The organism is Bradyrhizobium sp. LB8.2 (assembly GCF_040548035.1).
Classification (GTDB): Bacteria; Pseudomonadota; Alphaproteobacteria; order Rhizobiales; family Xanthobacteraceae; genus Bradyrhizobium.
Genome location: NZ_JBEPQV010000032.1, coordinates 55,239 through 104,271, shown reverse-complemented (window position 1 = coordinate 104,271; position 49,033 = coordinate 55,239). Strand labels below are relative to the sequence as shown.

Here is a 49,033-nt window from a genome sequence, read left to right as displayed (position 1 = left end):
AATGCGCGCCGACAAGACCGACCAGAGCTTCACTTCAATGATCTATCTGGCCGCGGCCGCGATAAACTCCAGATGAATCCCAACAGACCCTAGTTCGCGCCAATCTCGGCAAGGCAGGCTTGCGTCAGCGGCATGCGCTCACCGACCAGACGCGGCTCTTTGCAATCCATGTTGAGCGCGAACACGGTGTGCGCTGCACCCTTCTCGGCCCAGCCCACCATCCAGCCAAGCGACGGCTCGCCGCGCTCGGCGCCGAGAAGTCCGGACTTTGCGCGGATGACGCTATCGCCGACCTTGGTCACCGGCAGGATGTCCGCGACGAGATCCTGGCTGCGCCTGGAAATCGGCAGCGCGCGGCGGCGCAGCCGGTCGACGAAATCGACCTGCTCGACCGGATCGATGCGCAAGGCGCCGGTGAGCCAGAACTGGTCGATGCCGCCGCCGATGTCGCGGTTGCCGTAGTCGAACAGATCGACATACTTTTGCATGCGCTCTTGCCCGATGCGGCGCGCGATCTCCTGATAGACCGGTACCGCGCTCACCGCGATCGCGCTGCGTAGCGTGTGATCCTTATTCCAGGCCTCGATCGGACGCTTCACGCCATCCCAGGGAAATACGTCCTTGTCGGGATCGGCGACGACGCCAGTTTCGAGCGCGATCAGCGAGTTCGGAATCTTGAAGGTCGAAGCCGGCAGCTTCGCTTCGCCCGAACGTTCCTTGTCGCTCGCGACGATCAAATAGTCCTCGACCTTGTAGCCGACGAACGTCCCGGCCGTGCCGAGGTCGGTGAAGCGCTTTGCGAGGCTGTCACGGATCTCGTTGCGTGGCGGCGCGACATGGGCGAATGCACGCGATGGCAAAGCGGCAGCGGCGAGAAGGCCGAGGGTGGAACGGCGGGTGAGCACTGGCGGTGTCCGTTACGCAATGAAGATGGCCGCGACCATGCGGTCGCTATCGTGGTGAAACGATGACAGGTTATTTCTTGAGCATGATCTCTTCGGAAAACCGCTGCACACTTTGCGCTCACGCGGCCCTTCGGGTCCGGATCATGCTCTACCGCCTGCCCGACAGCCGCAGCACGAATACCAGCACTTCGGCGACGGCCTTGTAGAGATCGGGCGGGATCTCCTCGCCGAGTTCGACCTTGGACAGCGCGCCGGCCAATATCTCGTTCTCCTCGATCGGTATGTCGTTGGCCTTGGCGATCTCGACGATCTTTTCGCCGATCGTGCCCTTGCCCTTCGCGATGACGATCGGCGCGTTGCTGCCCTTCTCGTAATGTAGCGCAATCGCAAGCTTCGACGGGTCGCTCATGTGGCGCGATCCATGAAGTGGCCGGCGCGGGCCGGTGCAGGCTGTGGCGGGGTGCCGTCGCGGACCAGGATGTCGCCCGGCTTGAGCTCGGCCCTAGTCAGGGCCTGGTTGAGCTCGCCGATTCCGGCGCGGAGCTGCTGTGCGGTAGCCGGCCGCTCCGCCCACATCCGCACGAAGGTCTTGTCGCCGTTGAGCGTAATCAGAGCATGCACGGGACCGGCCGGCTCGACATTGAGCGTGAAGCGCGCGCGCCATGCGCGCTTGGCGGGATCGGCGGATTCATTGCCGCCGTCGCGCGAGATTTCGAACTGCGCCATTGCGGTGCCCTGCGGCGTTGCGAAGGGAATCTCGAAATTCCACTGCGGCACGCTCGGATCGATCCTGTGACCGCTGGCGTCAATGCGATCAGGGAGCGAAGCAACCTGGAGCAAGGTCTGGCGCGCGATCGCGGCATCGGTGTCGTCGAGCAGCCGATGCAGGGTCGCAGCGAGCGGCGTATCCGGAGCGAGTGATGGCGAGGCAATGGATTGCGGCGACGGCAACGCGCCGCGAACCGGCGGCGGCGTCGCGCGCGAGGCGGCTTCGAAAACATGTCCGTCAGGCACGGCCTTGTTTGAGCCCGGCACGTTGCCGGTCATGCGCGGCAGGCTCTGCGTGATCTCCTGCAGGAGGCTCGCGGCCAGGCCTGCGGTCATGGTTCGTGGCATCGCGGCCTGTGGAGAGTTGCCGGCGATGTCGGCCAGTATGGTAGCCGCGAGATTGGCGCTACGCGGCGGTTGGGCGATATCGGGTGCGGTTGACGGCAATGCGGTCGGCGCGGCCTCACCTGATGCCGGAGCCGGCGCGACAGCGGCCTGCGGTGTCCCTGGGCTGCCGGCAGGAGTCGCGGCCCCCTGTGGGGTCGCGGTCTCGAGCGTCGTCAGCGTCTGTCGCAGCACCAGCAATGCCGCCTTCAGGTCGGGCATCGTGCCGGAGGACGGCGTCGCGCCCGCGGCGAGCGACGCCTCGAGGAACAGGCCGGACTTCTGGAAGGCGGATTCGATATCACCGCCATCGAGCCCGGCGTTGAGCGGCGTCTGCTGCGCCAGCACGCCCAGCAGCGCCTGCTTCAGCCCTCCCGGCAGATCGCTGCCCGTGACGACCGCTGCCAGATTGGCGAACAGCGGCGCCTGGCTGCCCTGCTTCGTCACGGCCTCGGCCGAGGCCGTTGTGACGGCGACCTGTTCGGACGAGCTCAGGGTATTGCGGGCCGCGCCCGCCGACGGCGCCAGCGACGGGCTGTCCACCAGCGAGGCCGCAGCCGGCGTCAGCGTGACCTGATCGGCCGCCGCCTCGCCTGCCCCGCCCATAATGGCGAGCCGGATGGTGCCGTCGTTCTGCGACACCGCGAGCTGGAGATTTTGCCCGGGCGACAGCGCCACCTCGGACATCACATCCATCGAGAGGTTGGCGATCGCGATCCGCACCAGATTGGCGGCGAGCACGCTGACGACTTTTGCGTCCACTACGCTGCCGGCCTGCAGCACAAGATCAGGCGTCGCCGCATCAGCAACAGGGCTGGCAGCACTGACGGGAACGATCGAGCTTATCGGCGTCGGCATCTTGGAGCGGCCCAGGGAACGCCCACCCTAAGGACGCCTCGTAAACCTCTCGTTAAGGGCTTCGGCCGCGGGCGGCTTCACCGCAGTCAAAACCGCCACGGCAGCCTCGAAATCCCGCAGGCGGGCGACCCGGCGGCCGGCCGCCTCCTCGTCCGCGCCCCATTTCTCGGCGTTCCAGTCCTCGTCGACATGAGCGGCCGCCCAGACCTGGCCGGCATCGCGGACGCCGTGGGCCAGCGCCAGCGCCAGCAGCGCCGAGCCGGTCAGGGTCGTCACCACATGGAGCGCCGCGACCGACCAGGCATCCCGCGGCAGCGCAGCGCGCGCGGCCTGGACCGCCTCGTCCGGCTGCTTCACATGCATGATGCCCTCGGACAGGATGAAATGCGCGCCCAACGCCTCCGCGGCCCAGAACAGCACGGGGTCCCAATGTGCGGCCTCGCGGGCAACTAGCCCCTCCGGATCGCCGGCGCGATAGAACAGCAGATCAGTCTGAAGGTATTTCGCGAGATCGTCGCTGACGAGATCGACGCGATCCACGACGCCCTCGACCACGCTGTTGGCGATCCGGGTCAGCGGCATGGTCATGGGACTGATCGTCTCGCCCTGAGCCGCCCATTCCGCGGCGACCGCATCGGCCAGCGCGCGCGACGGGATCACGACCTGGCGGCCGGACGGCGTACGGATCGGCTTGCCGTCGAGCGTGATGGCGAAGCCGCCCTCGGCCTCAGCAACGCCGGCGTCCTTGTAGAAGCGCTTGCGCTGCGGCGCGCGCGCGGCCTGGCGGACCGCCTCCTGCGGATCAAGCGGGGGGCGCCCCGCAGCTTCATCGAACAATTCGCGCATCTCGTTTCGGTCTCCGCCCAGTCACCAGCCCTTCTGCCGCCCCCATACGGCTATTCTTCAGGCGCGTTCTCGATCGGATCAAATCTGGTTGCATCGAGCCCGAGCAAATTCCACGACTGCTGCATGTGCTGCGGCAATGGCGCGGTGGCGTCGATCACGCCGCCGCGCGGATGCGGAATGACGATACGGCGCGCCAGCAGATGCAGCCGGTTTTGCAGGCCGCCCGGCAGTTGCCAATTCTCGATGTTGAAATATTTGGGATCGCCAACGATGGGATGCCCGATATGTTCCATGTGGGCGCGCAGCTGGTGGGTGCGCCCCGTCACCGGCTTCAGCGACACCCAGGTGAGCTTGTTGCCGGCAGTCTCGACCACCGCATAGTATGTTACCGCGTGGCTTGCGCCCTCGTCGCCATGCTGGGCGATGCGCATGATGGTGTCGTCCTCGCTTTCTTCCTTCGCAAGGAAGGTAGAGATGCGGCCCTGCTTCGGCTTCGGCAGGCCCGGCACCAGCGCCCAATAGGTCTTTCGCGCGGACCGCGAACGAAATGCGCCGGTCAGATGCGAGGCGGCAAAGCGCGTCTTCGCGACCAGGAGGCAGCCCGACGTCTCCCTGTCGATGCGGTGCACGAGGCGCGGCTTCTGACCCTTGGAATCGCGCATCACCTCGAGCATCTGGTCGATGTGCCGCGTCATGCCAGAGCCGCCCTGCACGGCGAGGCCGGCCGGCTTGTTCAGGACGAGGACGTCGTCGTCCTCGTAGATCGTCATTTCCTTCAGCGCAGCAAGGGTCTTTTGCGCTGCCTCCGACTGCGGATTGGGCGCCTTCGGCGTGTCGAGCTTCAGCGGCGGAATGCGGACGCTCTGGCCCTCCTCCAGCCGGTCCTTGCTATCAACACGCTTGCCGTCGACCCGCAGCTCACCTTTGCGGACGACGCGCTGGATGTGGGAGAACGACAGGCCGGGAAAGCGCGCTGCGAGGAAACGATCGACGCGCATGTTGTTCTCGTCGGCCGTAACCTTGACGGTCTCCACCTTGGTCGGCAGCAGCGCCTCGACCGGCTTTGGCGGCGCAGCCTGTTCCAGCGCAGGCTCCGACACACGCCGCTCAGTGCGCTCGGCCGCAAAGCGCGGTGGCTTCGCGCCGGGCTTGCCGCCCGGCCGCGGCCCAGCTGTCTTCGCGCTGCGCGCCTTGAACGGGCGTGTTTCCTTGCGCTCATCGCGCGAACGGGGCTTTGGATCGGTTCTTTTGATGCGGCGGCTCATGGTGCCTGCCTAGCCCAAAAGTGCCCTTTCGTCACGACGAAATGGCGCTTCTGGCCTCAGCCACCCCGCTCCTTCCGCAACTTGGCCCAATAATCCAGCCGCTTGCGGATCTCGCGTTCAAAACCGCGCTCGGGCGGGTCGTAGAAGGTCTGGCGGCCCAGGGCTTCCGGAAAGTAGTCCTGGCCGGAGAACGCGTCCGGGGTGTCGTGGTCGTATTCGTAAGATGCGCCGTAGCCTTCCGACTTCATCAGCTTGGTCGGGGAATTCAGGATATGTTTCGGCGGCAGCAGCGAGCCGGCCTGCTTTGCGACCTGCATCGCCGTGCCGAAGGCGGTGTAGACGGCGTTCGATTTCGGCGCGGTGGCGAGATAGACCACGGCCTGCGCGATGGCGAGCTCGCCCTCGGGATGGCCGAGGAAGTCGAAGGCGTCCTTGGCGGCATTAGCAATGACGAGCGCCTGCGGATCGGCAAGGCCGATGTCCTCGACCGCCATGCGCACGACGCGACGGGCCAGGAACAGCGGGTCCTCGCCGGCATCGAGCATGCGCGCGAGATAATACAGCGCGGCATCGGGATCGGAGCCCCGTACCGACTTATGCAGCGCCGAGATCAAATTGTAATGGCCATCGGCCGACTTGTCGTAGATGGGCGCGCGACGCTGCAAAATCTCCTGCAACTGCGCGGCGTCGAAAACCTCGTCCTTGCGCGCAGCGCGCCAGACTTCCTCGACGAGCGTCAGCGACGCACGGCCGTCGCCATCGGCCATGCGCACCAGCACCGCGCGCGCTTCCTCGTCGAGCGGCAGCTTGCGCCCCTCGACCTCCTCGGCATGCGCGAACAGCTTTTCGATCGCGGCCGCATCGAGCGAGCGAAACACCAGCACGCGCGCCCGGGACAGAAGCGCCGCGTTGAGCTCGAAGGACGGGTTTTCGGTGGTGGCGCCGACCATCACCACCGTGCCGTCTTCCATGACGGGCAGAAACGAATCCTGCTGGGCGCGGTTGAAGCGATGCACCTCGTCGACGAACAGCAGCGTGCCCTTGCCCATCTCGCGGCGGGCACGCGCGGCCTCAAAGGCTTTCTTCAAATCGGCGACGCCGGAGAACACCGCGGAGATCTGCTCGAAATGCAAATCGGTGGCGTCCGCGAGCAGCCGCGCTACCGTGGTCTTGCCGGTGCCGGGCGGGCCCCAGAATACCAGCGACCCCAGCGTGCGCGTCTCCAGCATGCGCGTCAGCGCGCCGTCGGGACCCAAGATGTGATCCTGGCCCACGACCTCCGCGAGCGCGCGCGGCCGCAGCCGATCCGGCAGCGGATGCGGAGCCTCCTGATCGAGCCCCGCCGCGGCAAAGAGAGTTGGCGTCTCCTGTGGTCGCTTCGGACTCATCCGCCCAGCGTGACGTTGATTTGCTGCCCGCCGCGCACCAGCGTGATGCGCCAGATGCGCTGGCGCTCGGCCGCCGCCTTTTCGAGGTCGCTGGTCTTGCTGATCTTCTGGTTGTTGACCGCCAGGATCACGTCGCCCTTCTGGAAGCCGACATTCGCGGCCGCGCTGTCGCCGCCGAGATCAGTGACCACGACGCCTTCGGTGTCGGCGTCCAGATGCAGCTCGTCGGCGAGCGCCGGGGTGATGGTCGAGACCTTCGCGCCCTGGAGAGGCGAGCGCGCGGTGATGACGAGTTCGTTGCGGCCGGTATCGGGCGCGGCGTCCAGCGCGACCGTCAGCCTGACCGGCTTGCCGCCGCGCTGCACGTCGATCTGCGCCGTGCCGCCGAGCGGCCGTGTGGCGAAGCGATAGTCAAAGGCGTTGGGATCATCCACGGTCTGGCCGTCGATGGAGACGATCAGGTCGGAGGATTTTAGCCCGGCCTTGGCCGCCGGTCCGTTCGGAACGACGCTTGCGACCAGCGCGCCGGTGGGCGAACGCAGGCCGAGGCTTTCGGCGATCTCGGGCGTCACCGCCTGCAATTTCGCGCCAAGCCACGGCCGCTTCACCGCCTTGCCGCCGCCCTTTGCGGAGGCGACGACGACGCGCACCATGTTGGCGGGGATTGCGAAGCCGATACCCTGCGAGCCACCGGAGCGCGAATAGATCGCGGTGTTGATGCCTGCGAGCCTGCCGTTCATGTCGACCAACGCGCCGCCGGAATTGCCGGGATTGATCGCCGCATCGGTCTGGATGAAGAACTGGTAGTCGGTGATACCGACCTGCGTACGCGCCAGCGCCGAGATGATGCCGTGAGTCACAGTCTGGCCGACGCCAAAGGGATTGCCGATGGCCATCACGACGTCGCCTACCATCAGCTCGTCCGAATTGGTGAATTCGAGAGCCGGAAACTTCTCTTTGGTGTCCTTGAGACGCAACACCGCGAGATCGCTGCGAGAGTCCTTCAGCACGATCTCGGCCTCGAACTCACGCTTGTCCGACAGCGACACCTTGACCTGGTCGGCGCCTTCGATGACATGGACGTTGGTGACGACGAGCCCGGACGCGTCGACGATCACGCCCGAACCAAGTGAGCGCTGCACCTGCTCCTGCTGCTGGCCGGGCGCGCCGAAGAAGCGGCGGAAAATCGGATCGTCGAGCAGCGGGTTGCGGTTCTGCACCACCTTGGCGGCATAGACGTTGACGACCGCCGGCTGCACCCGCTGCACGATCGGCGCATAGGACAGCCGCAGTTCGGCGGGCGAGGACGGGACACGGCGGTCCTGCGCGGCGGCCGGATTGAAGTTGGCCGAAAAGGCTATGCACAGTGCCGTGACGACGGCGGCCCAGGTCGATCGAAACATTCCTACCTCTCGGAAAAGACGCCGGAATATAGGCGCGTTCGCCCGCCAATAGAAGGGTGCCCGGCGGCATATTCAGCCCCCTTTTGGTGTGTCCGGCCTGCAAGCCCTGCGTGCGAAATAGCAATTTGCCGGGGCTGTGGATTGGCATGATGCGCGTCATCTTGCATGGTGGTGCAAGGCGGATTCGGTTGCGGCGAATTTACATCAGTGGGAACCGCGCAACCGGGCGCAGAGTCGCGGGGCAGTCATCGATCATACCTAGGCTCTCCGTTGCGACTTGAGGAAGTTCGTCAACCGATGGAGTCATGACGTGAGCAGGATCAGAATTGCAGCCACGGCGATCGGTCTCGCCGGCGCGCTGGCGGCCTCGCAGGCCCAGGCCCAATCGGCGAGCAGCAGCGATCAGGAGATCGCGCTCCTGAAGCAGCAGTTGAAGATGCTGGAGCAGAAGCTCGACAAGCTCCAGAGCCAGACCGCCGCGAACACCGCGGCTGCGGCCAAGGCTAGGACCGAAGCGAAGGCGGAGGCGAAAGCCGAAGCGCGTTCCGAAGCGAAGGCCGTCGTTGCCAATGCCAACGCGGCGATCCCGCTCAAGGGACCGCCGCCCGCGTCCGGCGTCGTGGTGACGATGCCGAATAACCGGCCGACCATCTGCACCGCCGATGGGGCGAACTGCGTGGGGATCACCGGCCGCGTGCATTGGGATGTCGGCGGCTATGACTATCGGCCCAACACGGCGGCGACCGTGCCGCAAAAGCTCGACAGCGGCGAGAACGTCCGTCGCGCGCGCATCGGTCTCGCCGGCAGATTCTTCAACGACTGGAATTTCGCGCTGGTCTACGACTTCGGCGGTTCCTCCGACGGATTTGGCGGCTCTGCGCCCGGCTCGCTACCCGGCGGCGGCGTCTCAGGCGTCGAGAACGCCTATCTCAGTTACACCGGCTTGAAACCGTTCGGCGGCAAGATGGCCATCGAAGGCGGCATCATGGACCTGCCCTACACCCTCGATGAGGCCACGAGCTCCAACGACATCATGTTCATGGAGCGCGCCTCAGCGGGCATCGTCGCGACCAGCATCGCCGCGGGCGACTTCCGCTCCGCCGTCGGCACGCGCTGGTACAACGACCAGCTCTGGATCGGCGGCTATGTCACGGGACCCTCGACCGGTGCGATCCATTCCGCGTCCAGCGTGGCACCGAACGGTGCCTCCGAGCAGTATGGCGCCGTCGCCCGCGTTGCCGGCCAGGTCGTCAGCGGCAAGGATTACTCGCTCCATCTCGGCGGAAACGCCGAATGGCTGATCCAGCCGCCGCGCAACATGGTGACGGGTGCGCAGACGGTCACGCTCAGCGACCGCCCGGAACTGCGCATCGATCCGACGGCACTGGCTACCACCGGCGCGATCGCCAATGCCTCCGGCGCGCAGGTCTACAGCGTCGAAGCGGCCGCCACCTACGGACCGCTGATCCTGCAGGGCGAATATTTCTGGTACAACATCGACCGCAGCGCCAATACCGGCCTGCCGCCGCTGGGTGCGCCGAGCCTCAAATTCCAGGGCGGCTATGCACAGGCCGGCTACGTGCTGACGGGCGAGGGCCGCAGCTATAACGCGGCGAACGCGGCCTATGGCGGCGTCAAGCCCGCGCACCCGTTCTCGCTCGATGGCGGCGGCTGGGGCGCATGGGAAATCGCGGGGCGCTTCTCGACGATCGACCTCAACGACCAGTTCGGAACGGCCACCGGCATCGCAGGCGGCCGGCAGACCGTCTACACGGCGGCCCTGAACTGGTACGTCAACGGCAACGTTCGCTTCATGCTCGACTATCTGCATGGCACGGTATCGAAACAGGCCTCACCGGTCTCGGCCGCCGATGTCGGCTCGAAGTTCGACGCTGTCGCGATGCGAACCCAGTTCGCGTTCTGAGATGATCTCTGCCAGGAGCGGCACCGTCCGCTCCCGGAAATCTACGCGGCGCGCTTCGGTTTCTTCACGACGACCGGCGCCGGCGCGCAGGACAGCCGCTGCTGATGGCTCTCACCCCAGGCCTTCAGGATGTCGATCACGGGCTTGAGGCTCTCGCCGAGATCGGAGAGAGAATATTCCACGCGCGGCGGCACCTCTGCGTAGACCTTGCGAATGACGAGCTTGTCCTCCTCCAGCGCACGAAGCTGCTTGGTCAGCATGCGCTGGGTGATGCCGGGCACCCGGCGGCGTAATTCGCCGAAACGCTGGGTGCCGTCTTGGAGGTGGTAGAGGATCACGTCCTTCCACTTGCCGTCGATGAGATCGAGCGTCGCCTCGACCGAGCATCCGGGACGACGGGCGAAGTCGCGCCGTTTCATGTGTGTTTTCCCAATAGTATCCAAACAGGGACTATATCCCCGAATTTACAGTACTTGCCAAATTAGAGCCAGAGCGACAGTTAGGACGGCAGGCGAGCACGCCATCTGATGGAGACAAGCCATGAAGGCCGTCGGCTACAAAAAGTCGCTTCCGATCGAGGATCGGGACGCGCTGATCGATTTCGAGATCGCCAAGCCCGAGCCCAGAGGACGCGACATCCGCGTGGCCGTGAAGGCGATCTCGGCCAATCCGGTCGATTACAAGGTGCGCAAGCGCGCCGCCCCGCCCGAGGGCGAGACGAAGATTCTGGGCTATGACGCGGCCGGCGTGGTCGACGCCGTCGGTCCCGACGTCACGCTGTTCAAGCCGGGCGACGAGGTGTTTTACGCCGGCTCGATCCTGCGCCAGGGCACCAACTCCGAATTCCATCTGGTCGACGAGCGTATCGTCGGCAACAAGCCGAAAAGCCTGTCGTTCGCGCAAGCCGCCGCCCTTCCCCTCACCTCCATCACCGCCTGGGAGCTGTTGTTCGATCGGCTCGGTGCGGTGCCCGGCAAGAGTGTCGATCCGCGCACGCTGCTGATCACGGGCGGCGCCGGCGGCGTCGGCTCGATCCTGATCCAGCTCGCCCGCCGCCTCACCGGGCTGACGGTGGTCGCGACCGCGACGCGGCCCGAATCGCAAAAATGGTGCCTCGATCTCGGCGCGCATGCGGTGATCGACCACGGCCAGCCAATGAAGGAGCAGATCGAGAAGCTGAAGCTGCCGCCGGTCGCGCTGGTCGCGAGCCTCACCTTCACCGACCAGCACTACAAGGCGATCGTGGACGTGATGGCACCACAGGGCAAGTTCGGCCTGATCGACGATCCCCCGGAATTCACCGTGAGCGCGTTCAAGGGCAAGGCGATCTCGGTGCACTGGGAATCGATGTTCACGCGCTCCTCGTTCCAGACCGCCGACATGATCGCGCAGCATCATCTGCTGGGCGATGTCGCCGACCTCATCGACAAGGGCGTGCTGCGCACCACGCTCGACCAGACCTTTGGCACGATCAACGCCGCCAACCTCAAGCGCGCGCATGCGCTGCTCGAGAGCGGCAAGTCGCGCGGCAAGATCGTGCTGGAGGGGTGGTAGATAATGCTGCGTAGGGTGACTTAGCCCTGCGACTGCGCGAAGCACAGTTCGCACGGCGCATCCCACCCTGCGATTCCGCGTTTGACGCTGCACTGCAGCTTTACGCAATCGTGTTGACGATACCGCCCTCGGCACGCAACGCCGCGCCGTTGGTCGCGGAGGCTTCCTTTGAAGCGGCATAAACCACCATGTTGGCGATTTCGTCGACGCTGGCGAAGCGCTGGAGCAGCGAGCTTGGGCGATGCTGTTTGACGAAATTGGCCGCGGCCTCGTCGAGTGACTGGCCGTTCTGCTTGGCGAGATCCTTTACAAACGTCTCGACGCCTTCAGACATGGTCGGGCCCGGCAGCACGGAATTGACGGTGACGCCGGTGCCGCGGGTTAGCTGCGCCAAGCCTCGCGCGACCGAAAGCTGGGCCGTCTTGCTCATTCCATAGTGGATCATCTCGACGGGAATGTTGAGCCCGGACTCCGAGGAGATGAAGACGACGCGGCCCCAGTTACGCCCAAGCATGCCCTTCAAATACGCGCGCGAGAGACGCACGCCGCTCATGACGTTGACCTCGAAGAAGCGGCTCCAGTCCTCGTCCGGAATGTCGAAAAAGTCTTTCGGCTCGAAGATGCCGGCGTTGTTGATGAGGATATCGACCTCGGGCAGCGCCGTCACGAGTGCCTTGCAGCCCGCAGCGGTCGAGACATCGGCGGCGATGCCGCGGACCTTCCCGCCCACAGCTTCCAGCTTGCGCACGGCCGCATCGACCTTATCCTGGCCGCGTCCGTTGATCACGACGCTAGCTCCCGAGCCGGCAAGACCCTTGGCGATGGCGTGGCCGATGCCGGCCGTCGAGCCGGTCACGAGGGCGGTCTTTCCGGAAAGGTCGATGTTCATGCGATGTCTCCATTGATGCTGACGGAGATATCGTGCGCTGCAAGGGCGGCCGCAATCGCCCCTCACCGACGCGTGAGGATTCAGTTGCGAGGCGGAAGCGTCCTGAGAAACGCGACCATGGCGTCGAAACGATGCGCGCCATGAGACGTCGCCGCGTCATACAAAAAAGCGGCGCCCAAGGGCGCCGCTTTCTGAAAACTCGCTACCGGTCGACTTACGCCGCCTCGGCTTCCTTTTCCTGCACCGGACCGGAGTCCTGGCCCTTGGCATCGACGTCGCGATCGACGAACTCGATCACGGCCATCGGGGCGTTGTCGCCGTAGCGGAAGCCGGCCTTGATGATACGGGTGTAGCCACCCTGGCGATCCTTGTAGCGGGGCGCGAGCGTGTCGAACAGCTTCCTGACCTGATCCTTGTCGCGCATCTCGGAGATGGCCTGGCGGCGCATGGCCAGGCCGCCCTTCTTGCCGAGAGTGATAAGCTTCTCGACGATCGGGCGCAATTCCTTCGCCTTCGGCAGCGTCGTGACGATCTGCTCGTGCTTGATCAGCGCGGCGCACATGTTGGCGAACATCGCGCGGCGATGCTCCGCGGTGCGGTTGAGCTTGCGATGAACCTTGCCGTGACGCATTTTTCTATTCCTTGAATTTCATTCGTCGCGACGGTTCGTCGGACTTGTTGCTCAGGTGGGCTGCCTGCGTTCGCCCGCAAAGGCGCGATGAATTCGCGCCTTTGCCTGTTGTAGTTCAGATCAGTAGTGATCCTCGAAGCGCTTGGCGAGCTCGTCGATGTTCTCCGGCGGCCAGCCCGGCACTTCCATGCCGAGATGCAGACCCATCTGGGCCAGCACTTCCTTGATCTCGTTCAGCGACTTGCGGCCGAAGTTCGGAGTGCGGAGCATTTCCGCTTCGCTCTTCTGCACGAGGTCGCCGATGTAGACGATGTTGTCGTTCTTCAAGCAGTTGGCCGAACGCACCGACAGCTCGAGCTCGTCCACCTTTTTGAGGAAGGCCGGATTGAAGGCGAGGTCCGGGATGATCTCCTGGGCGACTTCCTTGCGCGGCTCTTCGAAGTTGACGAACACGTTGAGCTGATCCTGCAGGATGCGCGCGGCGTAGGCCACGGAGTCATCCGGCGACAGCGCGCCGTTGGTCTCGATCGTCATGGTCAGCTTGTCGTAGTCGAGGATCTGGCCCTCGCGGGTGTTCTCGACCTTGTAGGAGACCTTGCGGACCGGCGAGTACAGGCTGTCGACCGGGATCAGGCCGATCGGCGCATCCTCGGGACGGTTGCGCTCGGCGGGCACGTAGCCCTTGCCGGTGGCGACCGTGAACTCCATGCGGATCTCGGCGCCCTCGTCCAGGGTGCAGATCTGCAGGTCCGGGTTGAGCACGACCACGTCGCCGACGGTCTGGATGTCGCCGGCGGTGACAGCGCCCGGGCCGGACTTCTTGACGACCATGCGCTTGGGGCCTTCGCCCTGCATCCTGATCGCGATGTCCTTGATGTTGAGCACGATGTCGGTGACGTCCTCACGGACGCCCGCGATCGAGGAGAACTCGTGCAGCACGCCGTCGATATGCACCGACTGAACCGCTGCGCCCTGGAGCGAGGACAGCAGAATGCGGCGCAGCGCGTTGCCGAGCGTCTGGCCGAATCCGCGCTCGAGCGGCTCGGCGACGATGGTCGCGAAACGGGTCGGATCGCTGCCGGGCTGCACCTGGAGCTTGTTCGGCCGAATCAATTCTTGCCAATTTTTCTGGATTGTCACTGTTTCACCCATACAGGCCAGTCAAACTGCTGCTGCAGACACTGGCGTTGGAGAAAGGCCGCAGATCATTCCCACGGCTTTGCAAAAAGTCATTGCGGGCGTCAGAGCGCCCGCAATTTGGTATCAAACGCGCCGACGCTTGCGGGGACGGCAACCGTTGTGCGGGATCGTGGTCACGTCACGGATCGAGGTGACGGTGAAGCCTGCGGCCTGGAGCGCGCGGAGCGCCGATTCACGGCCCGAACCGGGACCCGCGACTTCGACTTCCAGCGTGCGCATGCCGTGCTCCTGCGCCTTCTTCGACACGTCCTCGGCGGCAACCTGCGCGGCATACGGGGTCGACTTGCGCGAACCCTTGAAGCCCATCGTGCCGGCGGAAGACCACGCAATCGTGTTGCCCTGCGCGTCGGTGATGGTGATGGTCGTGTTGTTGAACGACGAGTTCACGTGCGCGACGCCGGAGGCGATGTTCTTGCGCTCACGACGACGAACGCGGGTGGCTTCCTTGCCCATAGAGTACCTTTCCTGGAGATCTCAAACGCCGCCGTAGTGCCAGCGGCTACACCTGATGGAACGAAAGGCGCGCGGCGAACGGGTCATCCCCCTTCGCCACACGCCGCGATCTGGATTCGAAAACTTACTTCTTCTTGCCGGCGATGGCCTTCGCCGGGCCCTTGCGCGTGCGCGCATTGGTGTGGGTACGCTGGCCGCGCACCGGCAGGCCGCGACGATGGCGCAGGCCGCGATAGCAGCCGAGGTCCATCAGACGCTTGATGTTGATGCCGACCTCACGACGCAGGTCGCCCTCGACGAGATAGTCGCGGTCGATCACTTCGCGGATCTGGAGCACTTCGGCGTCGCTGAGCTGATTGACGCGACGATCCTCGGGGATCTTCACCTTCTCGATGATCTCACCGGCAATCTTCTGGCCGATGCCATGGATGTACTGGAGCGCGATCAGAACGCGCTTGTTGGTCGGAATGTTCACGCCGGCAATACGGGCCACGGCCTTCTCTCCTGTCGCCGATCCCTCGTCAGGAATCTGGCTTTAAGTGCTTGGTTTCTCGGGCAGGTGTTCACAAACGCGAACACGACGCCCACCCCTGGTCTTCCTGGGGCCCGGCATCGTTTTAAACTATCCGACTTGGATGCGGGGCTTATTAGGGGATTCAGGGGGCTTTCGTCAACCGCCGCTAGCGCTTGGCTCGCTTTTTCGTGACCTTTTTTGCAGTCTTTTTGGCACCCTTTTTGACAGCCTTCTTGGCAGCCTTTTTGGTCGTCTTTTTGTTGGTCGCCTTCTTGCCGGCTTTCTTGACCGCCTTCTTGGCACCCGTCACGGCCTTCTTGCCGGCTTTTTTGGCGGATTTTGCAGCCTTTTTGGCTGTTCTGGTCGGCTTTTTGGCCGATTTCTTCGCCGCTTTGGCCTTTTTGGCCAGGGCCGCCTTGGCCGCGCTCCGGGCGCGGGTCCTGCCATGCGTCTTGGGCTCGACCGCTCCGAGCGCCAGGAGCTGGCGATGAATGGCGCGGGTGACCTCGTCGATGGCCATCATGCCGTCGATGGTCGAAAGCTTCCGCCGCTCGGAATAGTAGTGAATCAGCGGTTCCGTCTGGTTGCGGTAGCTGGCGAGTCGCTTGGTCAGAACCTCCGGAGTGTCGTCGAGTCGGACCTCCTCCCCGCGCTCCCGCATCTGGGCGACGCGAGTTTCGACACGACTCAGGAGCGCGCTCTCGTTGACGCGGAGCTCGATCACGGCGTCGAGCTTGAGGTGCTTGTGCTTGAGCAGCTCATCCAGCGCCTCGGCCTGCGGCACGGTACGCGGGAAACCGTCGAGGATGAAACCGTTTCTGGCGTCCGGCTGATCGATCCGGTCGGAGATGATTCCGACCACGACATCGTCGGGCACGAGGCCGCCGCTGGCCATGATCTCCTTGGCCTTGAGTCCGACCGGCGTTCCGGCCGCAACGGCCGCGCGCAACATCTCGCCGGTCGAGAGCTGGACGATGCCATAGCGCTGCACCAGCAGTTGCGCCTGGGTCCCCTTGCCCGATCCCGGCGGTCCCAGAAGTATGATTCTCATCGGCGTACGCCCCCCGCATTGGTGAGCGATACGTCGCGCACCCGTGTTTTGAAGTCCAACTACAGTGCAAATCATAATCGGCGCCGCACCGCCACCCATATCATAGGGGAGCAAATGGCCGGACGCCAAGAAGGCCTTTGAGATCAGTGTTTGCGCTACAGGGAGAGCCGCTCTTCCGATGCGACCGAATGGCTCGCTGGACGTCCCTGCAGGCGCCGCGCGTTGCTCGCGCGACGAATCGGGGGCGCAGTCGCGCCGCCCGAGAGGACGCCGCGCTTAACGGCGGCGGCCGCGCAGCTTCGACTTCCGGATCAGGCCTTCGTACTGATGCGCCAGCAGATAGCCCTGCACCTGCGCCACCGTGTCCATGGTGACGCTGACGACGATCAGCAGCGAGGTGCCGCCGAAATAGAACGGCACCGAGGCGTAGGAGATCAGGATTTCCGGGATCAAGCAGACGATCGCCAGATAGACCGCGCCAAGCACGGTGACGCGCGACAGCACGTAATCGATATATTCCGCGGTGCGCTCGCCGGGACGAATGCCCGGAATGAAGCCGCCGTGCTTTTTCAGATTGTCCGCGGTCTCGGTCGGATTGAACACGATCGCTGTGTAGAAGAAGGCGAAGAACACGATCAGCGCCAGATACATGATCAGGAACAGCGGACGGCCGTGGCCGAGCTGGGTGGTGATCCACTGGAACCATTCCGGCCCGCTGCCCGCGTTGAAGTTCGCAACCGTGGTCGGCAGCAGCAGCAGCGAGGAGGCGAAGATCGGAGGAATCACGCCCGAGGTGTTGAGCTTGAGCGGCAGATGCGAGGACTGGCCCTCGAACATCTTGTTGCCGACCTGGCGCTTCGGATACTGGATCAAGAGCCGGCGCTGGGCGCGCTCCATGAACACGATGAAGGCGATCACGGCGACCGCCATGATGATGACAACTAGGATCAGGCCGGTCGACATCGCACCCTGACGGCCGAGCTCGAGCATGTTGGCGAGCGCCGCGGGCAGCTCGGCGACGATGCCGGCGAGAATGATCAGGGAGATGCCGTTGCCGATACCTCGCGAGGTGATCTGCTCGCCCAGCCACATCAGGAACATGGTGCCGCCGGTCAGCGTGATCGCCGTGGACAGGCGGAAGAACATGCCGGGGTCGCTGACGACGTTGCCGGCGCCTTCGAGGCCCACCGCGATGCCGTAGGACTGGAACGCCGCGAGAATCACCGTGAGATAACGGGTGTACTGGTTCAGCAGCTTGCGGCCGGACTCGCCTTCCTTCTTCAGCGCCTCGAGCTGGGGCGAGACGGTGGTCAGAAGCTGAATGATGATCGAGGCCGAGATGTACGGCATGATGTTCAACGCAAAGATCGCCATGCGGTGAATGCCGCCGCCGGCGAACATGTTGAACATGCCGAGGATGCCGCCCGCCTGTGAGCGGAACACCTGCTCCCAGATGTTGGGGTCGATGCCGGGCAGCGGGATATAGGTCCCGAGCCGATAAACCAGCAGCGCACCCAGGGTGAACCAGATGCGCTTCTTCAGTTCGTCGGCCTTGGCAAACGCACCGAAATTGAGATTGGCTGCCAGTTGTTCCGCTGCAGAGGCCATCTTGGACTTTCTCCCGCCGCCTATTGCGCCGTTATGCCCGCGGCCGGGCTACATTATACCGGACACCGGACATTATCTGGGGCTACGGCTTCGATAAGTCCATCGTCCCGCATGCGCAAAGGCCCGCGAACCGCGGGCCAATGACGCAGTTGTTACGCCGCCTCGCCTTCTTCCTTGGCAGGCGCGAGGATCTTCACCGAGCCGCCGGCCTTCTCGACCGCTTCAATCGCGGTCTTCGTGGCACCATGGACTTCGATGTTGAGCTTGGCCTTGAGCTCGCCGCGGCCGAGCAGCCGCAGGCCGCCCTTGGGGCGGCGGAGCACGCCAGCCTTGACCAGCGATTCGACGTTCACGACGCTGCCGGAGTCGATCTTCTTGGCATCGACCGCGTCCTGGAGCCGGTCGAGATTGATCTCGACGAACTCGACCCGGAAGATATTCGTGAAGCCGCGCTTCGGCAGACGGCGATGCAACGGCATCTGGCCGCCTTCGAAACCCTTGATGCGCACGCCCGAACGCGCGGTCTGACCCTTGCCACCGCGGCCAGCCTGCTTGCCCTTGCCCGAACCAATGCCGCGGCCGACGCGCATGCGCTTCTTGCGCGAGCCGGCATTGTCGGCGATATCGCTGAGCTTCATCGCCCTGCTCCTTGTTTCTTGCGCATGACCTTCACCGAAAACGGGTCCCCGCTTTCGGGATCGTGCGCCTTTGCTTACTTCTCGTCGACGATGCGAACGAGATGGTGAACTTTCAAGATCATGCCGCGGACCGCCGGAGTGTCCGGCAGTTCGCTGGTGCGGCCGATCTTGTTGAGCTTGAGCCCGATCAGCGTCGAACGCTGCGAGTGATGGCGGCGGATTGCGCTGCCAGTCTGCTCGAGCTTGATCGTCTTTGCGGTCGTAACGGCACTCTTGGCCATGGGCGTCTACTCCGAAAGCTTCCGTTATTCGGCAACCGCCTCGGCGTCGCCACCGATACGGCGGGACTGGAGGGTGGACACCTTGATGTTGCGGCGGGCAGCGACCGAGCGCGGCGAATCCTGATGCTTCAGCGCGTCGAAGGTTGCGCGAACCATGTTGTACGGGTTCGAGGAGCCGATCGACTTCGCGACCACGTCCTGAACGCCGAGCGTCTCGAACACGGCACGCATTGGACCGCCGGCGATGATGCCGGTACCGGCCGGAGCTGCGCGCAGGTAAACACGGCCAGCGCCATGACGGCCGGCGATGTCGTGATGCAGCGTACGGCCCTCGCGCAGCGAGACGCGGGTCAGGTTGCGCTTGGCGGATTCGGTGGCCTTGCGGATCGCTTCAGGCACTTCGCGCGCCTTGCCGTGACCGAAGCCGGCGCGGCCCTTCTGATCGCCGATCACGACCAGCGCTGCGAAACCGAAGCGCTTGCCGCCCTTGACGACCTTGGCGACGCGGTTGATGTGGACGAGCTTGTCGACGAACTCGCTGTCGCGCTCTTCCCTGCGTTCACGTCCGCCGCCGCGTTGATCGCGTCCACCACGTTGTTCGCGTTCTGCCATGGTTTTTCCAGTCCTTCAGAGGCTTACGCCTCAATCCTCAAATTCTGTTAGAAGCTCAGCCCGCTCTCACGCGCCGCGTCGGCAAGAGCTTTGACGCGCCCGTGATAGAGATAGCTGCCGCGATCGAACACGACTTCCTTGACACCCTTCTCGGCGGCGCGCTCGGCCAGCAGCTTGCCGACCGCCTTCGCCGCATCGATATCGGCGCCGGTCTTGCCGCCATCGCGCATCGACTTCTCGAGCGAGGAGGCAGAGGCCAGCGTCTCGCCCTTCAGGTCGTCGATGACCTGGGCGTAGATGTGCTTGGACGAGCGGAACACCGACAGGCGCGGACGGCCGCCACCGGAGCGGCGAAGCTTCAGCCGTACACTGCGCTTGCGCCGGGCATTCGTAACCTTGGCTTTCGACATGACCGGCTCCGTTACTTCTTCTTGCCTTCCTTGCGGAAGATGAATTCGCCAACATACTTCACGCCCTTGCCCTTGTAGGGCTCCGGCGGACGATAGGAGCGAATCTCGGCGGCGACCTGGCCGACGCGCTGGATATCGCTGCCCGTCACCGTGATCTCGGTCGGCTTCGGCACGGTGATCGTGATCCCTTCCGGGATCGCGTAGACCACGTCGTGGCTGTAGCCGAGCGCGAGCTGCAGGTTCTTGCCCTGCAGCGCGGCGCGGTAACCGACGCCGGTGATTTCGAGCTTCTTCTCGAAGCCCTTGGTAACGCCTTCGACCAGATTCGCGACCTGAGCGCGAGCGGTCCCGTACAGGGCCCGTGCGCGGTTGGTCTCGACCCGCGGGTTCACCTTGACCTGGCCGTCCTCGAGCTTCACCTCGACGTCGCTATGGACGACGAATTGAAGCTGGCCCTTCGGCCCCTTCATCTTGACGGTCTGCCCGTCGACGGCCGCGGTCACACCCGACGGCACCGCTACCGGCCTTTTGCCAACTCGTGACATGGATCAAAAATCCTTCTCAGAACACCGTGAAGAGAACTTCGCCGCCCACATTCGCTTCGCGCGCGCTGTGGTCGGCCATGATCCCCTTCGGCGTCGACAATACCGAAATGCCGAGCCCGTTGTTGACCCGCGGCAGAGCCTTCACCGAGGCGTAGACACGACGCCCGGGCTTGGAGACTCGTTCGATCTCGCGGATGACGGGCTCGCCGTCGAAATACTTCAGCTCGATCTCGATCTCGCTGCGGCCCGAGGAGTGCTCGAGCGTGGCGTAACCGCGGATGTAGCCCTCGGTCTTGAGAACCTCGAGCACGTTCTCGCGCATCTTCGAACCAGGCGTGGAGACCTTGCTCTTGGAACGCATCTGAGCGTTGCGGATACGAGTGATCAGATCGCTGATTGGATCGTGCGTAGACATCTAAACGACCCTCCTTACCAGCTGGACTTCACGAGGCCCGGGACCATGCCCCTGGAACCAAGGTCCCGCATTGCGATGCGGGACAGTTTGGTTAAGCGATAATTCGAGCGCGAACGGCCCGACAGCTCGCAACGCAGACGGATGCGGGTGGCCGACGAATTACGCGGCATTTCCGCTAGCTTCAGGGTCGCAGCGAACCGCTCCTCCATCGGCAGCGTCTTGTCGGCGATGATCGCCTTCAACCGCGCGCGCTTCGGGGCGGCGTTCTTCGTCATCCGCTTGCGCCGGTTGTTCTTCTCGACTGAACTCTTCTTTGCCATGCTTGGCTCCTGGGTATCCGCGTTTGAGAGGCTTTACGTCAGCGTCTCACTGCCGGAACGGGAAATTGAAAGCGGTCAACAAGGCCCTCGCCTCGTCGTCGGTCTTGGCCGTGGTGCAGACGGTGATGTCCATACCGCGCGATTCCGTGACCTTGTCGAAGTCGATCTCGGGGAAAATGATGTGTTCCTTGAGGCCGAGCGAATAGTTGCCGCGACCGTCGAAGCTCTTCGGATTCAGGCCACGGAAATCTCGGACGCGCGGCAGCGCGACCGTCACCAGGCGATCGATGAACTCGTACATGCGGGCCTTGCGCAGCGTGACCTTGCAGCCAATCGGCTGGTTCTCACGCAACTTGAAGGTCGCGATCGCGACGCGCGAATAGGTCACGATCGCCTTCTGGCCGGCGATCTGGGTCAATTCGGCAGCGGCGTTCTCGGCCTTCTTCCGGTCGTTGACGGAATCGCCAACGCCCATGTTCAGCACGACCTTGTCGAGACGCGGAACCTGCATGACGTTATCATAACCGAACTTCTCGGTCATTTCCGTCCGGATCTTCGCGTCGAATTCCGCGCGCAGGCGCGGCGTGTAAGCGGCCTCAGCCATCGATCTCAGCTCCCGAGCTCTTGGCGATGCGGACCTTCTTGCCGTCCGCCAGAATCTTGAATCCGACGCGGGTCGGCTTTCCGTCCTTGCCGACATACGCGATGTTGGACAGTTGGATCGGCGACTCTTTCGAGATGATGCCGCCCTCCTGGGCCTGCGTCTGCTTCTGGTGACGCTTGACCATGTTGACGCCACGCACGAGCGCGGTGCCGGCGTCGGGGCGCACTTCGAACACCTCGCCGGTGCGACCCTTATCGCGGCCGGTCAGCACGATGACCTTGTCGCCTTTGCGGATTTTCGCGGCCATCACAGCACCTCCGGCGCGAGCGAGATGATCTTCATGTGGTTCTTGGCGCGCAGCTCGCGCGGCACGGGCCCGAAGATACGGGTGCCGACCGGCTCGGACTGATTGTTGATCAGAACGGCAGCGTTCCGGTCGAAGCGGATGACCGAACCGTCAGCGCGGCGGATGTCCTTGCGGACGCGCACCACGACGGCCTTCATCACGTCGCCCTTCTTCACCTTGCCACGCGGAATTGCTTCCTTGATCGAGACGACGATGATGTCGCCGATCGTGGCGTAGCGGCGCTTGGAGCCTCCGAGCACCTTGATACACATGACACGGCGTGCGCCAGAATTGTCGGCCACGTCGAGGTTGGTCTGCATCTGAATCATTGATGCACCTCGTCCTCTTCTCTTTGCGCCAGCCCAGCCGGCGCTCAACATTTCCCTGAAGTCAGTCGGCTAAAGCCAACAGATCAGGCGCTTTTCTTGTGTTCGCCCCGGATCACGACCCAGCGCTTCAACTTCGAAACCGGCTTCGATTCCTCGATCCACACCATGTCGCCCGGCTTGAACTCGTTGCTCTCGTCGTGCGCGTGGTAGTTCTTCGAACGGCGGATCGTCTTCTTGTAGATCGGGTGTGTGAAGCGGCGATCGACGCGCACCACGATGGTCTTGGCTTGCTTGTCGCTGACGACCACGCCCTGCAAAGTACGTTTCGGCATCTTCGTTAGCCTCTTACTTCTTCTTCGCGCGCGTCTGCGCGGCGACGGTCTTGATCCGGGCGATGTCACGGCGGGCCTCGCGCAGGCGCGAGGTGTTCTCGAGCTGCCCGGTGGCGCGCTGGAAGCGCAGGTTGAAACGCTCCTTCTTCAGGTTCAGGATGGCGTCATCCTGCTGATCGGGGCTCAACGCGCGGATGTCTTCGATCTTCATCTGGGCCATGGCCATTACTCCGCAATGCGCTCGACGAAGCGCGTCTTGATCGGCAGCTTCGCTGCCGCCAGGGTCAGCGCTTCACGCGCGGTCTGGGTGTTGACGCCGTCGATCTCGAACAGCACCCGGCCCGGCTTGACGCGCGCGACCCACAGTTCCGGCGCGCCCTTGCCGGAGCCCATGCGGACTTCGGCGGGCTTCTTCGACACGGGAACGTCGGGGAACACGCGGATCCAGACGCGGCCGGCGCGCTTCATGTGGCGGGTCAGCGCGCGGCGAGCGGCTTCGATCTGGCGCGCGGTGACGCGCTCAGGCTCGGTCGCCTTCAGGCCGAACTGGCCGAAGGCCAACGTCGCGCCCGAAGACGCAACGCCGTGGATACGGCCTTTATGCGCCTTCCGGAACTTCGTCTTCTTAGGTTGCATCATGGCTTCAAGCCCTCAAATTCTCTGTGCTGGCCTCAGGCCGCGTTGTCTCGGCGCTGCCGGCCGCCGCGATCGCCGCCGCCACCAGTCTCGCCTTCGGCCATTCTCTTGTCCTGGGCCATCGGATCGTGCTCGAGGATCTCGCCCTTGAAGATCCAGACTTTGACGCCGCAGGTGCCGAAGGTCGTGAACGCGGTCGCAACGCCGTAGTCGATGTCGGCCCGCAGCGTGTGCAGCGGCACGCGACCTTCGCGATACCACTCCATGCGCGCGATTTCCGCGCCGCCGAGACGCCCCGAGCAGTTGATCCGGATGCCTTCCGCGCCGAGACGCATCGCCGACTGAACGGCGCGCTTCATGGCGCGGCGGAACGCCACGCGGCGCTCCAGCTGCTGCGCGATCGATTCCGCCACCAGCGTCGCATCGAGCTCCGGCTTGCGGATTTCGACGATGTTGATGACGACGTCGGACGAAGTGATGTCCGCGACCTTCTTGCGCAGCTTGTCGATGTCGGCGCCCTTCTTGCCGATCACCACGCCCGGACGAGCCGAGTGGATGGTGACGCGGCACTTCTTGTGCGGACGCTCGATCACGATGCGGGCTACAGCCGCCTGCTTGAGCTCCTTGTGCAGGATCTCGCGGATCTTGACGTCCTCGTGCAACAGCTTGCCGTATTCCTGCTTGCCGGCGAACCAGCGGGAATCCCAGGTCCGGTTGATGCCGAGACGCAGACCGATCGGATTGATCTTTTGACCCATCGTGTGCTCCTGCGTCCCTTAAGCCGCTGCTTCGGCTTCGACCTGACGAACGATGATCGTCAGCTGCGAAAATGGTTTGTAGACACGGCCCGAGCGGCCACGGCCGCGGGCGGCAAAGCGCTTCATCACCAGGCCGTTGCCGACGAAGGCCTGCGCCACGACGAGATCGTCGACGTCGAGGTCGTGATTGTTCTCGGCATTCGCGATAGCCGATTCCAGGCACTTCTTCACGTCAACCGCGATCCGCTTGCGCGAAAACTGCAGGTCGGCAAGAGCAGAAGCCGCCTTCCGGCCGCGAATGAGCTGGGCCACCAGGTTGAGCTTCTGCGGGCTCACCCGAAGCATCCGGGCGACCGCCTTGGCCTCGTTCTCGGCGAGGCTCCGTTCGCGCTTAGGTTTGCTCATCGTTTAATCCTCAAGCCCTCTTGGCTTTCTTGTCGCCGGAGTGGCCATGGAAGGTCCGGGTCGGCGAGAACTCGCCGAACTTGTGACCGACCATTTCCTCGTTGACGGCCACCGGCACGTGCTTCTGACCGTTGTAAACGCCGAAGGTCAGGCCGACGAATTGCGGCAGGATCGTCGAGCGACGGCTCCAGATCTTGATGACGTCGTGACGGCCGGACGCGCGCGCGGCATCTGCCTTCTTGAGCAGAGAACCCTCGACGAACGGGCCTTTCCAGACTGAACGAACCATGTCCGGCGATCCTTACTTCTTCCGCTTGTGGCGGCTTAGGAGAATGAATTTGTTGGTCGACTTGTTGGAGCGGGTCTTCTTGCCCTTGGTCGGCTTGCCCCACGGAGTGACCGGGTGGCGACCGCCCGAGGTCCGACCTTCACCACCGCCGTGCGGATGGTCGATCGGGTTCATCGAAACGCCGCGGTTGTGCGGCTTGCGGCCCAGCCAGCGGTTGCGGCCGGCCTTGCCGATCGAGGTGTTCATGTGATCCGGGTTCGACACCGCGCCGATCGTGCCGCGGCAACGGCCGTGCACCAGGCGCTGCTCGCCCGAATTCAGGCGGATGATCACGTAGTCCTGGTCGCGACCGACGAGCTGGGCATAGGTACCCGCGGAACGGGCGAGCTGGCCGCCCTTCCCGATCTTGAGCTCGATATTGTGGATGATCGTGCCGACCGGCATGTTGCCGAGCGGCATGACGTTGCCCGGCTTCACGTCGACGTAGTTGCCGGCGATGATGGTGTCGCCCACGGCCAGGCGCTGCGGCGCCAGGATGTAGGCCTGCTCGCCGTCCTGATATTTGATCAGCGCGATGAAGCCGCTGCGGTTCGGATCGTATTCCAGCCGCTCGACGGTCGCGGGAACGTCGATCTTCTCACGCTTGAAATCGACGGTGCGCAGCGTCCGCTTGTGACCACCGCCACGGAAGCGCACGGTGATGCGACCGGTGTTGTTGCGGCCGCCGGAGGAATGCTTGCCTTCGGTGAGCGCCTTGACCGGCTTGCCCTTGTAGAGAGCCGAACGATCGACCATGACCAGCTGGCGCTGGCCCGGCGTCGTGGGATTGAATGTCTTCAGTGCCATCGTCGTGCGACCTTACAGACCGGTGGTCACGTCGATCCGGTGACCCTCTTCGAGAGTCACGATCGCGCGCTTGGAGTTCGACTGCGAGCCGAGATTGCCGCGGAAGATCTTGGTCTTGCCCTTGCGGACCAGCGTGTTGACGCTCTTGACCTTGACGTCGAACAGCTTCTCGATCGCTTCCTTGATCTGCGGCTTGGTCGCCTTCGCGGCCACCTTGAACAGCACCTTGTTGTGCTCCGAGGCGATCGTCGCCTTTTCGGTCACGACTGGCGACAGGATCACGTCGTAATGGCGAGGCTCGATGTTCTTCGTCATTTGAAGCGCGCCTCCAGCGCATCGATGGCGGCCTTGGTCAGAACAAGCTTCCGACGGCGCAGGATGTCATAGACGTTGATGCCCTGGATCGGCAGCACGTCCATGTTCGGGATGTTGCGGGCAGCAGCGGCAAAGCCGTTGTTGAGCTCGGCACCATCGATGATCAGCGCGTTGGTCAAGCCCAAGCCGGAGAAGTGGCCCAGCAGCGCCTTAGTCTTGGCAGCTTCAAGCGCGGCCTTGTCGATCACGACGAGATCGCCGTCCTTGGCCTTGGCCGAGAGCGCATGCTTGAGAGCGAGCGCACGGACCTTCTTCGGCAGGTCGGTGGCGTGCGAACGCACCACCGGACCGAAGGCACGACCGCCGCCGCGGAACTGCGGCACACGGGCCGAACCGTGACGAGCACCGCCGGTGCCCTTCTGCTTGTACATCTTCTTGCCGGTGCGCCAGATCTCGGCGCGGCCCTTGGTCTTGTGCGTACCGGCCTGGCGCTTGTTGAGCTGCCACTGCACGCAACGTGCAATGATGTCCTGGCGCGGCTCGAGGCCGAAAATGGTGTCGGAAAGCTGGACCGAGCCGGCTTCCTTACCTTCGAGGGTCGTGACCTTCAATTCCATCTCACGCCTCCTGCGCAGCCGGAGCAGCGTCCGCTTCGCCAGCAACCTTGAACTTGCCGGGCTTCGGAGCTTCCTTCGGCAGCGGCTTCTTGACAGCGTCGCGCACGCGGATCCAACCGCCCTTGGAGCCGGGAACGGCGCCTTCGACGAGGATCAGACCGCGCTCGACATCGAGTTGGACAACTCGAAGGTTGAGCGTGGTGATGCGGTCGACACCCATGTGGCCGGCCATCTTCTTGTTCTTCCAGGTCTTGCCGGGGTCCTGACGGCCACCGGTCGAACCGATCGAACGGTGCGAGACCGACACGCCGTGGGTGGCGCGCAGACCGCCGAAGTTCCAGCGCTTCATACCGCCGGCAAAACCCTTACCGACCGAAGTACCGGTGACGTCGACGAACTGACCGACGACAAAGTGGTCGGCTAGGATCTCGGCACCGACGGGGATCATCTGATCCGCGGAGACGCGGAATTCCTCGACCTGCCGCTTCGGCTCGACCTTGGCGACCGCGAACTGGCCGCGCTCCGCCTTGGGCATGTAAACGGTCTTGCGGCTGCCAGAACCAAGCTGGAGAGCGACATAACCGTTCTTCTCTTCAGTGCGGTGGCCTAAGACCTGGCAATTGCCGAGCTTCAGCACGGTCACGGGGATATGTTCGCCGGCCTCTGTAAAGACCCGCGTCATCCCGACCTTTTGTGCGATCACTCCGGAGCGCATCGGCGTGCTTCCTGTTCTTTCTGTCCGCTAGGTGCGAACGTGATCCAAAAATCTTAGAGCTTGATCTCGACGTCGACACCGGCGGCCAGGTCGAGCTTCATCAAAGCATCGACGGTCTGCGGGGTCGGATCGACGATGTCGAGCAGGCGCTTGTGGGTGCGCATCTCGAACTGCTCGCGGCTCTTCTTGTCGACGTGCGGCGAACGGTTGACGGTGAACTTCTCGATGCGGGTAGGCAGCGGAATGGGTCCGCGGACCTGCGCGCCGGTGCGCTTCGCCGTGTTCACGATCTCGCGGGTCGACGTATCGAGGATACGATGGTCGAACGCCTTGAGACGGATACGAATGTTTTGGCCGTTCATTGCCGTGGTCTCTCTTCAGTGGGGTGGCGAATAGCGAATAGCGAAGGTCACATTCGCTATTCGCCGATCCCTATTCTCGTAATTACTCGATGATCGAGGCGACGACGCCGGCGCCGACGGTGCGGCCGCCTTCGCGGATCGCGAAGCGAAGCTTCTCTTCCATCGCGATCGGCACGATCAGGTGCACTTCCATCGCGATGTTGTCGCCCGGCATCACCATCTCGGTACCTTCCGGCAGATGCACGACACCGGTCACGTCGGTGGTGCGGAAGTAGAACTGCGGACGGTAGTTGGTGAAGAACGGAGTGTGGCGACCGCCCTCTTCCTTGGTGAGGATGTAGGCCTCAGCCTTGAACTTGGTGTGCGGCTTGACCGAACCCGGCTTGCACAGCACCTGGCCGCGCTCGACGTCCTCGCGCTTGGTACCGCGAAGCAGCGCACCGATGTTGTCGCCTGCCTGACCCTGATCGAGCAGCTTGCGGAACATTTCGACGCCGGTGACGGTCGTCTTCTGCGTGGCGCGCAGACCGACGATCTCGATTTCCTCGCCGACCTTGACGATGCCGCGCTCGACACGGCCGGTCACGACGGTGCCGCGGCCCGAGATCGAGAACACGTCTTCAACCGGCATCAGGAACGGCAGGTCGACCGGACGTTCCGGCTGCGGAATGTACTCGTCGACGGCCTTCATCAGCTCGAGGATGGCCTCATGGCCGAGCTTCTTGTCGGAATCTTCGAGAGCGGCGAGCGCCGAGCCCTTGATGATCGGAATCTTGTCGCCCGGGAAGTCGTACTTCGAGAGCAACTCGCGGACTTCGAGCTCGACGAGCTCGAGCAGCTCCGGATCGTCGACCATGTCGCACTTGTTGAGGAACACGACGAGCGCGGGCACGCCGACCTGGCGGGCGAGCAGGATGTGCTCGCGGGTCTGCGGCATCGGGCCGTCAGCAGCCGACACAACCAGGATTCCGCCATCCATCTGGGCGGCGCCGGTGATCATGTTCTTCACGTAGTCGGCGTGGCCGGGGCAGTCGACGTGCGCGTAATGGCGGTTCTTGGTCTCGTACTCGACGTGCGCCGTCGAGATCGTGATGCCGCGCGCCTTCTCTTCCGGCGCCTTGTCGATCTGGTCGTACGCCGTGAACGTCGCACCGCCGGCTTCGGCGAGGACCTTGGTGATCGCCGCGGTCAGCGACGTCTTGCCATGGTCGACGTGACCGATGGTGCCGATGTTACAGTGCGGCTTGTTACGTTCAAACTTTGCTTTGGCCATTTGACTCTCCGTTCAATCGTCAGTTCGAGACCGACGACAATCAGGCAAACTTCTTCTGGACTTCTGCCGACACGTTGGCCGGCGCTTCTGCGTAGTGGTCGAACTGCATGGTGAAGGTCGCGCGACCCTGGCTCATCGAGCGCAGGTTATTCACGTAACCGAACATGTTCATGAGCGGCACCATCGCGTTGATGACGTTGGCGTTGCCGCGCATGTCCTGACCCTGGATCTGACCGCGCCGGGAATTCAGGTCGCCGATGACCGAGCCGGTGTAGTCTTCCGGGGTCACCACTTCGACCTTCATGATCGGCTCGAGCAGGACGGACTTGCCCTTCTGCAAGGCCTCGCGAAATGCAGCACGCGAAGCGATTTCGAAGGCGAGCGCCGACGAGTCGACGTCGTGATACTTGCCGTCGACCAGCGTCACCTTGACGTCCACGACCGGGAAGCCGGCGACCACGCCCGAACCCATCACGCTGTTGAGGCCCTTTTCGACGCCGGGGATGTATTCCTTCGGCACCGAACCGCCAACGACCTTGGATTCGAACTCGTAGCCCTTGCCGGGCTCGTTCGGCTCGACCACGATCGACACTTCGGCGAACTGGCCGGTACCGCCGGTCTGCTTCTTGTGGGTGTACTTGACTTCGGCCTTCTTGGTGACGCGCTCACGGAACGCCACCTGCGGCGCACCGATGTTCGCGTCGACCTTGTAGGTACGACGGAGGATGTCGACCTTGATGTCGAGATGCAGTTCGCCCATGCCCTTGAGGATGGTCTGGCCGGACTCCTGGTCGGTCGACACGCGGAAGGACGGATCCTCCGCGGCGAGCTTCGCCAGCGCCACGCCCAGCTTTTCCTGGTCGGCCTTCGACTTCGGCTCGATCGCGATCTCGATGACCGGCTCGGGGAATTCCATCTTTTCGAGGATCACCGACTTGTCGGGATCGCACAGCGTGTCACCGGTGCGCGCTTCCTTCAGGCCAGCCAGCGCGACGATGTCGCCGGCATAGGCTTCCTTGATGTCTTCGCGGTTGTTCGCATGCATCAGCAACATGCGGCCGATGCGCTCCTTGCGGTCGCGCGTCGAGTTGATGACGCCGGTACCCGACAGCAGCGTGCCGGAATAGATGCGGCAGAAGGTGATGGTGCCGACGAACGGGTCGTCCATGATCTTGAACGCCAACAGAGCCAGCGGCTCCTTGTCGTCCGGCAGACGAACGATCTCGTTGCCGTCTTCATCGACGCCCTTGATGGCGGGCACGTCGACCGGCGACGGCAGGTAATCCACGACCGCGTCGAGCAAGGGCTGCACGCCCTTGTTCTTGAAGGCCGAGCCGCACAATACCGGGAAGAACGCGCCAGTCAGCACGGCCTTGCGGATCAAGCGCTTCAACGTCGCCTCTTCGGGCTCCTTGCCATCGAGGTAAGCGGCAAGAACTTCGTCGTCGAGTTCGACGGCGGCTTCCAACAGCTTCTCGCGATATTCCTTGGCCTTCTCGACCATGTCCTCGGGAATATCGATGTCGACGAACTTGGCGTCGAGCTTCTCTTCTTCCCAGACCACGCCCTTCATACGAACGAGATCGATCAGGCCCTTGAAGTTGTTCTCGGAGCCGATCGGAAGCTGGATCGCGATCGGCTTTGCGCCGAGACGATCGATAATGTCCTGCATGCACTTGTAGAAGTCGGCGCCGGTCTTATCCATCTTGTTGGCGAAGACGATGCGCGGAACCTTGTACTTGTCGCCCTGACGCCAGACGGTCTCGGTCTGGGGCTCGACGCCCTGGTTGGAGTCGAGCACGCACACGGCGCCGTCGAGCACGCGCAAGCTGCGCTCGACTTCAATGGTGAAGTCGACGTGGCCGGGCGTGTCGATGATGTTGAGACGCTTGCCTTCCCAGAACGCGGTGGTCGCGGCCGACGTAATCGTGATGCCGCGCTCCTGCTCCTGCTCCATCCAGTCCATCGTCGCGGCACCTTCGTGCACTTCGCCGATCTTGTGGCTCTTGCCGGTGTAATAGAGGATGCGCTCGGTGGTCGTGGTCTTGCCGGCATCGATATGCGCCATGATACCGAAGTTGCGGTAATTCTCTATGGCATGAACGCGGGGCATGGAGTGTTCCTTAGATTCCGTGTGTCGCCGTTACCAGCGATAGTGCGAGAAGGCGCGGTTGGCTTCCGCCATCCGGTGCACGTCTTCGCGCTTCTTGACGGCGTTACCCCGGTTGTTCGACGCGTCCAGGAGCTCCGCAGAGAGCCGCTCGGTCATCGTCTTCTCGTTGCGATCGCGCGCAGCCGAGATCAGCCAACGAATGCCCAGCGCCTGACGGCGCACCGTGCGAACTTCGACCGGAACCTGGTAGGTCGCGCCACCGACGCGGCGGGAGCGCACTTCGATCGTCGGCATGACGTTCTCGAGCGCCTGCTCGAACACGCCGAGCGGGCTCAGCTTGGTCTTGCTTTCGATGAGGCCGAACGCACCGTACACGATGCCCTCAGCGACCGACTTCTTGCCGGCGTACATCACCGAGTTCATGAACTTCGTGACGATGATGTTCCCGAACTTCGGATCGGGAAGGACTTCACGCTTTTCAGCAGAATGGCGACGAGACATGGACCTGGTTCCCGCTTACTTCGGACGCTTGGCGCCGTACTTCGAACGACGCTGCTTACGGTTCTTGACGCCCTGGGTATCCAGAACGCCGCGGAGGATGTGGTAGCGCACGCCGGGCAAGTCCTTGACGCGACCGCCGCGGATCATGACCACCGAATGCTCCTGGAGGTTATGACCTTCACCGGGGATGTAGCCGATCACCTCGAAGCCGTTGGTCAGGCGCACCTTGGCGACCTTACGAAGCGCCGAGTTCGGCTTCTTCGGGGTCGTGGTGTAGACGCGCGTGCAAACGCCGCGCTTCTGCGGGGACTGCTGCAGCGCCGGCACCTTCTTACGCGACTTCTGCACTTCCCGCGGTTGAGCGATCAGCTGGTTGATCGTCGGCATCCTGGCCTTACCCTTTTGTGTTCGCCGCGGCCCCTTTCGGGTCCGCTGTCTTGCCGCAGCCCGTCACCGGGTCCGCAAATTCTCCGGACTACCCGCCCGAGGGGCCGCCTTCCGCGGACAAACCGCACAAAGCGAAATCGCGCCAACCACTCATCACTGAGCGGAAAGCGCTTCGACGCCACAGAGGACCGCGACATTTGGACCGGTCAGCTTAAAGCTGCGGCCCGCGCATCGAGGTCATGCATCCGAATTCGATCTCGAGAGAACATGCTCAAGAGACCTAAAATCGCACTGGCATTGCCTAGCTATGATCGACAGCGTTTGAGCGGCATTCGTCGAGGTTGGTGCCCGCCTTGGTAACCCCAGAGGGATCAAGTGGGTGGCCCGTTCCGACGCTGGCGATGCTCACCGCCTGTCGTTAAGTGGCCGCTTTCTATAAGTGGGTGTCGGTCAAGTCAAGGCGAAACGACAGTCAGAAGCGCTTCTCGCGCCAATCGAAATCGCTTTCTGGCCGCCCCGCTGCGTCCTCCCGATATGGGAACGAAGACCATGTTCCGCTACTGGATCCTATTTATATCCGGGTCAAATATACTTTTATAACCCTCGCTAAGGCTTTTTTTCTGTTGGAGCGTCGATGTGCCGCCTTCGGCAGAGATTTGCGCCGTGCGGTACACGGACATTGCCATTATCGGCGGGGATTGTCCGGCTCGACCGCAGCCGCGATGCTCGGCCGTAGCGGCATGTCGACCGTCTTGATTGATCCGCATGAGAGCTATTCGGCGGACTTTCGAGTCGAAAAAATCTGCGGTCACACGCAAGTCGAGCGATTCTTGCGGACCGGAATCGCCGAATCGGTGCTGCGCCGCGCGACCTTCGTGGGCGAGAACTGGATCGCGCGATTCGGCCGCCTCCTCGACAAGGCGCCAAGCCGGCAGTTCAACATCCTCTACGATTCGCTCGTCAACGCCGTCCGCGACGAAATTCCTGCCGGTGTCGAGCGCATTTGCGCCAAGGCCGTTTCGGTCGAGACGAGCGCGGAGCGGCAGAAGATCACTCTCTCCAACGACGAGCTGATCTCCGCCCGGCTGGTCGTGCTCGCCAACGGCCTCAACGTCGGCCTGCGCCATCAGCTGGGAATCGCGCGGAAAATCGTCAGTGCCTGCCATTTGATTTCGATCGGGTTCGACGTGGTGCCCGCGGGACGGGATTCGTTCGACTTCCCGGCGCTGACCTATTTCTCGGAACGGCCGAGCGACCGCATCGACTTCCGCTCGGTCTCGATTGCGACGAGCCCTTACTGGACGGCGCAGCGCTGGGCACGCTTCATTGCCTGGTCGGTTCAGGGGCTATTGCGGCCGCTTGGAGGCGCAGTTCATCTGGAGCCGAGCTTCCTCGGTCACTCCTCCTCGTCGTCCTCATCATCCTCGTCGAGGTCGTCTTCATCCTCGTCGTCATCGTCGCTGTCCTCGTCGACGTGAGCCGCCGCGCCATGCGGCTGGTGGGTCTGGTCGTTCCACAGCTTGCGATAGGTGCCGTTCGTGGCCAGCAGCTCGGCATGCGAGCCGCGCTCGATCGCCCTGCCCCCTGAAATCACGATGATCTCGTCCATCTCGACCACCGAGGACAGGCGATGGGTCGACCAGATCATGGTGCGGCCCTTGGCGACCTTCAGCAGCGTGCGGTTGATCGCGGCTTCCGTGGTCTGATCGAGTGCCGAGGTGGCTTCGTCCAGCAGCAGCACCGAGGGATTACGGATGACCGCGCGCGCGATCGCGATACGCTGGCGCTGGCCGCCCGACAAGGTATCGCCGCGCTCGCCCACCGGCGTGTCGTATCGCTGCGGCAGGCTCATGATGTAGCGGTGGATCTCGGCCTTCCTGGCCGCCTCCTCCACCTCCTCGTCGGTCGCGCCCTCCTTGCCGAGCCGGATGTTCTCGCGGATCGACATGTTGAACAGCATGTTCTCCTGGAACACCACCGCCATGCTCCGGCGCAGCGAATCCAGCGTCACCTTGCGGACATCGACGCCGTCGATGGTGACGCGGCCCTCGTCCGGCACGTAGAGCCGCAGGATCAGGTTCAGCAGCGTGCTCTTGCCGGAGCCCGAGGGGCCGACGATGGCGATGCGCTTGCCGACATTGAGCTTGAGGCTGAGATTGTCCAGCACCGGCGTCTGGCTGCCTTCGTACTGGAACGACACGTGGTCGAAGGTGATGTCGTTGGTGATGCGCGGCAGGTCGGGCGCGCCGGCACGATCGGCGCTGCGCGTCGGCTCGTCGAGCAGCTCCTGCATGTGACGGATCGCGGCTGCCGAGGAGATCGACACGGGGATGAAATGCATCACATGGGCAATGTTGTAGGACACCTCCCAGAACGCGCTCTCGAAGGTGACGAAGGTGCCGATGGTGATCTGGCCCTTGGTCGCCAGATACGCACCGATCGCGAGCACGACGATATGCAAGAGCAGCACCGAGATGGTGACCGTCCGCTCCACCATGGTCGACAGGAACGCCGCCGAGGCCATCCTGTTTCGTGTCTCGTCGTTGCGGAACTTGAAGAAGCCGAACATCCGGCGCTGCAGGCTGAAAGCCTTGATCACGGCCTGCGCCGCCACGTTCTCCTGCACCATGCCGAGCAGCGCGGACTCGTTCAGCTTCTGCTCGTAGTTCGCCTGAACAGCCTTCGGCGTGAGCATGCGCGGACCGATCAGCGTGATCGGAAACACCAGCAGCGCAACCACCGCGAGCTGCCAGTTCAGGAACACCATCAGGATGATTCCCGCGATCAACTCCAGGAACGGCAGTGCCGCGCTGTTGGCAAAGGTCTTGACCGAGCCCTCGAAGGCCGCGAGGTCGACGGAGAAGCGCGACAGGATTTCGCCGCGCTTGGTGCGGCCGAAATAGGCCGCCGGCAGGTCCTGGACATGCTCGAACAGCCGTTTGCGGACGTCGGAGATGATGCAGGCCGCGAGCCGCGCATCCCAGCGCTCGTACCAGATCGCGACGATCGAGGTGAAGATGCCGGCGACCGCGAGCACGCCGAGGATCTTGTACAGCGCCTGGAAATCCTCCTCGCCGAGTGCATCGTCGATCAGGAACTTCAGGCTGAGCGGCATGATGACGTTGAACAGCGTCTCGACGAAGACACCGAACGCCACGAATGACAGCATCTGCTTGTAGTTCGTCAGATAAGGTTTGACGAAACCCAGGATGGTCGCGAGCGCGCCGGCGGCTTCGCGCGCGGTAAAGACGACGAGATCCTCGTCCTCATCGTCGTCATCGAGCTCCAGCTCGTCATCCTCCTCATCTTCATCGTCCTCGCCTCCTTCGAGGTCCGGCTTGGCAGTGGAGGCGAGCTTGTCGTCGAGCTCGGCCGCGTCTTCCGCGGCAAGCTTCTGGTTGTCGGGCGAGAGAGGCTTGGATGCCATGAAACCAACCGATGCTGACGGCCGGCATGACCGCAGAGAAAGCAGAAAATAGCGGCAACCGCTATTGCACCGATTCTATGCGATCAAGATGAATTCGGCAAAACAATTGGCGAAGGCGCCCGCTCCAAGCGGCTAGTCATCTTCCTCGTCCTCGACCTTGTCGAAAAAGGAATAGCGCAAGGAGTCGGCGTCGGCATACCACTGACCCGGGCCCTTGTTGGCGGCGAGCGTCGCCTCCCAGAGCGCGTCGCTGCAGTCCTTGCGGTGCATCGACAGGTCGAAGCCGTTGCCGAAGAACAGCTCGGACCATTCCCACCAGGTGCCGAGCTTCTTGACCCCGCGCAACAGGTCATAGCGGTCGATCACCACTGAAGCCATGTCCGAGGTGATCGAGCCGAACACGAGGCCGGTCTTGACCACGCGGTTCAGCTCCCGGATCGCGCGGACCACCTGCTTCGGGGAAACGTGGCAGAGGCTGGTCTCGAACACGAAATCGAACGCGCCGTCCTTGAACGGCATGTCGGTGATCGAGCCGAGCTTGTTATATTTCTTCAGCGCCTTCGGCGTTTTGGCGTGGATGGCGCGGTTGTTCTCGATGCCGAAGGCGTCGATGCCGCGATCGCGCAGCGCACCGACCAGCTCACCGCTGGCCGAACCCGCGACCAATAGCTTGGCGCCCTTGGTCTTGCCCCATACGATGCCGATCAGCTTGGCCAGGTAATCGGGATCGGTGAAGTGACGCCACGCCTCGCCGTAGGGGCCGAGGCCGCGATAGTTCTCGAAATAATCGCGATCGACCTTGTCGGAGAGCGGCTTGTCGTCCTGCGCGCGCTCGCGGCGCAGGCGCATCATCTCGGTCAGGATGATGTCGGTCGCCGCGTCGGAGGAATCGAGCAGGCCATTCAGCGTCGAGTCGAACAGATAGTCGCCGACCACCACGATGCCGGGGTGCTGCTTCGGCTCGGGCCGGTGATTTGTCATGACGTCGCGCACGGGCAGCCCGCCCGGAATCGCGTTCACCGACGACAGCCAGCGGTGGATCTTGCCTTCCATGCAATGCGCGCGCGCGTCGCCGAGCGAGGCCGGCAGCGATTTCAGCGCGGCATCGACCAGCTCCTGGTCCGATAAATTGGCGAAGGCCAGCGCATCGGAACCCGGAATCAGCCAGTTCAAGACGCCGTGCTTGCCGACGTCGTGGCGCGCGCCCTCGTTGTAGACGCAGCAGCCGCCGAAGGCCTCCGACATGAACCAGGCGCCGGCGATCTTGTCGCCCCAGAACGGCGTGTCAAACAGGATCGAGACGCGGAGGTAGTGCGCGGGACGGTCGAAGTAGGAGACGTGCTTGACCATCGACTTGCGGAGCTGCTCGCCTTCCCAGCCGACGGTGGAAAGCCAGGAATGCGGCAGGCACATCAGCACGAGATCGAAGTCCCGCGTCTCCGGTCCCTTGCCGTTCATCATCTTGAGTTGGTAGCGACCGGTCGGCGCCTTGCCGACGGTGAGCACGCGGTGATTGAGCTGGATGTCGGCGTTGACCTCCGACTGCAGGCATTCGATCAGCTGCTCGTTGCCGTTCTGGATGGAATAGAGGCCGATATAGCCGTCGACATCCATCAGATAGTTCTTGAGCGCGTTGAGGCCGTTGGTGTTGTGACTCTCGGTGGCGAGGTCCGAGCGCGCCATCACCTTGAAGAAGCGCTTTGCTGTTTCGTCCTCGACCTCCTCGTCGAGCACCTGCTCGGCGGTCTTGTAGGCCCAGGGGTTCTCGTTGTCGTGCGCGCCGACGCCCTCGTAATATTCGATCGGCGTCATTGCCTCGGCGCAGCGCTTGCGGAACGCTTCGATCGCGTCCGCGGTCTTGGCGCCGTATTTGCGGCGCATGCCCGGCACGTCGTCGAGGAGTTCGCCGCCGAACTGCACCTGCTCGGCATCCATGGGAATGGTCTGTAGTCCGAAATGTTGGATCAGCTCGCGCAGCGGATCCGGCCCGGTCATCGAGTAGTCGTAGATCTCGGCGACGCCGGCCTCGTACATCGCGGGCGCGGAATCGAATTTGCGCGTGACGATCTTGCCGCCGAGCCGGTCGGACGCCTCGTAGATGGTGACGCGGCAGAGGTCCCCGAGCTTGCGTTTCAGGTACCAGGCGCTCATCAGCCCACCGGGGCCGCCGCCTACGATTGCGAGATCAAGCATGTCAGATCCGTGGTCTCCGGCCCCGCCCCCGTCACGGGACCCCACCGGTCTAAACTCCCCTAGCAGAAGCGCTTTTGCGGCTGAAGGAAAGATGAACAAATGTTGATCCTGCACCGCAGCAGCCAAACAAAGCAGCAAAAAGGCCGGCTTGCGCCGGCCTTTTCATTGTTCTCGGTAGTCCTACGGATGAACGATCATTCCGCGGGCGGCAGCGCCATCGGCTCGACTTCCGGCGCGGGCGACACGACGGCCGCCTGCTTCTCGCGCTCGTCGAGGATCATCTTGTCGCGCTTCACGGCGACTTCGCGGATCTTGGCCATGGAGGCGCCGGTGCCTGCCGGGATCAGCCGGCCGACGATGACGTTCTCCTTGAGGCCTTCGAGCGGATCGACCTTGCCGTTGACCGCCGCTTCCGTGAGGACGCGGGTGGTCTCCTGGAACGAGGCCGCCGAGAAGAAGGAGCGGGTCTGAAGGCTCGCCTTGGTGATGCCGAGCAGAACCGGCGTCGCCGTGGCGATCTTCTTGCCCTCTTCCTTGGCCTTCGCGTTGATCTGGTCGAACTCGATCTTGTCGATCTGCTCGCCCGAGATCATGTCCGTGTCGCCCTGGTCGGTGACTTCCACCTTCTGGAGCATCTGACGGACGATCACCTCGATGTGCTTGTCGTTGATGAGCACGCCCTGGAGTCGGTAGACTTCCTGGATCTCGTTGACCAGATAGGCCGCGAGTTCCTCGATGCCCTTGACCGCCAGAATGTCGTGCGGCGCCGGATTGCCTTCCACGATGAAGTCGCCCTTTTCGACGACGTCGCCGTCCTGAAGGTGGATGTGCTTGCCCTTCGGGATCAGGTACTCGCGTGCCTCTTCGGTCTTGTCCATCGGCTCGATCGAGATGCGACGCTTGTTCTTGTAGTCGCGCCCAAACCGGATGGTGCCCGCGATTTCGGCGATGATCGCCGCATCCTTCGGACGCCGTGCCTCGAACAATTCCGCCACCCGCGGCAGACCGCCGGTGATGTCACGCGTCTTGGCGCTTTCGGTCGAGACACGGGCGAGGATGTCGCCCGCCTGGACCTTGGCTCCGATGTCGACCGACAGAATGGCGTCGACCGACAGCATGTAGCGAGCATCGCCGCCACGGGCGAGCTTGAGCACCTTGCCGTCCTTGCCCTTGATCACGATGGCCGGACGCAGGTCCGCGCCGCCGCGCATCGAGCGCCAGTCGATGACCACGCGCTTGGCGATACCGGTGGCCTCGTCGAGCGTTTCCGAGATCGACTGTCCCTCGACCAGATCCTCGAAGCCGATGGTGCCTTCGACCTCGGTGAGGAGCGGACGGGTGTAGGGATCCCACTCGACGATACGCTGGCCGCGCTTGACCATGTCGCCCTCGTCGATGTGCAGGCGCGAACCGTACTGAATACGGTGCGTCGCACGCTCGGTGCCGTCGGCATCGACGATCGCGATCACCATGTTGCGGACCATTGCGACCAGGTGGCCGTCGCTGTTGCGGGCGATGGCCTTGTTCCTGATCACGATCTTGCCGTCGAAGTTGGATTCGACGAACGACTGCTCGTTGAGCTGCGCCGCACCACCGATGTGGAAGGTGCGCATGGTCAGCTGGGTGCCGGGCTCGCCGATCGACTGCGCCGCGATGACGCCGACGGCTTCGCCGTGATTGACCGGCGTACCGCGGGCGAGGTCGCGTCCGTAGCACATGCCGCAGATGCCATTGACGAGCTCGCAGGTCAGAGCCGAACGGATCTTCACCTCCTGCACGCCACCCTGGTGGATGGCATCCAGATGGCTCTCTTCCATCAGCGTACCGCGCTTGAAGATCACCTTGCCCGAGCTGTCACGCACGTCTTCGCAGGCCGTGCGACCCAGGATGCGCGAGCCGAGCGAGGCGACCACGGTACCGGCATCGACGATGGCGCGCATCTTGATGCCGAGCTTGGTGCCGCAGTCGTTCTGCGTGATGATGCAGTCCTGCGCGACGTCGACCAGACGACGGGTCAGATAGCCGGAGTTCGCGGTCTTCAACGCGGTGTCCGCGAGACCCTTACGGGCGCCGTGGGTCGAGTTGAAGTACTCGAGCACCGAGAGGCCTTCCTTGAAGTTCGAGATGATCGGCGTCTCGATGATCTCACCCGACGGCTTGGCCATCAGGCCGCGCATGCCGGCGAGCTGGCGCATCTGGGCCGGCGAACCGCGGGCACCGGAGTGAGCCATCATGTAGATCGAGTTGATGTCGGCATCCGCCCCGCTCGCCGTCTTCTTGGTCGAGGAGATCTCCTTCATCATCGCCTTGGCGATTTCTTCCGTGGCCTTCGACCAGGCGTCGACGACCTTGTTGTACTTCTCGCCATGGGTGATCAGGCCGTCGTTGTACTGCTGCTCGAAGTCCTTCGCCAGCGTACGGGTGGTGTCGACGATCTTCCACTTGGAGTGCGGCACGACCATGTCGTCCTTGCCGAACGAGATGCCGGCCTTGAACGCGTTGTAGAAGCCGAGCGCCATGATGCGGTCGCAGAAGATCACCGTCTCCTTCTGGCCGCAGTGGCGGTAGACCTGGTCGATGACGCCGGAGATTTCGCGCTTGGTCATCAGCTTGTTGATGATCTCGAACGGAACCCGCGGATTCCGCGGCAGCAGGTTGCCCAGCATGACTCGGCCAGCGGTGGTTTCGATCCAGCGCTTGGAAATCTTGCCGGTCTCGTCAATGCCTTCCCACCGGTACCTGATCTTGGTGTGGAGGTGGATGACCTTCGCGTGCAGCGCGTGCTCGAGCTCAGCCATCTCGCCGAAGATCTTGCCCTCGCCGGGCAGGCCTTCGCGCATGATGGAGACGTAGTAGAGACCGAGCACGATGTCCTGCGACGGCACGATGATCGGCTGGCCGTTCGCCGGATGCAGGATGTTGTTGGTCGACATCATCAGGACGCGCGCTTCGAGCTGCGCCTCAAGCGACAGCGGAACGTGCACGGCCATCTGGTCGCCGTCGAAGTCGGCGTTGAACGCGGCGCAGACCAGCGGATGGAGCTGGATCGCCTTGCCCTCGATCAGCACGGGCTCGAACGCCTGGATGCCGAGGCGATGCAGCGTCGGCGCGCGGTTCAGCAGCACCGGGTGCTCGCGGATGACCTCGTCCAGGATGTCCCAGACCTCGGGCCGTTCCTTCTCGACCAGCTTCTTCGCCTGCTTCACCGTGGTGGACAGGCCCTTGGCATCAAGCCGCGAGTAGATGAACGGCTTGAACAGCTCGAGCGCCATCTTCTTCGGCAGGCCGCACTGATGCAGGCGCAGCTCGGGACCGACCACGATCACCGAACGGCCGGAATAGTCGACGCGCTTGCCGAGCAGGTTCTGACGGAAGCGGCCCTGCTTGCCCTTGAGCATGTCGGCGAGCGACTTCAGCGGACGCTTGTTGGCACCGGTGATAACGCGGCCGCGGCGGCCGTTGTCGAACAGCGCGTCGACGGCCTCCTGAAGCATGCGCTTCTCGTTGCGGATGATGATGTCAGGCGCGCGCAGCTCCATCAGCCGCTTCAAGCGGTTGTTGCGGTTGATGACGCGGCGGTAGAGGTCGTTGAGGTCCGAGGTCGCGAAGCGGCCGCCGTCGAGCGGCACCAGCGGACGCAGGTCCGGCGGGATCACCGGGACCACGGTCATGATCATCCATTCCGGCTTGTTGCCGGAGTGGCGGAACGCTTCCACGATCTTCAGGCGCTTGGCGAGCTTCTTGTGCTTGATGTCGGAGTCGGTCTCCTGCATCTCCGCGCGCAAGGTCAGTTCGAGCTTCTCGAGATCCATGCCCTTGAGCAACTCGCGGATCGCTTCCGCGCCGATCATGGCGGTGAAGGAATCCTGGCCGTACTCGTCCTGCGCCTTCAGATACTCGTCTTCCGACAGCAGCTGACGGTCCTTCAGCGCGGTGAGGCCCGGCTCGAGCACGACATAGTATTCGAAGTAAAGAATCCGCTCGAGATCCTTGAGCGTCATGTCGAGCAGGAGGCCGATGCGCGAGGGCAGCGACTTCAGGAACCAGATGTGGGCAACGGGGGCTGCAAGCTCGATATGGCCCATGCGCTCGCGCCGGACGCGCGACAGCGTGACCTCGACCGAGCACTTCTCGCAGATGATGCCCTTGTACTTCATACGCTTGTACTTGCCGCACAAGCACTCGTAGTCCTTGATCGGCCCGAAGATGCGGGCGCAGAACAGGCCGTCGCGCTCGGGCTTGAAGGTACGGTAGTTGATGGTTTCCGGCTTCTTGATCTCGCCGTACGACCAGGACAGAATCTTCTCAGGGCTCGCGATCGAGATCCGGATCTGGTCGAAGACCTGAGCCGGCGTCGTCGGATTAAAGAGATTCATAATTTCTTGGTTCATCGTCTTCTCCTCGCGTGCCGGTCGCCTCCGGCAGCAAATTCGAAAATCACTATGCGGGGCGCCCCGCCCCTCGCGACTCGGGGACTGGGTGCCGATGCCCGGCCGTTCAGGCCGGGCATGAGGGTCGTCTTACTCGGCCGCTTCCGCCGTCCCCGGTCCGACCTTGGAATTGTGCAGGTCGACGTTGAGGCCGAGCGAGCGCATTTCCTTGACCAGCACGTTGAACGATTCCGGAATACCGGCCTCGAAGGTGTCGTCGCCACGCACGATCGCCTCGTACACCTTGGTACGGCCGGCGACGTCGTCCGACTTCACGGTCAGCATCTCCTGGAGCGTGTACGCCGCGCCGTAAGCCTCGAGCGCCCACACTTCCATTTCGCCGAAGCGCTGGCCGCCGAACTGCGCCTTGCCGCCCAGCGGCTGCTGGGTGACGAGCGAGTACGGACCAATCGAACGCGCGTGGATCTTGTCGTCGACGAGATGGTGCAGCTTGAGCATGTAGATGTAGCCCACCGTCACCTTGCGATCGAACGCATCGCCGGTGCGGCCGTCATAGACGGTCGACTGACCCGAAGCGTCGAGACCGGCAAGCTTCAGCATCTCCTCGATGTCCGCTTCCTTGGCGCCGTCGAACACCGGCGTCGCGATCGGCACGCCGCGGCTCAGATTGTGGCCGAGCTCGATCAACTCGTTGTCGTTGAGCGACTTGATCGTCTCGTCCTCGCCGTAGACCTTCTTCAAGGTTTCCTTCAGCGGCTTGATGTCCTGCCTCGACAGGTAGGCATCGACCGTCTGGCCGATACGCTTGCCGAGGCCGGCACAGGCCCAGCCGAGATGGGTCTCGAGGATCTGTCCAACGTTCATGCGCGAGGGCACGCCGAGCGGATTGAGCACGATGTCGGCATGCGTACCGTCTTCGAGGAACGGCATGTCCTCGATCGGCACGATCTTCGACACCACGCCCTTGTTGCCGTGGCGGCCGGCCATCTTGTCGCCGGGCTGGATCTTGCGTTTCACCGCGACGAAGACCTTGACCATCTTCATCACGCCGGGCGGCAATTCGTCACCGCGCTGAAGCTTTTCGACCTTGTCGAGGAAGCGCTGTTCCAGCCCCTTCTTCGACTCGTCGTACTGCTTCCGCATGGCCTCGATCTCGGCCATCAGCTTGTCGTTCGGCGAAGCGAACAGCCACCACTGCGACTTCGGGTACTCCTCGAGCACCGCACGGGTGATCTTGGTGTCCTTCTTGAAGCCCTTCGGACCGGCAATGCCCTGCCGTCCCTCGAGCAACTCGGCAAGACGGTTGTAGACGTTGCGGTCCAGAATCGCCTGCTCGTCGTCGCGGTCCTTGGCCAGACGTTCGATCTCTTCCCGCTCGATCGCCAGCGCACGCTCGTCCTTGTCGACGCCGTGACGGTTGAACACGCGCACTTCGACGATGGTGCCCTGCACGCCCGGAGGAACGCGCAGCGAGGTGTCGCGAACGTCGGAAGCCTTTTCACCGAAGATGGCGCGCAGGAGCTTTTCTTCCGGCGTCATCGGGCTTTCGCCCTTCGGAGTGATCTTGCCGACCAGGATGTCGCCGGCGCGCACTTCCGCGCCGATGTACACGATACCGGCTTCGTCGAGGTTCTTCAGCGCTTCTTCCGACACGTTCGGAATGTCGCGGGTGATTTCCTCGGGCCCGAGCTTGGTGTCGCGGGCCATCACCTCGAACTCCTCGATGTGAATCGAGGTGAAGACGTCTTCCTTCACGATCCGCTCGGAGAGCAGGATCGAATCTTCGAAGTTGTAGCCGTTCCACGGCATGAACGCGACCAGCACGTTGCGGCCGAGCGCGAGCTCGCCGAGATCGGTCGACGGGCCGTCGGCGATGATGTCGCCCTTCTTGACGATGTCGCCGACCTTCACCAGCGGACGCTGGTTGATGCAGGTCGACTGGTTCGAGCGCTGGTACTTCATCAGCCGGTAGATATCGACGCCCGACTTGGTCGGATCGAGATCTTCCGTGGCGCGGATGACGACGCGGGTTGCGTCGATCTGGTCGATCACGCCCGAACGGCGCGCCGCGATCGCAGCACCCGAGTCACGCGCAACCACGCCTTCCATGCCGGTGCCGACGAACGGCGCCTCGGCGCGAACCAGCGGCACCGCCTGGCGCTGCATGTTCGAGCCCATCAGCGCGCGGTTGGCGTCGTCGTTCTCGAGGAACGGGATCAGCGCGGCTGCGACCGAAACGAGCTGCTTCGGCGACACGTCCATGTAGTCGACCTTGTCCGGGGTCACCGGCAAGACTTCGCCGGCGTGACGGCAGACCACGAGATCTTCGGTGAAGCGGCCCTTCGGATCGAGCGGCACGTTGGCCTGCGCGACCGTGTAGCGGCCCTCTTCCATCGCCGAGAGGTACACGACCTCGTCGGTGACGCGCCCGTCCTTGACCTTGCGGTAAGGCGTCTCGACGAAGCCGTACTTGTTCACGCGCGCGAAAGTCGCGAGCGAGTTGATCAGGCCGATGTTCGGACCTTCCGGCGTCTCGATCGGGCAGATGCGGCCGTAATGCGTCGGATGCACGTCGCGCACCTCGAAGCCGGCGCGCTCGCGGGTCAGACCGCCCGGTCCAAGCGCCGAGAGACGGCGCTTGTGGGTGATCTCCGACAGCGGGTTGGTCTGGTCCATGAACTGCGAGAGCTGCGAGGAGCCGAAGAACTCGCGCACTGCGGCGGCCGCCGGCTTCGCGTTGATCAGGTCCTGCGGCATGACCGTGTCGATGTCGACCGAGGACATGCGCTCCTTGATCGCGCGCTCCATGCGGAGCAAGCCGATGCGGTACTGGTTCTCCATGAGTTCGCCGACCGAACGCACACGGCGGTTGCCGAGATGGTCGATATCGTCGATCTCGCCCTTGCCGTCGCGCAAATCCACCAGCGTCTTGATGACGGAGAGGATGTCTTCCTTGCGCAGCGTGCGCTGGGTGTCGGGCGCATCGAGATCGAGGCGCATGTTCATCTTGACGCGGCCGACCGCTGAGAGGTCGTAACGCTCGGCGTCGAAGAACAGCGACTGGAACATCGCCTGCGCCGAATCCAGCGTCGGCGGCTCGCCCGGACGCATCACGCGGTAGATGTCGAACAGCGCGTCCTCGCGCGTCATGTTCTTGTCGGCCGAGAGCGTGTTGCGGATGTAGGCGCCGACATTGACGTGGTCGATGTCGAGCAGTGGCAGTTCCTTGTAGCCGTGCTCGTTGAGAGCCTTCATCGACTTGTCGGTGATCTCTTCACCGGCTTCCGCGTGGATCTCGCCGGTCTTCGGATTGACGAGGTCCTCGGCGATGTAGTTGCCGACGAGTTCCGCATCCGACAGGCGCAGCGCCTTGAGGCCCTTCTCCTGCATCTGACGCGCACCGCGCACGGTGAGCTTCTTGCCGGCTTCGAGCACGACCTTGCCGGTATCGGCGTCGATCAGGTCGTTGATGGTCGAGTAGCCGCGGAAACGATTGGCGTCGAACGGAACACGCCAGCCTTCCTTGATCCGCTTGTACTGGATCTTCTTGTAGAAGGTGCTGAGGATCGCCTCGCCGTCGAGGCCGAGCGCGAACATCAGCGACGTCACCGGAAGCTTGCGGCGACGGTCGATACGCGCATAGACGATGTCCTTGGCGTCGAACTCGATGTCGAGCCAGGAGCCGCGATACGGGATCACGCGGGCGGCGAACAGCAGCTTGCCCGAGGAATGGGTCTTGCCCTTGTCGTGGTCGAAGAACACGCCGGGCGAACGGTGCATCTGCGAGACGATGACGCGCTCGGTGCCGTTGACGATGAAGGTGCCGTTCATCGTCATGAGCGGGATATCGCCCATGTAGACGTCCTGCTCCTTGATGTCCTTGACCGACTTCGCGCCGGTTTCCTCGTCGATATCGAACACGATGAGGCGCAGCGTCACCTTGAGGGGTGCGGCAAAGGTCATGCCGCGCTGGCGGCACTCGTCGACGTCGTATTTCGGCGGCTCGAACTCATAGCGGACGAATTCCAGCATCGAGGTGCCCGAGAAGTCAGAGATCGGGAACACCGAGCGGAACACTGCCTGCAAGCCCTCATCGGACCGCCCGCCCTGGGGCTCGTCGACCATCAGGAACTGGTCATAGGATGCCTTCTGAACCTCGATGAGGTTCGGCATCTCGGCAACTTCCTTGATGTGTCCGAAGAACTTGCGAACGCGTTTGCGACCGGTGAATGTCTGCTGCGCCATCGTGGCCTCTCATTTTCGGCGCCCGATCTGGGCGCGCCGTCCGGAACGCGGCTACCGCCGCTCCCCGGGTTGAATTTTTCGAACCCGCTTTGAAGGACCGGAGACTCAGTTTCAGGCAGGAATGTCCTGAATCTGTTCTTCAGACCTTCAAAACGCAAAACGACGCGCGGGGCGCAGTAGCGCGCCCGCCCGTCACAACCATTCTCTTCACGGACTGCAAAAGCCCGAAATAGCTTGCTCTCCCAACGGCTTACAGGGAAACCCGGCATCCCTGCCCACCGCGCTTTCGTGCTGTCGACCCGATATGGGACGACAGTAGTGCAGATTCGAGAGGTAAAGCCTCAAATCCCCACACTTTTTCGTGTTCCACCTGCGTCGGGCCGTTCCGTCGCACGCCTTTTGCATCTGGCCCACCCTTTCAGGGAGTGGACCGAGATCCCGGTTTCGCTGATGCTCACCGGGATCTCGTATCAGTAAGCGTTGCTTACTTGAGCTCGACCTTCGCGCCAGCCTTCTCGAGCTGGGCCTTGAGCTTCTCGGCTTCGTCCTTGTTCACGCCTTCCTTGACAGGCTTCGGCGCGCCCTCGACGAGGTCCTTTGCTTCCTTCAGGCCCAGGCCGGTGATGGCGCGGACTTCCTTGATGACCTCGATCTTCTTGTCGCCGGCGGCGGCAAGAACGACCGTGAACTCGGTCTTCTCTTCGGCCGGAGCGGCGGCAGCGCCACCACCAGCCGGGCCGGCCACGGCGACAGCCGCGGCAGCCGAAACGCCCCACTTCTCTTCGAGGAGCTTCGCGAGTTCGGCAGCTTCGAGCACGGTGAGGCTCGAGAGGTCGTCAACGATCTTCTGCAAGTCAGCCATTGTTCAGTTTCCTTGAATGTAATCTGGTTCGGGTTTGAGTTTTGCGAAGGGCGTCAGGCCGCTTCGCCCTTTGAGGCATAAGCCTGGATGACGCGCGCGAGCTTGCCCGCGGGCGCATTGGCGAGCTGAGCGATCTTGGTCGCCGGGGCCACAAGAAGGCCGACGATCTTGGCGCGCAGTTCGTCAAGCGACGGCAGCGAGGCAAGTGCCTTCACGCCGTCGACATTCAGGACGGTCGTTCCCATCGAACCGCCAATGATGACGAACTTTTCGTTCGCCTTGGCGAATTCGACGGCGACCTTTGGCGCCGCTACCGGATCGTCCGAAGTGGCGATCACGGTCGGTCCCTTCAACATGGAACCGATGGCAACGACGTCAGTGCCTTCAAGAGCAATTTTGGCGAGACGGTTCTTCGAGACCTTCACCGAGGCGCCAGCCTGCTTCATCTGCATGCGCAGCTTCTGCATCTGGACAACGGTCAGGCCGGAATATTGGGCAACGACCGCGACGCTCGTGGCCTTGAAGATGCCATTGAGCTGTTCGACCGCTTCCTTTTTTGCCGCTCGTTCCACAGCAAGCTCTTTCCGGTTGGCGGTCATCGCGAGAAACGGGACCACCGGGTTGCACCCATCGTCCCACCCAAAACCTGAACCTCTGGGCCAAAACCCTTCGGACACGCGCCGGGCGAGACGACAATTCAAAGCCTGCCCTCCGGGAGCCCATTGGAGCCCACGGCGTGTCGAGGTCCGAACCAAACCCATTCCGCAGCCAACCCTAAGGTGGACACGAAGTGAAATCCGGTCTTCACCCGTCTATGCAGGCCATGCGATTAAGCCGTTGAGAAATCGAGATTCCCCGCGGGCGCCTGCAGTCTTGGACAGGACAAGGTCAGCCGGCGAACCGCCCGACCCCTGCCCGCATTCCACCATCCGACGGGTTTTCTTTCCTTTTCCGGCAAATCCTTGCGGACGTCCTGAAAAGGAATGATCTCCTGCCGTATCGGGTTTTTCGGAATGCGTGCACGAACGCGCCAGCCAAGGCCGGTACGTCCGGAAGCGGTTCTTTAACCGCTCAGGGCCTGCTTGCCAAGAGCAAAATTCACACCAGTTCCAATCCGTTGCCGCTGGCGCTTGACCCGGGCCGACAAGGGTCGATTCGGGCTCATTTGACCCCATAAGGCAGCGGCTTGCCCTCGAAAAACGCGGTCAGGTTCGCCAGCACGCAGCCCTGCATGGCAACATGCGATTCGAGGGTATGGCCGCCGATATGGGGGGCGAACACCACATTGGGCAGCGCCGTCAGCTCGTCGGGCGCGTGCGGTTCCGTGTCGTAGACGTCGAGACCCGCGCCGGCGATGGTCTTCTCGGTGAGAGCCATCACCAGGGCAGTCTCGTCGATCACCGAGCCGCGGGAGATGTTGACGACGTAGCCGTCCGCCCCGAGCCGCTTGAGGATATCGGCGCTGACGGCGTGCTGGGTCTCGGCCCCTGCCCGGACCGCGATCATCAGCACGCTGCTCCAGTCGGCGAGCGCCTCCAGCGTCGGGAAATATTGATAGGGCAGATCGTGTTTGCTGCGGCTGAAATAGCCGATTTCGCTCTCGAAGGCGGCGCAGCGCGCCGCGATCTTGCGGCCGATCTCGCCCATGCCGTAGACGCCGATGCGGCGGCCGGGCATGCCGGCCTGCGGGCGCATCATCGGCGACTGCTTTGAGGCAGCCCAATCGCCGCTGCGGACATATTGGTCGGCAACCAGGATCCGTCGCGTCGTCGCCAGCATCAAGGTCATCGCGATATCGGCGACCGAGGCCGCATTGGCGCCGGGGCTGTGGCCGACCGCAATGTTGCGCGCGGCGGCGGCCTTCAGATCGACGCCGTCATAGCCGGTGCCGTAGCAGACGATGGTGCCGAGCTTTGGAAACAGGTCCATCGCCTCCGCGCCGAGCGGCGTGCCGCCCGCGGTGAGCACCGCGCGGATGCCACCGAGCTCGTCGGCCGAAAACACCTCGCGCGCGGGCTTGCCGCCGGTGTCGAGCAGATCGAACCGCTCGGCGAAGCGCGCCATCATCGTTTTGGGAAAGCGCGAGTAGATCAGGACCTTGTCAGTCATTGTTCTTGTTTCCAGTGAACACCGTCACAAACGACGAGGGGCGGAATCGGTTGCCCGATTCCGCCCCTCGCCTCATGCATTTACAAACCCTAGCCGAGAATGGTGCCCGGCTCGAC

50 protein-coding genes and 1 pseudogene (1 of these 51 running past the window's edge) are annotated in these 49,033 nt (G+C 63.4%); 3 read left to right on the top strand and 48 right to left on the bottom strand.

The window, feature by feature from the left end; translation table 11 throughout:
* Positions 1-89: 89 nt before the first annotated feature.
* From ABIB06_RS30855 to ABIB06_RS30825, 7 genes are all read right to left on the bottom strand, one after another.
* Positions 90-905 (bottom strand): penicillin-binding transpeptidase domain-containing protein, encoded by an 816-nt coding sequence (locus ABIB06_RS30855; RefSeq protein WP_354050799.1) that lies wholly within the window; start codon positions 903-905, stop codon positions 90-92.
* A 148-nt stretch (positions 906-1,053) separates the two neighbouring features.
* Complete coding sequence (locus tag ABIB06_RS30850) at positions 1,054-1,314, bottom strand: EscU/YscU/HrcU family type III secretion system export apparatus switch protein (protein WP_354050800.1); 261 nt, start codon at positions 1,312-1,314, stop codon at positions 1,054-1,056.
* Complete coding sequence (fliK, locus tag ABIB06_RS30845) at positions 1,311-2,915, bottom strand: flagellar hook-length control protein FliK (RefSeq protein ID WP_354069790.1); 1,605 nt, start codon at positions 2,913-2,915, stop codon at positions 1,311-1,313. The genes ABIB06_RS30850 and fliK overlap by 4 nt, the downstream gene beginning before the upstream one ends.
* Positions 2,916-2,942: 27 nt before the next feature.
* Complete coding sequence (locus tag ABIB06_RS30840; RefSeq protein WP_354050803.1) at positions 2,943-3,761, bottom strand: ATP12 family chaperone protein; 819 nt, start codon at positions 3,759-3,761, stop codon at positions 2,943-2,945.
* Positions 3,762-3,811: 50 nt separating this feature from the next.
* Entirely contained in the window at positions 3,812-5,026 is a 1,215-nt protein-coding gene (locus ABIB06_RS30835; RefSeq protein ID WP_354050804.1) for an RluA family pseudouridine synthase, read from the bottom strand.
* A gap of 56 nt (positions 5,027-5,082) precedes the next feature.
* Positions 5,083-6,414, bottom strand: coding sequence for a replication-associated recombination protein A (locus ABIB06_RS30830; protein WP_354050805.1), 1,332 nt, complete (start codon positions 6,412-6,414; stop codon positions 5,083-5,085).
* Positions 6,411-7,817, bottom strand: coding sequence for a DegQ family serine endoprotease (locus ABIB06_RS30825; protein WP_247341200.1), 1,407 nt, complete (start codon positions 7,815-7,817; stop codon positions 6,411-6,413). The genes ABIB06_RS30830 and ABIB06_RS30825 overlap by 4 nt, the downstream gene beginning before the upstream one ends.
* Before the next feature lie 310 nt (positions 7,818-8,127).
* On the opposite strand from ABIB06_RS30825, the gene ABIB06_RS30820 reads away from it, so the two are divergent.
* A complete protein-coding gene (locus tag ABIB06_RS30820; RefSeq protein WP_354050807.1) occupies positions 8,128-9,741 on the top strand; it encodes an OprO/OprP family phosphate-selective porin in 1,614 nt (537 codons plus the stop codon).
* 41 nt (positions 9,742-9,782) lie between these two features.
* Here the strand turns inward: ABIB06_RS30820 and ABIB06_RS30815 are convergent, their stop codons facing one another.
* Positions 9,783-10,160: a winged helix-turn-helix transcriptional regulator gene (locus tag ABIB06_RS30815; protein ID WP_354050809.1), complete on the bottom strand. Its 378-nt coding sequence runs from the start codon at positions 10,158-10,160 to the stop codon at positions 9,783-9,785.
* A gap of 121 nt (positions 10,161-10,281) precedes the next feature.
* On the opposite strand from ABIB06_RS30815, the gene ABIB06_RS30810 reads away from it, so the two are divergent.
* A complete protein-coding gene (locus ABIB06_RS30810; RefSeq protein WP_354050810.1) occupies positions 10,282-11,295 on the top strand; it encodes a zinc-binding alcohol dehydrogenase family protein in 1,014 nt (337 codons plus the stop codon).
* A gap of 100 nt (positions 11,296-11,395) precedes the next feature.
* Here ABIB06_RS30810 and ABIB06_RS30805 read toward each other — a convergent pair whose 3' ends face one another.
* From ABIB06_RS30805 to rpsL, 32 genes are all read right to left on the bottom strand, one after another.
* A complete protein-coding gene (locus ABIB06_RS30805) occupies positions 11,396-12,184 on the bottom strand; it encodes an SDR family NAD(P)-dependent oxidoreductase (RefSeq protein WP_354050811.1) in 789 nt (262 codons plus the stop codon).
* Between the two features lie 214 nt (positions 12,185-12,398).
* Positions 12,399-12,815 (bottom strand): 50S ribosomal protein L17, encoded by a 417-nt coding sequence (rplQ, locus tag ABIB06_RS30800; protein ID WP_007603047.1) that lies wholly within the window; start codon positions 12,813-12,815, stop codon positions 12,399-12,401.
* Between the two features lie 120 nt (positions 12,816-12,935).
* On the bottom strand, positions 12,936-13,967 hold the full coding sequence (locus ABIB06_RS30795) for a DNA-directed RNA polymerase subunit alpha (protein ID WP_354050813.1): 1,032 nt from the start codon (positions 13,965-13,967) through the stop codon (positions 12,936-12,938).
* Positions 13,968-14,078: 111 nt separating this feature from the next.
* Positions 14,079-14,468, bottom strand: coding sequence for a 30S ribosomal protein S11 (rpsK, locus tag ABIB06_RS30790; RefSeq protein WP_007603045.1), 390 nt, complete (start codon positions 14,466-14,468; stop codon positions 14,079-14,081).
* 124 nt (positions 14,469-14,592) lie between these two features.
* Positions 14,593-14,961, bottom strand: a complete 369-nt coding sequence (gene rpsM, locus ABIB06_RS30785) for a 30S ribosomal protein S13 (RefSeq protein WP_092034909.1) — start codon at positions 14,959-14,961, stop codon at positions 14,593-14,595.
* Positions 14,962-15,148: 187 nt separating this feature from the next.
* A complete protein-coding gene (locus tag ABIB06_RS30780; protein WP_354050815.1) occupies positions 15,149-16,033 on the bottom strand; it encodes an adenylate kinase in 885 nt (294 codons plus the stop codon).
* A gap of 276 nt (positions 16,034-16,309) precedes the next feature.
* Entirely contained in the window at positions 16,310-17,641 is a 1,332-nt protein-coding gene (gene secY, locus ABIB06_RS30775; RefSeq protein ID WP_246916884.1) for a preprotein translocase subunit SecY, read from the bottom strand.
* Between the two features lie 152 nt (positions 17,642-17,793).
* The gene (rplO, locus tag ABIB06_RS30770) at positions 17,794-18,279 is read right to left on the bottom strand and encodes a 50S ribosomal protein L15 (RefSeq protein ID WP_354050817.1); all 486 of its coding nucleotides are present in this window, start codon (positions 18,277-18,279) and stop codon (positions 17,794-17,796) included.
* 74 nt (positions 18,280-18,353) lie between these two features.
* Positions 18,354-18,560 carry a 50S ribosomal protein L30 gene (rpmD, locus tag ABIB06_RS30765; protein ID WP_211399432.1) on the bottom strand — a complete coding sequence of 69 codons (207 nt, stop codon included), beginning with the start codon at positions 18,558-18,560 and terminating at the stop codon, positions 18,354-18,356.
* A gap of 24 nt (positions 18,561-18,584) precedes the next feature.
* Positions 18,585-19,172 (bottom strand): 30S ribosomal protein S5, encoded by a 588-nt coding sequence (rpsE, locus tag ABIB06_RS30760; RefSeq protein WP_007603037.1) that lies wholly within the window; start codon positions 19,170-19,172, stop codon positions 18,585-18,587.
* Positions 19,173-19,219: 47 nt separating this feature from the next.
* Positions 19,220-19,582: a 50S ribosomal protein L18 gene (gene rplR, locus ABIB06_RS30755; RefSeq protein WP_007603036.1), complete on the bottom strand. Its 363-nt coding sequence runs from the start codon at positions 19,580-19,582 to the stop codon at positions 19,220-19,222.
* An 11-nt stretch (positions 19,583-19,593) separates the two neighbouring features.
* Positions 19,594-20,127, bottom strand: a complete 534-nt coding sequence (gene rplF / locus ABIB06_RS30750; RefSeq protein WP_247341181.1) for a 50S ribosomal protein L6 — start codon at positions 20,125-20,127, stop codon at positions 19,594-19,596.
* Between the two features lie 16 nt (positions 20,128-20,143).
* Positions 20,144-20,542 carry a 30S ribosomal protein S8 gene (gene rpsH / locus ABIB06_RS30745; protein WP_008136338.1) on the bottom strand — a complete coding sequence of 133 codons (399 nt, stop codon included), beginning with the start codon at positions 20,540-20,542 and terminating at the stop codon, positions 20,144-20,146.
* Between the two features lie 14 nt (positions 20,543-20,556).
* Entirely contained in the window at positions 20,557-20,862 is a 306-nt protein-coding gene (rpsN, locus tag ABIB06_RS30740) for a 30S ribosomal protein S14 (RefSeq protein ID WP_247341178.1), read from the bottom strand.
* A 46-nt stretch (positions 20,863-20,908) separates the two neighbouring features.
* Positions 20,909-21,466, bottom strand: a complete 558-nt coding sequence (rplE, locus tag ABIB06_RS30735) for a 50S ribosomal protein L5 (protein ID WP_247341176.1) — start codon at positions 21,464-21,466, stop codon at positions 20,909-20,911.
* On the bottom strand, positions 21,459-21,773 hold the full coding sequence (gene rplX / locus ABIB06_RS30730) for a 50S ribosomal protein L24 (protein WP_247341174.1): 315 nt from the start codon (positions 21,771-21,773) through the stop codon (positions 21,459-21,461). The genes rplE and rplX overlap by 8 nt, the downstream gene beginning before the upstream one ends.
* A complete protein-coding gene (rplN, locus tag ABIB06_RS30725) occupies positions 21,773-22,141 on the bottom strand; it encodes a 50S ribosomal protein L14 (RefSeq protein ID WP_007603030.1) in 369 nt (122 codons plus the stop codon). Before rplN ends, rplX begins: the two co-directional genes overlap by 1 nt.
* An 83-nt stretch (positions 22,142-22,224) precedes the next feature.
* Positions 22,225-22,473 (bottom strand): 30S ribosomal protein S17, encoded by a 249-nt coding sequence (rpsQ, locus tag ABIB06_RS30720; protein WP_247341172.1) that lies wholly within the window; start codon positions 22,471-22,473, stop codon positions 22,225-22,227.
* A gap of 13 nt (positions 22,474-22,486) precedes the next feature.
* Positions 22,487-22,693 carry a 50S ribosomal protein L29 gene (gene rpmC, locus ABIB06_RS30715; RefSeq protein WP_007603026.1) on the bottom strand — a complete coding sequence of 69 codons (207 nt, stop codon included), beginning with the start codon at positions 22,691-22,693 and terminating at the stop codon, positions 22,487-22,489.
* 5 nt (positions 22,694-22,698) lie between these two features.
* On the bottom strand, positions 22,699-23,112 hold the full coding sequence (rplP, locus tag ABIB06_RS30710; RefSeq protein ID WP_063982581.1) for a 50S ribosomal protein L16: 414 nt from the start codon (positions 23,110-23,112) through the stop codon (positions 22,699-22,701).
* Between the two features lie 32 nt (positions 23,113-23,144).
* Positions 23,145-23,867 (bottom strand): 30S ribosomal protein S3, encoded by a 723-nt coding sequence (gene rpsC / locus ABIB06_RS30705; RefSeq protein ID WP_247341170.1) that lies wholly within the window; start codon positions 23,865-23,867, stop codon positions 23,145-23,147.
* Positions 23,868-23,885: 18 nt separating this feature from the next.
* Complete coding sequence (gene rplV / locus ABIB06_RS30700; protein ID WP_092034894.1) at positions 23,886-24,272, bottom strand: 50S ribosomal protein L22; 387 nt, start codon at positions 24,270-24,272, stop codon at positions 23,886-23,888.
* Between the two features lie 10 nt (positions 24,273-24,282).
* Complete coding sequence (gene rpsS / locus ABIB06_RS30695) at positions 24,283-24,561, bottom strand: 30S ribosomal protein S19 (RefSeq protein ID WP_074116739.1); 279 nt, start codon at positions 24,559-24,561, stop codon at positions 24,283-24,285.
* A gap of 12 nt (positions 24,562-24,573) precedes the next feature.
* Positions 24,574-25,407 carry a 50S ribosomal protein L2 gene (gene rplB, locus ABIB06_RS30690; RefSeq protein WP_247341168.1) on the bottom strand — a complete coding sequence of 278 codons (834 nt, stop codon included), beginning with the start codon at positions 25,405-25,407 and terminating at the stop codon, positions 24,574-24,576.
* A gap of 12 nt (positions 25,408-25,419) precedes the next feature.
* Complete coding sequence (locus ABIB06_RS30685) at positions 25,420-25,722, bottom strand: 50S ribosomal protein L23 (protein WP_007603019.1); 303 nt, start codon at positions 25,720-25,722, stop codon at positions 25,420-25,422.
* Entirely contained in the window at positions 25,719-26,339 is a 621-nt protein-coding gene (gene rplD, locus ABIB06_RS30680; protein WP_247341166.1) for a 50S ribosomal protein L4, read from the bottom strand. The genes ABIB06_RS30685 and rplD overlap by 4 nt, the downstream gene beginning before the upstream one ends.
* 1 nt (position 26,340) lies before the next feature.
* Entirely contained in the window at positions 26,341-27,054 is a 714-nt protein-coding gene (gene rplC, locus ABIB06_RS30675; RefSeq protein WP_247341164.1) for a 50S ribosomal protein L3, read from the bottom strand.
* Positions 27,055-27,107: 53 nt separating this feature from the next.
* Positions 27,108-27,416, bottom strand: coding sequence for a 30S ribosomal protein S10 (gene rpsJ, locus ABIB06_RS30670; RefSeq protein WP_002712302.1), 309 nt, complete (start codon positions 27,414-27,416; stop codon positions 27,108-27,110).
* Positions 27,417-27,498: 82 nt separating this feature from the next.
* Entirely contained in the window at positions 27,499-28,689 is a 1,191-nt protein-coding gene (tuf, locus tag ABIB06_RS30665; protein ID WP_247341162.1) for an elongation factor Tu, read from the bottom strand.
* 40 nt (positions 28,690-28,729) lie between these two features.
* The gene (gene fusA / locus ABIB06_RS30660) at positions 28,730-30,802 is read right to left on the bottom strand and encodes an elongation factor G (RefSeq protein WP_354050830.1); all 2,073 of its coding nucleotides are present in this window, start codon (positions 30,800-30,802) and stop codon (positions 28,730-28,732) included.
* Between the two features lie 30 nt (positions 30,803-30,832).
* A complete protein-coding gene (rpsG, locus tag ABIB06_RS30655; protein WP_247341158.1) occupies positions 30,833-31,303 on the bottom strand; it encodes a 30S ribosomal protein S7 in 471 nt (156 codons plus the stop codon).
* Between the two features lie 15 nt (positions 31,304-31,318).
* Complete coding sequence (gene rpsL / locus ABIB06_RS30650; RefSeq protein WP_007603006.1) at positions 31,319-31,690, bottom strand: 30S ribosomal protein S12; 372 nt, start codon at positions 31,688-31,690, stop codon at positions 31,319-31,321.
* 663 nt (positions 31,691-32,353) lie between these two features.
* Between rpsL and ABIB06_RS30645 the strand changes: the two are divergent.
* Positions 32,354-33,168 (top strand): annotated as a pseudogene (locus ABIB06_RS30645) (FAD-dependent oxidoreductase).
* On the opposite strand, the gene ABIB06_RS30640 reads toward ABIB06_RS30645, so the two are convergent.
* The 8 genes from ABIB06_RS30640 to rplA all read right to left on the bottom strand — a co-directional run.
* Positions 33,087-35,117, bottom strand: coding sequence for an ABC transporter ATP-binding protein (locus ABIB06_RS30640; RefSeq protein ID WP_354069787.1), 2,031 nt, complete (start codon positions 35,115-35,117; stop codon positions 33,087-33,089). The pseudogene ABIB06_RS30645 and the gene ABIB06_RS30640 overlap by 82 nt on opposite strands.
* Positions 35,118-35,249: 132 nt before the next feature.
* Positions 35,250-37,310, bottom strand: coding sequence for an FAD-dependent oxidoreductase (locus ABIB06_RS30635; protein WP_354050834.1), 2,061 nt, complete (start codon positions 37,308-37,310; stop codon positions 35,250-35,252).
* A gap of 194 nt (positions 37,311-37,504) precedes the next feature.
* The gene (gene rpoC / locus ABIB06_RS30630) at positions 37,505-41,701 is read right to left on the bottom strand and encodes a DNA-directed RNA polymerase subunit beta' (RefSeq protein WP_247445977.1); all 4,197 of its coding nucleotides are present in this window, start codon (positions 41,699-41,701) and stop codon (positions 37,505-37,507) included.
* 129 nt (positions 41,702-41,830) lie between these two features.
* Positions 41,831-45,946 carry a DNA-directed RNA polymerase subunit beta gene (gene rpoB, locus ABIB06_RS30625; protein WP_247341149.1) on the bottom strand — a complete coding sequence of 1,372 codons (4,116 nt, stop codon included), beginning with the start codon at positions 45,944-45,946 and terminating at the stop codon, positions 41,831-41,833.
* A 484-nt stretch (positions 45,947-46,430) separates the two neighbouring features.
* The gene (gene rplL, locus ABIB06_RS30620) at positions 46,431-46,808 is read right to left on the bottom strand and encodes a 50S ribosomal protein L7/L12 (protein WP_007602994.1); all 378 of its coding nucleotides are present in this window, start codon (positions 46,806-46,808) and stop codon (positions 46,431-46,433) included.
* 53 nt (positions 46,809-46,861) lie between these two features.
* Positions 46,862-47,380 (bottom strand): 50S ribosomal protein L10, encoded by a 519-nt coding sequence (rplJ, locus tag ABIB06_RS30615; protein WP_354050965.1) that lies wholly within the window; start codon positions 47,378-47,380, stop codon positions 46,862-46,864.
* Positions 47,381-47,969: 589 nt separating this feature from the next.
* The gene (locus tag ABIB06_RS30610; RefSeq protein ID WP_354050836.1) at positions 47,970-48,917 is read right to left on the bottom strand and encodes a 2-hydroxyacid dehydrogenase; all 948 of its coding nucleotides are present in this window, start codon (positions 48,915-48,917) and stop codon (positions 47,970-47,972) included.
* An 89-nt stretch (positions 48,918-49,006) separates the two neighbouring features.
* Positions 49,007-49,033, bottom strand: partial view of a 50S ribosomal protein L1 gene (gene rplA, locus ABIB06_RS30605; RefSeq protein WP_092034881.1) — the end only. 666 nt of this gene lie beyond the right edge of the window; only the last 27 of its 693 coding nucleotides appear in the window; its start codon lies off the right edge, out of view; it ends in the stop codon at positions 49,007-49,009.

Coding starts and splice junctions, on each gene's coding strand:
- rpmC (WP_007603026.1), bottom strand. CDS start 22,693: ATGGCCCAGATGAAGATCGAAGACATCCGCGCGTTGAGCCCCGATCAG.
- rplO (WP_354050817.1), bottom strand. CDS start 18,279: ATGAAGCTCAGCGATATCGCCGACAATGCCGGCTCGCGCAAGAAGCGC.
- rplN (WP_007603030.1), bottom strand. CDS start 22,141: ATGATTCAGATGCAGACCAACCTCGACGTGGCCGACAATTCTGGCGCA.
- ABIB06_RS30635 (WP_354050834.1), bottom strand. CDS start 37,310: ATGCTTGATCTCGCAATCGTAGGCGGCGGCCCCGGTGGGCTGATGAGC.
- rplX (WP_247341174.1), bottom strand. CDS start 21,773: ATGGCCGCGAAAATCCGCAAAGGCGACAAGGTCATCGTGCTGACCGGC.
- rpoC (WP_247445977.1), bottom strand. CDS start 41,701: ATGAACCAAGAAATTATGAATCTCTTTAATCCGACGACGCCGGCTCAG.
- rpsK (WP_007603045.1), bottom strand. CDS start 14,468: ATGGGCAAGGAAGCCACCCGCGTTCGTCGTCGTGAGCGCAAGAACATC.
- fusA (WP_354050830.1), bottom strand. CDS start 30,802: ATGCCCCGCGTTCATGCCATAGAGAATTACCGCAACTTCGGTATCATG.
- ABIB06_RS30840 (WP_354050803.1), bottom strand. CDS start 3,761: ATGCGCGAATTGTTCGATGAAGCTGCGGGGCGCCCCCCGCTTGATCCG.
- rplQ (WP_007603047.1), bottom strand. CDS start 12,815: ATGCGTCACGGCAAGGTTCATCGCAAGCTCAACCGCACCGCGGAGCAT.
- rpsQ (WP_247341172.1), bottom strand. CDS start 22,473: ATGCCGAAACGTACTTTGCAGGGCGTGGTCGTCAGCGACAAGCAAGCC.
- rpsS (WP_074116739.1), bottom strand. CDS start 24,561: ATGGTTCGTTCAGTCTGGAAAGGCCCGTTCGTCGAGGGTTCTCTGCTC.
- tuf (WP_247341162.1), bottom strand. CDS start 28,689: ATGGCCAAAGCAAAGTTTGAACGTAACAAGCCGCACTGTAACATCGGC.
- ABIB06_RS30815 (WP_354050809.1), bottom strand. CDS start 10,160: ATGAAACGGCGCGACTTCGCCCGTCGTCCCGGATGCTCGGTCGAGGCG.
- secY (WP_246916884.1), bottom strand. CDS start 17,641: ATGGCCTCTGCAGCGGAACAACTGGCAGCCAATCTCAATTTCGGTGCG.
- rpsJ (WP_002712302.1), bottom strand. CDS start 27,416: ATGAACGGCCAAAACATTCGTATCCGTCTCAAGGCGTTCGACCATCGT.
- ABIB06_RS30780 (WP_354050815.1), bottom strand. CDS start 16,033: ATGAGAATCATACTTCTGGGACCGCCGGGATCGGGCAAGGGGACCCAG.
- rplB (WP_247341168.1), bottom strand. CDS start 25,407: ATGGCACTGAAGACATTCAATCCCACGACGCCGGGCCAGCGCCAGCTG.
- ABIB06_RS30850 (WP_354050800.1), bottom strand. CDS start 1,314: ATGAGCGACCCGTCGAAGCTTGCGATTGCGCTACATTACGAGAAGGGC.
- rpsH (WP_008136338.1), bottom strand. CDS start 20,542: ATGTCTACGCACGATCCAATCAGCGATCTGATCACTCGTATCCGCAAC.
- rpsL (WP_007603006.1), bottom strand. CDS start 31,690: ATGCCGACGATCAACCAGCTGATCGCTCAACCGCGGGAAGTGCAGAAG.
- ABIB06_RS30835 (WP_354050804.1), bottom strand. CDS start 5,026: ATGAGCCGCCGCATCAAAAGAACCGATCCAAAGCCCCGTTCGCGCGAT.
- rplE (WP_247341176.1), bottom strand. CDS start 21,466: ATGGCTGAGGCCGCTTACACGCCGCGCCTGCGCGCGGAATTCGACGCG.
- ABIB06_RS30795 (WP_354050813.1), bottom strand. CDS start 13,967: ATGGGTGAAACAGTGACAATCCAGAAAAATTGGCAAGAATTGATTCGG.
- ABIB06_RS30685 (WP_007603019.1), bottom strand. CDS start 25,722: ATGACGAAGAACATCGAGCCTCGCCATTACGACGTGATCCTGTCGCCA.
- rplL (WP_007602994.1), bottom strand. CDS start 46,808: ATGGCTGACTTGCAGAAGATCGTTGACGACCTCTCGAGCCTCACCGTG.
- rplV (WP_092034894.1), bottom strand. CDS start 24,272: ATGAGCAAACCTAAGCGCGAACGGAGCCTCGCCGAGAACGAGGCCAAG.
- ABIB06_RS30810 (WP_354050810.1), top strand. CDS start 10,282: ATGAAGGCCGTCGGCTACAAAAAGTCGCTTCCGATCGAGGATCGGGAC.
- ABIB06_RS30610 (WP_354050836.1), bottom strand. CDS start 48,917: ATGACTGACAAGGTCCTGATCTACTCGCGCTTTCCCAAAACGATGATG.
- rplF (WP_247341181.1), bottom strand. CDS start 20,127: ATGTCACGAGTTGGCAAAAGGCCGGTAGCGGTGCCGTCGGGTGTGACC.
- fliK (WP_354069790.1), bottom strand. CDS start 2,915: ATGCCGACGCCGATAAGCTCGATCGTTCCCGTCAGTGCTGCCAGCCCT.
- rpsN (WP_247341178.1), bottom strand. CDS start 20,862: ATGGCAAAGAAGAGTTCAGTCGAGAAGAACAACCGGCGCAAGCGGATG.
- rpsG (WP_247341158.1), bottom strand. CDS start 31,303: ATGTCTCGTCGCCATTCTGCTGAAAAGCGTGAAGTCCTTCCCGATCCG.
- rpsC (WP_247341170.1), bottom strand. CDS start 23,867: ATGGGTCAAAAGATCAATCCGATCGGTCTGCGTCTCGGCATCAACCGG.
- rpsE (WP_007603037.1), bottom strand. CDS start 19,172: ATGGCAGAACGCGAACAACGTGGTGGACGCGATCAACGCGGCGGCGGA.
- rpmD (WP_211399432.1), bottom strand. CDS start 18,560: ATGGCCAAGAGTGCCGTTACGACCGCAAAGACGATCAAGCTCGAGCAG.
- rplR (WP_007603036.1), bottom strand. CDS start 19,582: ATGTCGAAAGCCAAGGTTACGAATGCCCGGCGCAAGCGCAGTGTACGG.
- ABIB06_RS30805 (WP_354050811.1), bottom strand. CDS start 12,184: ATGAACATCGACCTTTCCGGAAAGACCGCCCTCGTGACCGGCTCGACG.
- ABIB06_RS30825 (WP_247341200.1), bottom strand. CDS start 7,817: ATGTTTCGATCGACCTGGGCCGCCGTCGTCACGGCACTGTGCATAGCC.
- rplC (WP_247341164.1), bottom strand. CDS start 27,054: ATGCGCTCCGGAGTGATCGCACAAAAGGTCGGGATGACGCGGGTCTTT.
- rplP (WP_063982581.1), bottom strand. CDS start 23,112: ATGATGCAACCTAAGAAGACGAAGTTCCGGAAGGCGCATAAAGGCCGT.
- ABIB06_RS30640 (WP_354069787.1), bottom strand. CDS start 35,117: ATGGCATCCAAGCCTCTCTCGCCCGACAACCAGAAGCTTGCCGCGGAA.
- ABIB06_RS30830 (WP_354050805.1), bottom strand. CDS start 6,414: ATGAGTCCGAAGCGACCACAGGAGACGCCAACTCTCTTTGCCGCGGCG.
- rpoB (WP_247341149.1), bottom strand. CDS start 45,946: ATGGCGCAGCAGACATTCACCGGTCGCAAACGCGTTCGCAAGTTCTTC.
- rplD (WP_247341166.1), bottom strand. CDS start 26,339: ATGGAATTGAAGGTCACGACCCTCGAAGGTAAGGAAGCCGGCTCGGTC.